The organism is Stieleria tagensis (assembly GCF_024129865.1).
GTDB classification, from domain to species: Bacteria; Planctomycetota; Planctomycetia; order Pirellulales; family Pirellulaceae; genus Stieleria; species Stieleria tagensis.
Genome location: NZ_JAMYFE010000030.1, coordinates 1 through 57,671, shown reverse-complemented (window position 1 = coordinate 57,671; position 57,671 = coordinate 1). Strand labels below are relative to the sequence as shown.

Annotated in this window: 37 protein-coding genes and 1 pseudogene (1 of these 38 running past the window's edge); 14 read left to right on the top strand and 24 right to left on the bottom strand. The window is 55.0% G+C overall.

The window, feature by feature from the left end; genetic code table 11:
• Nucleotides 1-1,103 carry the 3' portion of an aspartate:alanine exchanger family transporter gene (locus NHH03_RS05890; RefSeq protein ID WP_253154829.1) on the top strand. 499 nt of this gene lie to the left of the window's left edge, so only the last 1,103 of its 1,602 coding nucleotides appear in the window; its start codon lies off the left edge, out of view; its stop codon occupies nucleotides 1,101-1,103.
• Between the two features lie 36 nt (nucleotides 1,104-1,139).
• Here NHH03_RS05890 and NHH03_RS05885 read toward each other — a convergent pair whose 3' ends face one another.
• A complete protein-coding gene (locus NHH03_RS05885) occupies nucleotides 1,140-2,561 on the bottom strand; it encodes a sulfatase-like hydrolase/transferase (RefSeq protein WP_253154828.1) in 1,422 nt (473 codons plus the stop codon).
• 144 nt (nucleotides 2,562-2,705) lie between these two features.
• On the opposite strand from NHH03_RS05885, the gene NHH03_RS05880 reads away from it, so the two are divergent.
• Nucleotides 2,706-3,581: a hypothetical protein gene (locus tag NHH03_RS05880; RefSeq protein WP_253154827.1), complete on the top strand. Its 876-nt coding sequence runs from the start codon at nucleotides 2,706-2,708 to the stop codon at nucleotides 3,579-3,581.
• A 36-nt stretch (nucleotides 3,582-3,617) separates the two neighbouring features.
• Here the strand turns inward: NHH03_RS05880 and NHH03_RS05875 are convergent, their stop codons facing one another.
• The 3 genes from NHH03_RS05875 to NHH03_RS05865 all read right to left on the bottom strand — a co-directional run bounded on the left by NHH03_RS05875 (nucleotide 3,618) and on the right by NHH03_RS05865 (nucleotide 9,151).
• On the bottom strand, nucleotides 3,618-4,853 hold the full coding sequence (locus tag NHH03_RS05875; RefSeq protein WP_253154826.1) for a Gfo/Idh/MocA family protein: 1,236 nt from the start codon (nucleotides 4,851-4,853) through the stop codon (nucleotides 3,618-3,620).
• Nucleotides 4,854-4,949: 96 nt separating this feature from the next.
• Nucleotides 4,950-8,204: an FAD-dependent oxidoreductase gene (locus NHH03_RS05870; RefSeq protein WP_253154825.1), complete on the bottom strand. Its 3,255-nt coding sequence runs from the start codon at nucleotides 8,202-8,204 to the stop codon at nucleotides 4,950-4,952.
• A gap of 65 nt (nucleotides 8,205-8,269) precedes the next feature.
• Nucleotides 8,270-9,151, bottom strand: coding sequence for a nucleoside monophosphate kinase (locus tag NHH03_RS05865; protein WP_253154824.1), 882 nt, complete (start codon nucleotides 9,149-9,151; stop codon nucleotides 8,270-8,272).
• Between the two features lie 588 nt (nucleotides 9,152-9,739).
• Here NHH03_RS05865 and NHH03_RS05860 point away from each other — a divergent pair.
• The 5 genes from NHH03_RS05860 (at nucleotide 9,740) to NHH03_RS05840 (ending at nucleotide 19,267) form a co-directional block, all read left to right on the top strand.
• Nucleotides 9,740-13,897, top strand: coding sequence for a neutral/alkaline non-lysosomal ceramidase N-terminal domain-containing protein (locus NHH03_RS05860; RefSeq protein WP_261364109.1), 4,158 nt, complete (start codon nucleotides 9,740-9,742; stop codon nucleotides 13,895-13,897).
• A gap of 311 nt (nucleotides 13,898-14,208) precedes the next feature.
• Complete coding sequence (locus tag NHH03_RS05855; protein ID WP_253154822.1) at nucleotides 14,209-15,132, top strand: DUF6528 family protein; 924 nt, start codon at nucleotides 14,209-14,211, stop codon at nucleotides 15,130-15,132.
• Between the two features lie 218 nt (nucleotides 15,133-15,350).
• On the top strand, nucleotides 15,351-16,811 hold the full coding sequence (locus tag NHH03_RS05850) for a sulfatase family protein (RefSeq protein ID WP_253154821.1): 1,461 nt from the start codon (nucleotides 15,351-15,353) through the stop codon (nucleotides 16,809-16,811).
• A gap of 26 nt (nucleotides 16,812-16,837) precedes the next feature.
• Complete coding sequence (locus tag NHH03_RS05845) at nucleotides 16,838-16,987, top strand: hypothetical protein (RefSeq protein ID WP_253154820.1); 150 nt, start codon at nucleotides 16,838-16,840, stop codon at nucleotides 16,985-16,987.
• A gap of 141 nt (nucleotides 16,988-17,128) precedes the next feature.
• Nucleotides 17,129-19,267 carry an acetylxylan esterase gene (locus NHH03_RS05840; RefSeq protein WP_253154819.1) on the top strand — a complete coding sequence of 713 codons (2,139 nt, stop codon included), beginning with the start codon at nucleotides 17,129-17,131 and terminating at the stop codon, nucleotides 19,265-19,267.
• A gap of 6 nt (nucleotides 19,268-19,273) precedes the next feature.
• On the opposite strand, the gene NHH03_RS05835 is transcribed toward NHH03_RS05840, so the two are convergent.
• Together NHH03_RS05835 and NHH03_RS05830 are read right to left on the bottom strand one after the other, a co-directional pair.
• Nucleotides 19,274-20,995 carry an amidohydrolase gene (locus NHH03_RS05835; protein ID WP_253154818.1) on the bottom strand — a complete coding sequence of 574 codons (1,722 nt, stop codon included), beginning with the start codon at nucleotides 20,993-20,995 and terminating at the stop codon, nucleotides 19,274-19,276.
• 25 nt (nucleotides 20,996-21,020) lie between these two features.
• Nucleotides 21,021-22,469: a neutral/alkaline non-lysosomal ceramidase N-terminal domain-containing protein gene (locus NHH03_RS05830; protein WP_253154817.1), complete on the bottom strand. Its 1,449-nt coding sequence runs from the start codon at nucleotides 22,467-22,469 to the stop codon at nucleotides 21,021-21,023.
• A gap of 200 nt (nucleotides 22,470-22,669) precedes the next feature.
• On the opposite strand from NHH03_RS05830, the gene NHH03_RS28120 reads away from it, so the two are divergent.
• Entirely contained in the window at nucleotides 22,670-24,244 is a 1,575-nt protein-coding gene (locus NHH03_RS28120) for a FlgO family outer membrane protein (protein ID WP_253154816.1), read from the top strand.
• Nucleotides 24,245-24,334: 90 nt separating this feature from the next.
• On the opposite strand, the gene NHH03_RS05820 is transcribed toward NHH03_RS28120, so the two are convergent.
• The 4 genes from NHH03_RS05820 to NHH03_RS05805 all read right to left on the bottom strand — a co-directional run bounded on the left by NHH03_RS05820 (nucleotide 24,335) and on the right by NHH03_RS05805 (nucleotide 30,527).
• Entirely contained in the window at nucleotides 24,335-25,684 is a 1,350-nt protein-coding gene (locus NHH03_RS05820; protein ID WP_253154815.1) for a carbon-nitrogen hydrolase family protein, read from the bottom strand.
• A 48-nt stretch (nucleotides 25,685-25,732) separates the two neighbouring features.
• On the bottom strand, nucleotides 25,733-27,121 hold the full coding sequence (locus NHH03_RS05815; protein ID WP_253154814.1) for a DUF1552 domain-containing protein: 1,389 nt from the start codon (nucleotides 27,119-27,121) through the stop codon (nucleotides 25,733-25,735).
• 124 nt (nucleotides 27,122-27,245) lie between these two features.
• On the bottom strand, nucleotides 27,246-29,294 hold the full coding sequence (locus NHH03_RS05810; RefSeq protein WP_253154813.1) for a DUF1592 domain-containing protein: 2,049 nt from the start codon (nucleotides 29,292-29,294) through the stop codon (nucleotides 27,246-27,248).
• A gap of 129 nt (nucleotides 29,295-29,423) precedes the next feature.
• On the bottom strand, nucleotides 29,424-30,527 hold the full coding sequence (locus NHH03_RS05805) for a serine hydrolase domain-containing protein (RefSeq protein ID WP_253154812.1): 1,104 nt from the start codon (nucleotides 30,525-30,527) through the stop codon (nucleotides 29,424-29,426).
• Between the two features lie 357 nt (nucleotides 30,528-30,884).
• On the opposite strand from NHH03_RS05805, the gene NHH03_RS05800 reads away from it, so the two are divergent.
• A complete protein-coding gene (locus NHH03_RS05800; RefSeq protein WP_253154811.1) occupies nucleotides 30,885-31,586 on the top strand; it encodes an SGNH/GDSL hydrolase family protein in 702 nt (233 codons plus the stop codon).
• Between the two features lie 134 nt (nucleotides 31,587-31,720).
• Here NHH03_RS05800 and NHH03_RS05795 read toward each other — a convergent pair whose 3' ends face one another.
• Both NHH03_RS05795 and NHH03_RS05790 read right to left on the bottom strand, forming a co-directional pair.
• Nucleotides 31,721-33,001 carry a metallophosphoesterase family protein gene (locus NHH03_RS05795; RefSeq protein WP_253154810.1) on the bottom strand — a complete coding sequence of 427 codons (1,281 nt, stop codon included), beginning with the start codon at nucleotides 32,999-33,001 and terminating at the stop codon, nucleotides 31,721-31,723.
• Between the two features lie 223 nt (nucleotides 33,002-33,224).
• Nucleotides 33,225-34,172, bottom strand: coding sequence for a 3-keto-disaccharide hydrolase (locus NHH03_RS05790; RefSeq protein WP_253154809.1), 948 nt, complete (start codon nucleotides 34,170-34,172; stop codon nucleotides 33,225-33,227).
• 677 nt (nucleotides 34,173-34,849) lie between these two features.
• Between NHH03_RS05790 and NHH03_RS05785 the strand changes: the two genes are divergently transcribed.
• The 4 genes and pseudogenes from NHH03_RS05785 to NHH03_RS05770 all read left to right on the top strand — a co-directional run.
• Nucleotides 34,850-35,308: a hypothetical protein gene (locus tag NHH03_RS05785; RefSeq protein ID WP_253154808.1), complete on the top strand. Its 459-nt coding sequence runs from the start codon at nucleotides 34,850-34,852 to the stop codon at nucleotides 35,306-35,308.
• The gene (locus tag NHH03_RS05780; protein WP_253154807.1) at nucleotides 35,298-35,744 is read left to right on the top strand and encodes a MarR family winged helix-turn-helix transcriptional regulator; all 447 of its coding nucleotides are present in this window, start codon (nucleotides 35,298-35,300) and stop codon (nucleotides 35,742-35,744) included. Before NHH03_RS05785 ends, NHH03_RS05780 begins: the two co-directional genes overlap by 11 nt.
• 90 nt (nucleotides 35,745-35,834) lie before the next feature.
• Nucleotides 35,835-37,199 carry an alkyl/aryl-sulfatase gene (locus tag NHH03_RS05775; RefSeq protein ID WP_253154806.1) on the top strand — a complete coding sequence of 455 codons (1,365 nt, stop codon included), beginning with the start codon at nucleotides 35,835-35,837 and terminating at the stop codon, nucleotides 37,197-37,199.
• Between the two features lie 84 nt (nucleotides 37,200-37,283).
• Nucleotides 37,284-37,493: pseudogene (locus NHH03_RS05770) on the top strand (transposase); the annotation flags it as partial.
• Nucleotides 37,494-37,932: 439 nt separating this feature from the next.
• Here NHH03_RS05770 and NHH03_RS05765 read toward each other — a convergent pair.
• The 12 genes from NHH03_RS05765 to NHH03_RS05710 all read right to left on the bottom strand — a co-directional run bounded on the left by NHH03_RS05765 (nucleotide 37,933) and on the right by NHH03_RS05710 (nucleotide 54,725).
• Complete coding sequence (locus NHH03_RS05765) at nucleotides 37,933-39,489, bottom strand: sulfatase (RefSeq protein ID WP_253154805.1); 1,557 nt, start codon at nucleotides 39,487-39,489, stop codon at nucleotides 37,933-37,935.
• A 55-nt stretch (nucleotides 39,490-39,544) separates the two neighbouring features.
• Nucleotides 39,545-40,255, bottom strand: a complete 711-nt coding sequence (locus NHH03_RS05760; RefSeq protein WP_253154804.1) for a 3-keto-disaccharide hydrolase — start codon at nucleotides 40,253-40,255, stop codon at nucleotides 39,545-39,547.
• Nucleotides 40,256-40,269: 14 nt separating this feature from the next.
• The gene (locus NHH03_RS05755) at nucleotides 40,270-41,544 is read right to left on the bottom strand and encodes a Gfo/Idh/MocA family protein (protein WP_253154803.1); all 1,275 of its coding nucleotides are present in this window, start codon (nucleotides 41,542-41,544) and stop codon (nucleotides 40,270-40,272) included.
• A gap of 54 nt (nucleotides 41,545-41,598) precedes the next feature.
• Nucleotides 41,599-42,966 carry a sulfatase gene (locus tag NHH03_RS05750; protein WP_253154802.1) on the bottom strand — a complete coding sequence of 456 codons (1,368 nt, stop codon included), beginning with the start codon at nucleotides 42,964-42,966 and terminating at the stop codon, nucleotides 41,599-41,601.
• A gap of 93 nt (nucleotides 42,967-43,059) precedes the next feature.
• Nucleotides 43,060-44,430 carry a sulfatase-like hydrolase/transferase gene (locus NHH03_RS05745; protein WP_253154801.1) on the bottom strand — a complete coding sequence of 457 codons (1,371 nt, stop codon included), beginning with the start codon at nucleotides 44,428-44,430 and terminating at the stop codon, nucleotides 43,060-43,062.
• Between the two features lie 215 nt (nucleotides 44,431-44,645).
• Complete coding sequence (locus NHH03_RS05740; protein WP_390895517.1) at nucleotides 44,646-46,028, bottom strand: sulfatase family protein; 1,383 nt, start codon at nucleotides 46,026-46,028, stop codon at nucleotides 44,646-44,648.
• Nucleotides 46,029-46,140: 112 nt separating this feature from the next.
• A complete protein-coding gene (locus NHH03_RS05735) occupies nucleotides 46,141-47,736 on the bottom strand; it encodes a sulfatase (RefSeq protein ID WP_253154799.1) in 1,596 nt (531 codons plus the stop codon).
• A gap of 132 nt (nucleotides 47,737-47,868) precedes the next feature.
• Entirely contained in the window at nucleotides 47,869-50,286 is a 2,418-nt protein-coding gene (locus tag NHH03_RS05730; protein WP_253154798.1) for a DUF1592 domain-containing protein, read from the bottom strand.
• A 74-nt stretch (nucleotides 50,287-50,360) separates the two neighbouring features.
• The gene (locus NHH03_RS05725; protein ID WP_253154797.1) at nucleotides 50,361-51,665 is read right to left on the bottom strand and encodes a DUF1552 domain-containing protein; all 1,305 of its coding nucleotides are present in this window, start codon (nucleotides 51,663-51,665) and stop codon (nucleotides 50,361-50,363) included.
• Nucleotides 51,662-52,522 carry an alpha/beta hydrolase gene (locus NHH03_RS05720; RefSeq protein ID WP_253154796.1) on the bottom strand — a complete coding sequence of 287 codons (861 nt, stop codon included), beginning with the start codon at nucleotides 52,520-52,522 and terminating at the stop codon, nucleotides 51,662-51,664. Before NHH03_RS05720 ends, NHH03_RS05725 begins: the two co-directional genes overlap by 4 nt.
• A gap of 161 nt (nucleotides 52,523-52,683) precedes the next feature.
• Nucleotides 52,684-54,201 carry a LamG-like jellyroll fold domain-containing protein gene (locus NHH03_RS05715; RefSeq protein WP_253154795.1) on the bottom strand — a complete coding sequence of 506 codons (1,518 nt, stop codon included), beginning with the start codon at nucleotides 54,199-54,201 and terminating at the stop codon, nucleotides 52,684-52,686.
• Nucleotides 54,201-54,725, bottom strand: coding sequence for a sigma-70 family RNA polymerase sigma factor (locus NHH03_RS05710; RefSeq protein ID WP_253154794.1), 525 nt, complete (start codon nucleotides 54,723-54,725; stop codon nucleotides 54,201-54,203). Before NHH03_RS05710 ends, NHH03_RS05715 begins: the two co-directional genes overlap by 1 nt.
• A 410-nt stretch (nucleotides 54,726-55,135) precedes the next feature.
• Between NHH03_RS05710 and NHH03_RS05705 the strand changes: the two genes are divergently transcribed.
• The gene (locus NHH03_RS05705) at nucleotides 55,136-56,284 is read left to right on the top strand and encodes an ISAs1 family transposase (RefSeq protein WP_261364106.1); all 1,149 of its coding nucleotides are present in this window, start codon (nucleotides 55,136-55,138) and stop codon (nucleotides 56,282-56,284) included.
• Nucleotides 56,285-57,671: the final 1,387 nt, after the last annotated feature.

The window sequence follows — 57,671 nt, the reverse complement described above, 5'->3', positions numbered from 1 at the left end:
CGGAGAACATCCAAGAACCAGGCTCGGATGACGTTAGCGACGACAGCGATCGCACGAGCGAAGATGAATTAAATATCGAACACTACGTCGTTGAAATTGCAAACCCTGGGGTTGTCGGGAAGCGTCCCAGCGAGGTCGCCTCCTCGGCGGATTTCCCCTATCAGGTAACGCGTGTTTTCTTGGGCGAACGCTGGCGTCCCACACCAGCGGACTATGTATTCGCGCTCGGCGACCGAGTGATGCTGGTCGGCGATGGCGCGCAAGGGCGAAGCGTTGCAATCACCCTTGGAATACTCGGCGATGCTCACGACGTCGTGCTGGACGGGGACCGTGAGCGCAAGCAAGTTGTTGTCACGTCGTCGGACGTCTACGGCCATACATTGAAACAGCTCCGTTTGCGGTCACGGTTTGGGGTCACAGTGGCTCGCATCCGCCGGTCCAACCACGGGTTTGTTCCCTCGTCGGACACGCGAATCGAGTTCGGTGACACGCTCGTCTTGGTCGGTGAACCAGCCGATCTTGTTCGACTGCAAAAGGTTGCGGGCCATCGCCCCCGAACACTCAACGAAACCGATTTACTTTCGCTGGTGATCGGTCTGTCGATCGGACTAATCGTCGGCAAAATCTCGATCACCTTAGGCGGTGTTTCGGCATCGCTTGGTACCGCTGGCGGTCCGTTATGTGTCGGTTTGATTCTGGGTCACTTTCGCCGCATCGGGTTTGTGACTGGCTCGTTTCCTCCAGCGGCCCAAATTTTGATGACTGAAGGAGGATTAGCGCTTTTCTTGACGAGCGCAGGCGTCCAGGCGGGTGCAAATGTCTGGGCGGTGCTGCAGCAGCAAGGGCCTGTGCTATGTCTCGCTGCCGTCGTGATCGCGGTCCTACCGCTTGCGACTGGGTATCTGATGGCAATTCACGTGTTCAAGTTGTCGCGGCTGAAATCACTTGGTGCAAGCTGTGGTGGGATGACGTCAACACCAGGACTGGCTGCCCTGACCAGTTCCACCGATTCCAGTGAGCCGGTCACTAGCTACATTGCAGCCTACCCGGTCGCGTTGGTGTTGATCACCATCGCAGCCCCACTGTTGGTCGAGCTGCTATAGGGCGCAACGAAAGCCTGCGTGACAATCCGTCGATTCTTAATAGCGATAGTCCGCCCCATCACGGCTCTGCTGGCAACTCGCATCCAATTCGACCAATTGTTTGCGCAGTTGCTCCGCACGCTCAGGAAATTTGTCGGCGAGATCATGTTCTTCGAAGGGGTCATCCGCCAAATTATAGAGGCGGACACGTCCGTTTTTCTTTGCCTCTCGTAAGATCTTCCAATCCTCTGCGATCAACGCTTGACCATCGATTCCTTGGTGCAAGCGTCGGTATCCGAAAAACAATGGCTTGGAGCGCCGCGAAACATCTCCATCAATCACAGGCATCAAATCAATTCCGTCGATCGGGCGGGAATCGCTTTTTCGTTGACCACTGGCATTGAGTGCCGCAATCGTAGGTAGGAAATCAACGGTGCTGCAACGAACATCGGTCGATCCACCCGCCGGAATCACACCCGGCCATTCCACGCAGGCGGGGACCAATACGCCACCCTCGTACATCGTGTGCTTATGACCTTTGAATGGCCCTGCCGATGCAACACCTTTCTTCGCCAGCCCGTCGGATGGGCCGTTGTCGCTACAAAAGAAAACCAAGGTGCGTTTTTCGATCCCCAGCTCACGAAGCTTTGCACGCAGACGACCGATCTGTTCGTCCATCGCGGTGATACAGCCGTAATAGTTCTGGCGTGATTTGCCAAACTTGCGATACAGTTTTTTGAATTCATCGCCCGCGACCACTGGTTCGTGCGGTGCGTGAAACCACACCGTCGCAAAAAATGCCTTTTCAACGTTGGATTCCACAAAGGGAATGACGCGGTCCATGATCACCCGACTGTCGTCACCCGAAAGGTTTTCCTTTGCTTCGATGCCGTTGTGAACATAGGGGAACCCACCCTTCCAAGGTTTTCCTGGTTCGCCGCCCCAACTGTTCCAATCATCGGGTGTGACCGTTGGATTCCAAGTTGGCACCGCGCTGGTGGTCGCAAAATACTCTTCGAAACCATGGTGCGACGGTGGAGAATAGAAGCCTCGAGTGCCCACTTCGTCAGGTTTCACCCAACCAATATGCCACTTGCCAAAGAAGCCGGTTGCATAATCTTGTTTCTGTAGCAATTCCGCGATCGTGTTTTCACCGACCCGCATCCCTCCAGTATGTGCTGCCAGGATTCCGAATCGAAACGGAAATCGACCGGTTAAACAACTGCCGCGCGTGGGTGAACAAAGTGGTGCGGCGGCATAGAACCGATCAAAACGCACTCCCGCAGCGGCCATCGAATCCAGATTCGGAGTTTTGATGTCGTCGTTTCCATTGAAACCCACATCACCCCAGCCCTGATCATCGCTCATCAACAAAATGATGTTGGGCCGAGTCGGATCGTCCGCGCTGGCGTTGGCCATCGAGTTGATGACGAAAATAGTGATGCCGACGAACACGGTGCAAAGATGGCGGGGAATCATACGCTCAACGACTCAGTCAGCTGTTGAAAAGGGTAAAGATCACTACAGACAGCCTAGCGATTGGGCGACGAGTATAGTCAATTCGCGAACCGAGGTCGGTTTCTCGACCGGGTTTGTGCCTGGACAATAGTCATCGCGATCCGGGTGACAAAGACTAAAGCCCTGGCTGTTGCCCACCGCGAACTTTCCCGCTTGGGCCTTGCGCGAATAACAACGAGCCAACGGAATAACGACTCAATAAATGAATCACTTGAACAGGAAGGTGCGACAGCACCCTCCAAAAATTCGTGTATTTTAGAGTGCATCACGATCCTTGTCTTTATTTCTAATATTCGAAGGAAGTGTTCTGCCATGTACCGATTCCTAGCATTTCTAGTCTTATCTGCCGTTTGTGCTCAAGCATTTGCCGCCCCCACCATCGTGTTTGACTTCGAGTCCATTGATTTGCAGGGCAACAGCAATTTCCCAATCACCGGGCCGATATCGCTCACCGAGCAAAATTTGACGATGACGATCAGTCATGAAAATGATCTTGAATTCGCCTTCAACCGGCGGAGCGGTTTGGCGTTCAACGAGAGTTTTGGCTTCCAAGCGTTTAGTACGTTTGGTGATTCGATGGGACAAAGTCGATTCGATCCGGGTGCGTTCATCCTTGATTTTGACACGGCCATCGAATCGATCTCCGTGGATATGGGAGATTTCGGCGTCGAAGCTGACAATCTGCTGATTCAAGGTTTCAGCAGCACGGGAGGAACGGGCCTGATGATCGATGAAGACACCGGATTTGTTCCGGATATCAACGGCTTTCATTTTGATACGGTTCAAATTTCTGGGACCGGAATTCGTTCGGTCCGAATCATTGGGGGCAGCCCAGACGTCCCCAACTCCGTTTTCTACGACAACATTACAGTTGAACTTTCCGCAGTGCCTGAACCGGGCACCGCAGTCTTTCTAATCGCATTGGCTGCAGTGTCCATTCTGACACAGACGCGTCGACGTCGTGCTGCTTGTTGCAGCTAGGTATGGGCTGTCATCGCTTACAGAAGCTCGACAGAGCTAGAGTTTCTTGAGTGGGTGATCTCGATCGGCAAGCGGCAGCGAAACCGACAGGCCACCTCTTCGATGAGACTCGAATACCGAGCAAATCATTTCCACCGTCAGCGCCGCCTCGGTGGCGCTGCAAAGTGGATCACGATCCTCCCTGATCGCGGCAATCAGATCATTTGCGGCAACCACGTGATGCGGCAGATCACGAGAAAGGTTTGCCAAGGGTTCTGGGACGTTGACCCCGCCGCTTGTGATTGGGATCCATGGTGCAGCGTTTGCGGCATCGAATGGGTTGCCCGCGCGCAGGTGAGCCAACGGCAGCGCATCGATATGGAGTGCGATCACTCCTTCGCTGCCGATCAACTGCAATCCGAATCCTTGATTCTGAGTGCCGTCATTTGCGATCGAATCAAAGTAAGCGGTGACTCCGGTTTCCATCTGAAAGCGAGCGTGCAACTCGTTGCCCGCCAACGGCCCAAGCCCCTCATTGCCGTCAACGACGTCGTTGCGAGTCACCTTGCGACCATCACGTAACATCACTGCGGAGCAAGAGAGCGGGCGGCCGCCGAAGTAGGCGACCAAGTTTAGAACGTGCGACCCCAGCACCCACAAATCTTCTGCGCCCCCGCGACGGTCCCCTTTTCCGCGACCTCGGATTTCCAAGAGTCGCCCGATTCGACCTTGCTGAATCAGATCGGAGATTGTCTTCAGCACGGGGTGGTAGCGATTGCGATGAGCGACCGCCAATTTCGTGTTGTGCTGGGTAGCAGCAGCGAGCACTCGATCCGCTTCGGCCGGCGTGCGAACGAATGGCTTTTCCACGTAGATCCCTTTGGCCCCAGATTCGATCGCCGCCAAAATCATGTCTTCGTGCTGATCCGGGTGCCGCGGACATACGGCAACGATGTCAAAGTGGTTGTTCGCCAGCATTTCTCGATAATCGACATGCCCAACCGACGAGTCCAGTTTTAAGCGGTCGAGATGTTTTGCAAGTCCCGACTTGTTGGCATCCGCCAAGCCGACGATTTTTGCCACCGGGACTCTGTTCCAGACGGTGTCCAGGCCATGCCCATAATCGCCGCGACCCGTATGCCCGATCACTGCGACCTTGACCGTACCAGTATCGTCAGCTTTTGAGTCCGCAGCCAACCATCCGGTTGATGCGGCCGATAACGCGGCAAACTGGCGGCGATTCAATCGGGCAGTCGCAAATCCGCTGAGCCTTTGGTCGTGAGTTTGTTTCAACACAATTGTTCCTTTGTTTCGGTGAGCACGATGCGTTCCATCGTAGTCTGGTCGTGAGATCCCGCAGCCGCACTGTGGGAATGACTCTTGATTGCTTCAGTCATTGGGTGATGGGGGTGCTAGCGATTCGACAGGAATGATTGCCAGTTCGGCGGAATTTCGGTTGGCCCCGCGGCCTCCGTTGTTGGAGTAGCCAACATAGAGCTTGCCGTTGTGCTCGACCGCATAGGGGTAGGACAAGGATGCCTTTGCGTGCGATTCGCCTGGGCCGACGTGGATTGCATCGCGGATGCGGTAAGTTCGACAGAACTGAGATTCGTTTGGGGCGGTCACGGTGATCGTCAGTGGCCAACGCCGGTTTTGGTTGCCCGAGGTAGTGTTGCCGATCAAGTACCTTTGTCCGGTGGAAAGGACTCCGGCGTACGGTTTCGAAGCGGCCATCGGCAGATTGCTTTCTTGCATCATTGTCCAGGTGCGTCCGAAGTCATGGCTTGTCGACCACAATGCGATCGGTTTTTGATAACGCGAAACATTCACGACGTCTGAGCCATCGACCAGGACGGTCGATTCGCCCCACATGTTGACGTCCGCCGGTTTGGGGATTGAAACCAGATCCCATTTCAGCAGGTCATTGCCATGGCTGATTGCGACCGCGGCTGGATTGTTTGGTTTGCCAATCCCCTCGACAACCTGCAATCCCGCCATCAACCAGTTGCCGTCTGCCATTGGCTGCGGTTCCTGCATCGGCCAGAAGCCTTCTTCCATCACCGTGCCCTGCTTGGTCCACACCTCCGTCGTTTCGTCCCAAAGGTAAGCTCGCGTGTGAATTTTTCTCATCCGGCCGTTGAATGCGCCATGAAAGGCCCAGAGTTGGCCGCCATGATTTAGAAACACACCATGACTGACCGCATGGTTCGCTTCCTCGCCTTCATCGATCAGTTTGACACTTGACCACGACGCGCCGCCATCGGAGCTGATGCAATAATTTGCCATCTCGGATGCAGTATTCTCTTTGCCGTGATTGTGCCCAAAACTCGCGAATAAACGATCGCCGTGCCACACCAAAGCAATTCCATGTAGCCAGTCGAACTTGTCGGTTTCCGGTTCATGCTGCTTCACCACGGAAAATTCAATGCCAGGAATATCCAGCAATTCCGCCGCCGAAGGCACTGCAACATTGGGATCCCAAAGTGTTTCAACTGGAACCAACTGGATACCATCAACCGCAACGTATCCATCGGATCCCTCATTGGAAATGACAATCTGACCGGACGTGCCTTGCTGGAACTGAAATGTGCCCAGCGATCGCGGCACTTCATCGACCAGTGCCGGCTGTTGCTGGTCAACGGACACCGTTTGGTCACCATCGACACTGCGAACCGTGACTTTGGTTTTTGTCGAGCGGTTCGCGTGCGACGTGTAAAGCAGTCGGACCTCGTAGCGGCCATCGTGAGGAATCACCGGTGTGAATGTCGCTGATTTTTGCCCCCGGTCGGTGTTGCCGTCGTGCCGGTACGACAATCCGATCAACGATGGCTGGCCGGAACTTTGAATCCAATCGCCGGTGAACTTTGCGTCGGTGTCGTCCATTGCGATTCCAGGAAGATCAGCAGCCTTGGTAATCTTTCGCGGCGAAGCATTCCCTTTGTCAAACGTCCATTCCAATACCTGTCCATCAGCCACTAGACGTGACCGCAGTCGGTCATAATCAACTTGCTGGACAGGAACGTCCGCATCGATCGCAAGACATGCGGCCGTGGCGGCTGACTGGCTGGTGACCATCAGCACCGGTTCCATGCGAATACTGGCGAAGGCGGTATGGCTTGCGGAAAGTGCAAAGGTGACGAACAGGTTTTCACATTCCGCTTGCTTTGGCACGATCGCCCCGTAACCAATGTTGTACGGACCGAATCCGCCTCGCCCGCCGGCCACTTTCCCTTCACGAGCAACCACACCGTCCTTGACGATACGACGAATTTCATGAACGTCGGTGCCGTAAGATCCCAGTCCGATGGATTGGGGCGCCGTCGAGCGCCCGAACGTGTGGTGTTCCGTCAGGACCAGATCGCTGACCATGCGTCGGCCTTCGCGGATGTACAGCTGATGCGGCCAGCCACCGTTGTCGGTGAACTCATCCTTCGGCAATCCGAACCGCTTCATTTCGCTCCGCACTTTTGCCGGCACTCGCGAATCAGTCGTCAGAAAATGAAGCAGGCCGCGGTGATAGTTTTCGATCTCCGTTGCAATTTCAGCGCGGCGATCATAGCTGGCTTCGGGCCACTGCCAACTTGCGCCCGGCAAGTTGCCGCCGAAGGTTGCCGTGTTGAAATCCCATTTGGAATTGGGCAGGGGATCGTGCTTGCTGAACCAGCGCAGATCCATGTCATCGCCGTTGGCAACGCAGGCGTCGATAAAGCGTGCGACCAGTTCGTATCGATCTCGGTCGTAGTCCGCTGGCGGTGTGATCGGAATGCGATTCGATTTGTCGGTCGTCAGGCACAGGCGAAAACAATACGCCATCACGCCGGGCGCAGGTTCCCCATCCGTTCCCGGTTCCCCGTCATTGATTAACGGCAGCAGGCCGCTGGCCGGATTGCCCTTGACCATGTAGGGGTCAAGCGGGAAATCGCGGTCCCAAACGCCCTGGCCACCGGGGACGCGACCGTTGGCTTTCGGCTGTCTATGGCCTGTTCTGGGCTGGTACTTGTCGGTGTAGTGAATTCCGTTGTAGTGTTCGCCGTACTTGGCGTTGCCTTCACGCATCAGAGTGAAATGAACGCCTGCGGCTGCCATCAAGTCGCCTTCATACGTCGTGTCGATGAAGATTTTGGCGCGAACCGTATGCCCGTTTTCCGTTTCGATTTCAACGATGCGAGCTCCCTCGTTGCGAACGGATTTCATACGCGTATCACGCAGCACGACGACTCCGGCTTCTTCAACCATCGAATCGAACAACGCTTCGGCAACGTGCGGCTCGATCGAGTAGGCTCCACCGGTTGCCGGGCCGCCGTTGTTCTGGAACGCAATTCCCCAGTCAAGTTCTTTTCCGTAGCTGGCAACCAATCGCGTGAAGTACTCGCGCGTGATCCCGCCGATACTGCGAGGGTCTCCGATATCAACGGCGCTCAGTCCTGCCGCAGTCATGCCACCAAGGTGTCGCCCAGGTTCGATGAGTACGACTCGTTTTCCCATTCTCGCCACCTGTACCGCTGCCAATACGCCGCCGGACGTGCCGCCGTAAACACAGACATCGGTTTCAATGGCGGTTGCGTTCAGCGGCAGGCAGAGGAAACAGCCGAACAGGATGACTGCCGTGACGCGAGAATGGACTGAAACTGGGGCGGGGCACATTGGTTTTTCCTAGCTCGGCGCGTCAGCGACGGAGAGGTGATCGAGACAACGTTCTTGCTGGGCGATCAGTTGGGAAAAGGTCGCAAACCGAGAAGCATCTCTGCTCTTTCGGAGAGCGGTTTGGCAGCGAAGTTTTTGTCGGTGTATTCAGCGAGGCTGCGTTGGACGAGCGAATAGACGCTCTGGCGATCTTGACTGGTGTCGATTTCCACGCACTTGTTTTGACTCTTGAATCTTTCGATGGTCGGCAGCGTTTCCGCCTTGAAGGTGTCAAATCTTAGCTTCAAGCTCTGCGGGTTGTCGTCGGTTCGACCGGTGTACTTTGCGCGGCCCAGAATACGTGATTCAAGAACCGGGTAGGGGCATTCAAAGTACAACATCTTTGGCAGTTCCGCTTCGCGGCCGAAGATCGCGTACCAGCCTTCCAAGTTATCCAGGGAGCGAGGGAATCCATCGAGCAAAAAATTGTTCTTGCCGGTCGTCCGGGTGACGTTCTCCATGGCATTGCTGAGCAACGTCACGGTGATTTCATTGGGCACCAACTTCCCCGCAGCAAGAATCTCGTCGATGGCGGCGCCGGTTGGCCCCCCCGCGTCGCGCGCCGTTCGAAGTAGGTCGCCCGTTGATAGGTGCGTCCAGCCGAGCTGTGACTCGGCAAGTTCGCACATCGTTCCTTTTCCAGCGCCGGGGCCTCCAAGCACAAACACAACGTTCGGTTTGGGACAGGGTTGTCTGGGGTCGTAGTGATGGATGACGACCTTCGGTGCAGGTGCGACTCCCTTTTTATAGACGTGCCATTGCCTATCGGTAGGCGGCAATTCATCGTCGCAGGTCATGTCATAGGCGAGATGCCCATCGAGACGACAGATTCGCCACGATTGGTAGGTGTTGGAGTATGAGAGGGCCGGGCTTCGATCGCATTTGCCATCGGCTCGATCCCATGCCATTTTGCCATTCCAGTAACCCAAACTGGAGACCGTTCCCGATTCCGATTGGGCTGGAGGGGCCGTTGACGGAACGAACAGACCATTCACTTCGGGCAGCCCTGCGCCAGACACCTCCACAAAAAGAGTGTTCGGATTCCGCTCGTTTCTTTGAACCATGATGACTTTCTTATGCGTTCACACGACTCGCCCTTCATCGGCGGACGAATATGACCAGACGAGAAACAGTCTACCAAGCTCAGCTGATCGAAAGTGACTGCGGACGTTGGGAATTGACCGGCGCGCCGATGTCATCGGCCATGATGAAAACGAGGTTCGGGTGTCAAGGCTTTCTGCACCAAGTCTATTGGCAAATGCGCTTGCTCAATTCGCAGGTTGGATTGGCACAAAAACTGGTAGCACAGATGTTCGCTGCCGCACAGGTTCTTGGTTTCCTTCGCCTGATCACCGATCGAAACTCATGAATTCATTTTGGTAGCCCAAAGTGTCGGGTTGCAATCAGAGCGGAACTTCAAAAAACGCGACGTCGGAGGTGCGTTCGGATACCATGAACGGCCCCACCTTCCCCCATTTGGCAGAGAGAACGTTTTCATGCGTCATTTGACCGGATTATTGGCGGCGACCATCGTTTGTACTTGCCTCCCATCCCTTTGCGTTTCTCAAGACAGCACATGGCAAGCGGGCTTTTCTCGAGTGGATGTGACTCCCGCAGAACCCGTTCGCATGGCGGGTTACGGCAGTCGCGATCGCCCCCATGACGGCATCGATACCCCCTTGCACGCCCGATGTATGGCGTTGAAATCCAGCGGTGATGATCAGGTGTCGCTACTGGTCTCGGTGGACACCATCGGACTGCCCGGTTCGCTATCGCGAGAATTAGCCACTGCGATTCGGGAAAAGCATGGGATCGACCGGGAGCGAATCGCGTTGTGCAGCACGCACACGCATGCAGGTCCCGACTTGACCAGTGAATTGACCAACATCTTTGAGGTTGAACTCAGCGAAAACGAGGTTGCGGCGGGCAACCGATATAAAGACACACTGAAAAAGGGAATTCTCGAGTCCGTGGATCTGGCGATCGCCGACTTGGTTCCCGCCAGACTTTCGTACACGATTGGAACGGCAGCCTTTGCGGCCAATCGGCGTGTTCTGAAAGATGGACGATGGTCGACGTTCGGCGTCCAGGCCGACGGCGTCGTCGATCACACCGTTCCTGTGCTAAAGATCTGCAACCAGGACAACGAAGTTCGCGGAATCGTTTTCAACTACGCCTGCCACTGCACGACCATTGGAGCCGACCACTACAAGATCAACGCCGACTGGGCTGGGTATGCTGCGACAAACTTAGAAGCGACCTATGACGGTGCTGTCGCGCTTTGCACGATCGGATGTGGGGCCGATGCGAACCCCGAACCTCGCGGTACGGTCGATGCAGCCAAAGTGCATGGCCTGACACTCGCCGCCGAAGTCACTCGGCTCGTCGCAGGAGAATCCGTGCCAATCGACGCGCCGATCGAGGCTCGATTTGACTATGCGGCCTTGTCGTTTGAATTGCCAACTCAAGAAGAACTCCAGCAGCGGGTTGCCGATCCGAAATCTCGACCGCAAACCAAACGGCATGCCCAAGCACTGCTTGAAACTCTCCAGCGAGATCATCGCCTGCCAGCCACCCATCCGGTTCCCATTCAGTCGTGGCAGTTCGGCGATCGGCTGACAATGGTGTTTCTGGCCGGTGAGGTCGTTGCGGACTACTCCCTGCGTCTCAAAAAGGTTCTCGATGATCCTGCGCTTTGGGTAACGGCCTATGCCAATGATGTTCTGGGCTACATCGCCAGCGAAAAGATGATCGCCGAAGGCGGATACGAGTACGATCGCAGCGGCATCTATTACGGACTTGCTGGACCTTGGGCAAGTGGGACCGAGGACTTGCTGATTCGTCGTGTCGAAGAACTGTTGCGATCGCGCGGTCGATCCAAACCGATTGATGCTGAAGATTCCGCTCGATTGATTCAGTTGACCGAAGGCTATGAAATCGAACTGGTTGCGTCGGAGCCACTCGTTCAAGACCCGATCAACATTGCCTTTGATGCAAAAGGGCAATTGTGGGTCGTTGAAATGGGCGACTATCCCGAAGGCGAAAACGGCGGCACCGTGAAGACGCTTTCAGATACAGACGGTGACGGGATCTATGACAAGGCAACGGAATTCCTGACCGACCTGTCGTTTCCCACCGGTGTGATGCCCTGGGGAGACGGCGTGTTGATCACTGCTGCGCCGGACGTGCTGTACGCCACCGATACCAACGGCGATGGCAAGGCCGACGACATTCAAAAGCTCTACTCCGGATTTCGTCTTGCCAACCCGCAACATCGTGTCAACGGATTCAGCTACGGGCTCGATCATTCCCTGCACCTAGCCGCCGGCGACAATCTGGGAGAATTGACAAGCATCACCGGCGAATCGGTGGACGCTTCGGGGCATGATGTCCAGATATGGCCCGACACCGGCCATATCGCCACCACCAACGGGCGGACTCAGTTCGTTCGCAGTCGAAATGATTGGGGACAGTGGTTTGGAAACGATAACTCTAATCCAATGTTTCACTTTCCTATCGATGATCGATACTTGAGACGAAACCAGCATGTTTCCTATTCGGGTAGCAGCAATCCACTCTTCGATCCTCCGATCGCTCCTCCGGTCTTCGCTGCGACAGCCGCCACCGAGCGTTTTAATGATCTGTTTGCTGCCGGACGGTTCACATCGGCGTGTAGTGCGATCGTCGCACGGTTGCCCACCTTCGACGTCGGCAAAAATGATACGGCATTCATCTGCGAACCGGTTCACAACTTGGTTCACCGCGCTGTCTTGCAACCCGATCGCTCCAGCTACAAAGCATCGCGAGGCCCCCTGGAAACCAATCGTGAGTTTTTGGCTTCGACCGACCCCTGGTTTCGGCCCGTCCGCGCACTGATCGCTCCCGACGATACCCTCTACATCGTGGATATGTATCGTGAAACGATCGAACACCCCGAGTGGATTCCCGACGCTTGGCAAGCACGATTGGATCTGCGAGCGGGATCGGACCGAGGCCGCATCTACCGAATCAAGCCCAGCGATGCGAAACGAAAACCAATGATTCGATTCGATCAGCTCACGACGCAACATCTGGTTCAACAGCTGCAATCTGAAAACGGCGCCCTTCGCGATCTAGTTCAGCAGTGGATTATCGAACGCAATGATCCGTCCGCAATGGACTTGCTTGTCAAATTGGCCCGCGATCAGCAAAGCCCCGAAGCGAGGGTCCACGCGATCTCGGTCTTGGAGCACCAGGGAAAGCTCGACACGGAATTGTTGACTGAGATTCTGAAAGACCCACACCCGGGTGCCTTGATGGTTGCGGTTCGGATTGCCGAGTTACGATTAAAAGCGGAGCCCGAGTTATTAGAGAGCTTGGCAAAAACGGCAACCCACAGTGACCCGCGAGTCGTGCTTCAGACTGCGCTGTCCTTGGGCGAGACGAACGATCCCGATGCAGCAAAAATACTGGCCGCCATTGCAATGAATCAACCGGATCACTGGGTCGCCCGCGCTGTTAGTTCCTCAGCGGTACCCCATGCGAAAGCAATGCTGTCGATCTTGCTGAACCATGATGCCGTTCAGGCCGAAGTTCCCACTCAACTCTTAACGGACCTGATCATCACCGCCCAAGCCAACGGCGTGGATTTTGCATCAGAGTATGCCCAAGCATTTGCGGATCCGAAAGCGGATTTCATGTCACACTTGAATTTGGCGGCCAGCCTGATCAGGGCGACACGATCCAAGCAGTCTGATCAAATCACAACACTGCTCCAGCCGCTCTATGCTCGTGCGATCCAGTTGGCGAATGATGTAACCCAAAGCGAAGACGATCGATGCACCGCACTCAACCTCGTTGGTATCGGGATCAATTCGCCAGACAACGAGACTCAATTTTTACTTGATCTGATCGACCCACAAACGCCCCAGCAGGTGCAGCGCCAAGCGATCGACCGATTGAGCTCGTTTGCCGACGCTCAGGTTTGCGTTGACCTGGCAGCACGTTGGCCCTCGATGTCAAACAGTATCCGCGAACATTGCGTGGCGAAAATGCTGGAACGTCAATTTTGGACGGAACAGCTGTTAACGGCACTGGAGAATAAAACGATTCCGGTTCGAGACATCAGCACAGCAGCACGGCGGCAATTGACGTTCACAGGATCGCGGTCCATGCGAGTCCGTGCCGAACGTGTGACTCGCACCACCGGCAGTGTCGAAAAACAGGCTTTGGTGCGGCAGTATCTCGCCGAACTGGACGACAATCGCGACCCAGCCCAAGGCGCCGTGCTGTTCAAGCAACATTGCGCGGTTTGCCATGTGGCAGATGGGCAGAGACAAGCCGTCGGAGCCAGTTTGGAAAACCTGACCGATCGCAGCGACCTGGCACTCGTGACTGCGATCCTGGATCCCAACCGAGCGGTCGATCCGAAGTATCAAAGCTATGTGGTCATGACAGACGATCAGCGCGTGTTGGTCGGTGCAATCGAAGAAGAAGCCGGGCAAAGCATCACCCTGGCACACGCCAACGGCAGACGAACCACGGTCCGTCGCCAAGAGATCGAGCAGTTTAAAAATTCAGGTGTTTCACTAATGCCCGAAGGCCTGGAAGAGGTCCTCAAGCCAGAGGCACTTAAACACATCCTGGCCCACCTGCAGACGCAACCAGCCAAGTAGTCACAGTCGAATAACAAAAGTGTCGGCCATTTTTTCGTAGTAAGTCAGATGCGTAGCGATTATGTCTGGGGGCGTTCTTGAAGGCACCATTGAAAACACTGAACCGCTTGCTCGATTGAAAAATCATAGAAGACGGTGTGTTCCGACATCGATGGTGTCGATGCAAACTCAACACGATAGTGCATCACCAACGTACAAAAATACAATGTTCTGACCTGTTGGTAATGCTTGACGTTGTGCAACGGATCGGCGGAGCGATCCGCGACAATTTTTTAAAATCAATTTCGAGATCGATGATGAACGAATCCAAAATGACCTGGACAAGAACACGAACATGCTTCGCTGCCTGCATCATTGCGTTGGCTTTGACTCCGGCCGATGCGATGGCGGATCCACATGACTTGATTTGTTGCGGCGCCGAACAGGTCTTTGTCACCACTCTTGAGCGGCCACAAGAAAAAAAGTGGGTTTGGCAAGCGACGCAGTCTCCGTCGATACCGTCAGAATTTCATAAGAGATTTAGGACAACGGATGATTGCAAACCGTATGAAGATGAATTGCTGTTGATCACATCATCAAGTGGCGGTGTGGCGCTGATTGATCGCAGCACAAAAGAAAGTCAATTTTTTGCCGTGTCGAAGAATGCCCACAGCGCCTGCTTGTTGCCCGGTCGCCAGCTTGCGGTTGCGTCGAGCACTGGCGGCGATCAAGTGCAGTTCTTTAATCGCGACGACAATCAAAAGCCTGCTGCCGTGGTGCAGGCCATTCCCTTGCTGGGCGCCCACGGAACCGTTTGGGACGCAAAGCGTCAGTGCCTCTGGGCTCTCGGAGAAAAAGAACTGCTGGCGCTAGTCGCCGATACTAAATCGGCTGCCCAGGAACGCTGGACGGTACGATCACGCACGCCTCTACCAAGCAACGGTGGTCACGATCTTTCGCCCAACCGTGACGGCAAGCAACTGTTCGTCACAACCGACACCCAGGTGCTGAAGTTCGACTGCGACACGCTCGCTTTCGCAGTCGCCGATGGCTTTGGCGACCAAGCAAAGGTCAAGTCAGTGGATCGCAATGTCGCATCCGATCGCATTGTGTTCCACCAAGCGACGGCGGAGAATTGGTGGAGTGACACGATCCGATTTACGGACGGAAAAAAACTGAAGTTAGCCGATGAGCGACTCTACAAAGTCCGCTGGGACACTCCGCTCCGGTCACCAGAGAGCGATTCTCGACAGTGATGCCCAACACGAACCCCATTGTTCGTTCTCAGGTGAAGCTTGATTTCGCGATCAATGGCAAACGGCACTCGTGAATGCAGTCAGATTCATCCAATGAGGAGAGTCCTGGCCGCACAGATCAATTGGCGCAACGTTAGAATGCTGATCAAAACATTTTTCTACCAACACGTTTCTGATATCGGCCATGCTTTAAGTTTTGTGTTATGAGTAAAACCGCGATGACATCTTACGCTCGATTCTTGACTGTTGGCCTGCTGATCGCAGTTGTTTCGGTGTTCCATGCTGGCGGCGGTCAAGCGGCTGATCGTCCCAACATTTTGTTGATCGTCTCGGACGATCAGGGCTACAACGATCTTGGTTTACTCGGCAACGGCATTATCACGCCGGCACTTGACCGGCTGGCAAATGAGGGCACTCGTCTGACGAACTTCTACGTTTCGTGGCCCGCCTGTACGCCGTCGCGGGCCAGTTTGCTGACAGGGCGGTATCCGCAACGCAACGGGATCTATGACATGATCCGCAACGAGGCTCCCGATTACGGCCACCGTTATACACCCGACGAATACGCGGTGACATTTGAACGAATCGGCGGGATGGACGCGCGCGAAGTCATCATTCCGGCCGTGTTGAAACCCGCTGGCTACAAGAGCGGTATCTACGGCAAGTGGGACTTGGGGGCGCTCAAGCGAATGTTACCCACGTCGCGAGGCTTCGATGATTTCTACGGATTCGTCAACACCGGCATCGACTATTTCACGCATGAACGCTACGGCGTTCCCTGTATGGTCCGCAATTTGTCGCCCACCGAAGCAGACAAAGGCACCTATTGCACGTTTCTATTTCAACGAGAGGCGATTCGTTTTCTTCACCAGCATGCCGGCGAAGACCCTTTCTTTCTGTATGTTCCCTTTAACGCGCCGCACAACTCGTCGTCACTTGATCCCAAGATACGTTCTTCGGTCCAAGCACCCGATTCGTTCAAGCAGATGTATCCAGCCGTTGAAGCAGAAACGCGGGTTACGGATAAGTATCGTTACGGGACACCAGCAACTGTCGCGACTTCCCAAGCGAGACGTCGCGACTACCGCGCAGCGGTCACCTGCATGGACGCTGCGATCGGCGACATGCTTGACGTATTAGAAAAGAAACAGATTCTCGATGATACGATCGTGGTCTTTTTCTCTGACAACGGCGGCAGCGGCGGCGCGGACAACTCACCGCTTCGGGGGCACAAAGGGCAAACGTGGGAGGGCGGCATACGAGTTCCCTGCATCGTGCGCTGGCCAGGCGGGGGCGTCAAAGCGGACGCCGTCAACGACGAGTTTTTAACGAGTCTCGAACTGCTGCCGAGTTTTGCCGCTGCGGCGGGCGTCGACGCGCCAACCGGCGTCGTCCTGGATGGATTTGATTGGTGGCCGACGATTCGCGGGGAAACGGCTTCGCCACGCAAAGAAATGTTCTGGAAGCGACGCGGTTTGATCGGCGCGCGTGTCGGCAATTGGAAATGGGTTCAGATGGGTGATAACGGCGGCCTTTTCGACCTGGATGTCGACCCAACTGAAACCAATGACCTATCGGCAAAAAATCCTCAACAATTAAGCCATGTACGCGAGCGATACCAGGCATGGCTCGACGAAATGGATGCTGCAGAGCCACGGGGACCGTTTCGTGACTATTAAAGGTTCCGAGCAATAGGATGATGGGCATGAACGATCAACAACGAGTTTTTGATCAGACAGAATTCAACGTCTCGGTGATCGATGGTTTGCCCTATGCGCAAGGGATGAACGATCAACCCACCGATCCAGAACGTTGTTTTTCACGGCACTTAACTTTCGGATATTCATCAGCCTAAGGTGTTTCAAAGTCGGCGATATGGCAAGGGAACCAGCTAGGTTTTCGACGGGAGTGCAAGATGCACACCCGCATCGCTCGCAAATGGAACCGTCGAACCGATCCCACATTTTCACTTGTTTAAATCAGGCATCATCAAACCATGAAACATGTCATCGCTCTCGTCGTTCTGCTGTGCGTCACTGTGACGGCTTCCGCCGAAGACGTTCGACATCAGCCACTCAAGGATTTGGACGGCTATTTCCCATTCAATCCGCCGGAATCGCTGGAGCAGTGGGAACAACGCAAGGAAGACGTACGGCGACAGATTCTGGTGGCGACCGGTCTTTGGCCGATGCCGACCAAGACCCCTCTCAATCCGGTGGTTCATGGCAAAATCGAGGGCGATGGTTATACGGTGGAGAAAGTCTATTTCGAGAGCGCGCCCGGTTTCTTCGTCACCGGCAATCTGTACCGGCCGACAAACATCCAAGGCAAGGTGCCGGGAGTCATGCTGGCGCACGGTCACCGCAAAGATGCGCGGTTGTACCTGACACCCTCGAACACATTGCGCAGCCAAATCACAGACGGCGCGGAGCGATTCGAGCGAGCCGGACGCAGCACGTACCAATCGCAGTGTCGCCAGCTGGCCATGATGGGTTGTGTGGTTTGGCAGTGGGACATGCTGGGGGATTCGGATTCAATTCAGCTCTCACGTGAACTTGTCCATGGGTTTGCCAAACAGCGGCCGGAGATGAACACGACAAAGGACTGGGGTCTATTCAGCCCGCAGGCCGAAGCGCATTGCCAGAATGTCATGGGTCTGCAAACGCTCAACGCCGTCCGCGGACTGGACTTTTTGCTGAGCCTGCCGGAGGTGGACCCGCAACGTGTCGCCGTCACCGGTGCCAGCGGCGGCGGAACCCAGACGATGATTCTGGCGGCGATCGATGACCGCATCAAACTCTCCTTTCCCGTCGTCATGGTCAGCACCGCGATGCAGGGTGGCTGTACCTGCGAAAACGCGAGCCTGTTGCGTGTGAATACGGGCAACGTCGAGTTCGCCGCTTTGTTCGCGCCAAGACCGCAAGGCATGAACACCGCGGACGACTGGACCAAAGAGTTGGCCACCAAGGGATTCCCTGAACTACAGCAACTCTACGCGGCGTACGGCAAGCGAGATAACGTCTTTCTAAAACGGGGTGAGCACTTTCCACACAACTACAACGCGGTCACTCGCTCCGCTTTCTACACGTTCCTGAACAAGCATTTCAAGCTCGGTTCCCAGGCACCTGTGATCGAACAAGACTTCGATCCACTACCGCCCGAGCAGCTGACCGTCTGGGACGAAAAACATCCCGCACCGAAAGCCGCCGATCCGGATTTTGAACGCAACTTGTTGGCATGGTTTACCGAAGACGCCGAGCAGCAACTCCAATCCGCTGCGGCGACAGCGGAAGGATTGGACAACGTTATCCGCCCGGCCGCTGAGGTTCTGGTCGGTCGCAGCTACGCCGATGCAGGCGACGTGCGCTGGGCACTCAAAGAGCAGCGGGATCGCGGCGACTATGCGCAGCACACCGGGACGCTACTGAATCAGACGCACGGCGAAGAAGTGAACGCCGTCTGGTTGTGTCCAAAACAATGGAATGGTCGTGTCGTGATCTGGATCGATGATTCCGGCAAGTCCGCCGTTTGCAGCGACGACGGTAGTGTGAACCCGGCGGCGATGAAGCTCGTGCAAGCGGGCGCTGCTGTGCTGGGCGCCGATCTGTTGCTGCAGGGTGGCGAAGCGATCAAACAGACTCGTGTCGTTGCCAATCCCCGCGAGTTCGCAGGCTACACGTTCGGCTACAACCCCACCTTGTTTGCGAAGCGGGCCCACGATGTGTTGAGCATCGTGATCTTCCTGCGTCACGCGAACACCGGCCCCTGTCCAAACCCGGATCTTAAAAGCGTTGCCATTGCCGGCTGGAGCGGCGCCGGTCCCATCGTTGCCGTTGCCGGTGGGCTTGCCGGCGATGCGATTGACCGCATGGCCATCGACACCCAAGGGTTTCGTTTTGGTCAGGTACTGGACTATCGTGATCCGATGTTTTTGCCGGGTGGAGCAAAGTATCTGGACCTACCCGGACTGGTCGCACTGCAAGTTCCGCGCCCGCTGTGGCTGTCTGGCGAAAGCCAAACGCCAGCAACGATCAGCGCCGCCTACCAGTCCGCTTCCCATGACAGTGGGCTGGTGAGCTACACCGGCGGAGCCGAAAAACAGCAATCCGCGGCCGCCGATTGGTTGCTAAAGTAAGTGAATTTACTGAGAGGGGAATAGTTTTTCCCCATCCAACCAAGTTGATTGGACTTGTGTTTCTCGGATCTGGTCCTCGCTGCATGCCAACAGGTCGTTGTCGATGATAATGAAATCGGCACGCTTGCCTGGTTCAAGTGATCCGATCTCCTTTTCGGCACGCATCAGCCAAGCGTTGTTGATCGTGTAAAAGCGGATCATTTGTTCGCGCGTCAGCGCCTGTTCGGGGTGGATTGGTTGGTCGTGCCAGCGAGCCGTCCGTGTGACGGCAATCCACATTCCGAGAAATGGATTGTAAGGATTGACGCTGCGCAACGATCCGATCTTTTGCATGTGGTCACTACCGCCACCAGACTTCACACCGGCTTCGAACAGGCTGCGTAGCGGAATAAAGTACTGCAATCGTTCTTCGCCAAACTGAGCGACCAAAGTCCGGGCGTCCAGGTACAACCAGGCCGGTTGCAGGTCCACGCCAATCCCAAGTTCTGCCGCGTCTTCGATCGACTGCTTGCTCATAAAACTGGAATGAGTCAGTGTCGATCGCGTTGGCCCGATCGGAATTTCCTGGTTGACTTTCTTATAAGCTCGCATGAGAGTTTCGACGGCCGCGTCGCCCTGGCAATGGGCCGTGAATGCGAGCTTGCGTTTTGCACAGGCGCCCACCAGTGCTTCGATTCGTTGCTCATCGATGAATTGCATCCCACGATACCGAGGGTCTTCAATGCCATAGATCGTGCTAATGCCCCAGGGTTGATTGAAGAAGGCACTGCCGGTCAACATACCGCCGTCTTCAAAGACTTTGACGCCGATCACCCCAAGTCTTGGATCCGGATCGACACAGAAGGGATCGGACGCAATCGCATCGAGTCTCTCTTCAATTTCTGCAAAGTCGCCTTGCGGATTCAAACTTCGTGACAGCCGCACACGAATTCGCAAACGATTCGATTTCAGCAATCGGGCATACTGCGACCGCGCGGAATCGCTGCAATTGCGATCAATGATACCGGTGATGCCCCAGCGACTATAGTCGTCAAACAACATCTCCAGTCGATCATCACGATCGGACACACTTAGCTTCTTTGCAGACGGATCCGGCTTTGACTCAAAGACCGTTGCTGCTTGTCGTAAAATCCCGTTCGGCTCGCCGGTGGCCGAATCAACCATGACATTGTCGGGATGCTTGGCCGCGAATGCTTTGTCGATGCCGTTTTCTTTTAGCCCCAGCGAATTCGTGCTCCCGTCTGGCCCGGTACGGAACGAGACGGGATGTTCAGGAGCTACTGAGTCCAATTCCGCACGGGTTGGGTAGCGTTGCTCGCGGAGTCGAGTGATAAAGACCTGAGACAAATGAATCCATTCGCCCTTGGGCACCACTTTGGCTCGCCCGCGAACGTAATCCAACACGTCCGCAATCGAATCCATCTGCGGGATTTCATGATCGGCTTCATACGTGCTTGCACTGCTCGGATGGACATGCGAGTCAATCAATCCCGGCAATACCATCCGTCCCTTCAATTCGACGATGCGTGTTTCAGGGCCGATCTTGGATTCGATTTCGGCAGCAGTCCCGATGGCCACAATACGTCCCTGTTGAATCGCCATCGCGTCAACGATTTGAAAATCAGCATCCACGGTAACGATCTTGCCGCCCCGCACCACAAGGTCGGCGTCTTGCGCGAACGCAACGGTTGAAGCCAGCAGTAGCAATGTCGTAGCAGCAAGTCTCATAATGGGGCTCTCAGAATCGCGGCGGTCAGTGGGGCTGCGTCGGGGCCGACGCGCTCGGCGGCTTGTTTGTAGCTGCGTGGCTTGCCGAGACGAGTTCGGCTTGTCGATGGACTTCATTGACAATTTCGTTTTCGATTTTTGGCGACCACGTGGTGGGTAAACCATAATAAACCGTCGCCCCGCCACCTTCATAACCGCCCTCGCCAAGTACCCGTCGCGAGGGAATATAGGCCATCACGTCGTTTGCATAGCTCGCCACCCAGGTTTGAGTGCCTGCTAATTCGTTTTTAAGGCGAATCGCATAATCGACAACCACCTCGCCGCCGAGAGTGACGAACCGAATCTGATCGCCAATCGACCAGACGCTGACGGGATACGGATACGTTTGATTGAGCGGGATGCCGCCATCGATTTGATCGAGCAGCATCGTCGCTCGCGCTTCCTCATATCGATTGCCGGACTTTGAATTCAACTCGATTTCCTCACGCGTTGGCAAGGTATCCAACGGCAGATCGATCTCAGCGAACGTCGTCCGCAACGCTCCTTCGACCGGGCGCATTTGCGTTGTCATCAAGACCGAATCGACCGCAGTTGCCAATCGTCGGCCGTAGTGCTGCGCCAAGGTGACGTTGCTGCGCGGCAGCGGATTCTGGTCTGCACCGCAACCCGCAAAGAACAATGCGACACATCCGGGATGTTCGTTTTCCAACTCAATTTGAGCGTATCCGGGATAGTCACCCGACCATTGATAGCCGCTGAGGGTTGTCGCGTGGCAGGCGTATCCGAACAAGACGGCGGTCAAGTTTTCATCGGCGTCTCGAACGGCAAGCACAGGAACGTCATGGTCATTGGGGCCTAGCAGTTTGCCGTCGGTTCGCCACTGGGGAGCCATTGCTGCTGGGTTTTCACGGCGATTCACCGCGAACGTCGCCGTGCCGCTTCCCCACGTTAACCCGCTGGGGGCGAGTCGATCGATCGCTTCACCGACCATGGCCACCACTTTCTCTTGAAATGTCGCGACCCAAGCATCGACCGATTGTCGTTGGGGTTCCGCGAGCAACAGGTAGTGCAGTGGCGCAAGATTGTGCCCGACGACGGGACCACTGTGGGTGTGCGAAGTGCAGATGGCGATTTGCTGACGCTGCAGACCGTATTGCGTTTTCAATGAGTCGCAGAGTGCTTGCGAGAGAGTGTGATCAATGCCGACGAGATCCAGCGTCAAGACAACACCGCGATGACCATTAGAGTCCTCCAGCACCAACGCTTTCGCCCATAGTTCGGTCAGCTTGCCATCGGCCGGCCGAGTTCGAGCGGAATATCCCGCCATCCACAGTGATTGCTCTGGCGTGATCATGACTTTCGCTGCTCCAGCCTTCCATGCGGAATTCCGGCCGGGGGCAACGGAGTCATCGCCGAATGCCGATGCTGTTAGAAACAGGAAGGCCGTGGCAACAAAAAGTGCAGTTGGTTTCATTCACTCATTCCAAGTTGGTTCGTTCGTCAACACAAAAGGTGGCAGTCTAATTTGTCTCGCGTAACACTTCGGCCGCTCGCTCATGAAGTGTTGCCAGGGCAGGACCGCACCTACGGCTCATGATTGGAGGGGTAATTTGCACCCGGCAAATGCCGAGTTTACAATGCGGCCGTTTGCGCTGACCAATCAAAGGAGAATCTGTGTCACTTAAAACACTGCGACTGTTTGCATTTTTCTCGGTCTGCCTCTTTGCTTGCCAACCCGCATTTTCTCAGGACGACGGTGCCCCGAGTCTGATGCGGGTCGATACGAAGTCAAACCAGGTTTTGGTTGGGCAGGTCATCGAAAACGCCGCAGATCACGTTCGCTTTTACGATTTGGTCTCAAATGCTGAGATGCGGATCAATAAGAGCGATGTAAAACAGGTCAAAGATCCTTTTTCGCCCGATGATGCAGTGCGTCTAGTTGGGCTTCCACGACTGATGGCTTGGCGAATCGGCCTGCTAACGGATCGTAGGCAGAAAACCGGAAAAGTGGCCAAAGTGACCAACCAAGTCGTTTACCTAACGCTCGGGAAAGGTGACGGGATTCGCAAAGGTTCAGTGTTTTCCGTCTACCGCAACATGGGAGAGATCGTTGATCCAGACACAGGGAAAGTGCTCGCAATAGAGCGGCCCAAAATCTCAGAGCTGGAGACCGTTGAGGTGCACGAGGCTTTCTCCAAGGCGCGAATCACGAGCAGTCTTGAGATTGAATTGCAGGTTGGCGACGAAATCGAATTGAACGACGAAATGACGGTGGCTGTTTGTCCCATTCAAAACGACGATGGCACGCTCTCAACCGCAGGGGTCACTTTGAGCGAAGAGATAACCACTGCGTTGGTACAAGCCAAAATTCGAACGGTCGAACGGGCAAAGCTGGACGATGTCTTGTCCGAGCTTGCGGCCCAAAACACGATCTTGTTTGAATCGAATCAGGCAAGCAAGTTGGGCAAGTTGGCCGGGGCCAATTATGCGGTGGTCGGAAAAATTGTTCCTCGAGGCAACAGTGGGACGGCCTTTGTGAGACTGGTTGATGTCGGCTCTGGTGAGATCGTTCTAGCGGCATCCTCGTTTGTTAGTCTCGCAAATGCATCTCCTGTTCAATCCGGAATTGTGGGCAGTCGATCGAGCGCGAGCGTCGCGACCGCCGGTGGCGTGGCTAAATTGGGGCATAGTATTCGGCTCCCTCATTTTCTTACGACTTCATCTCGTTACGCTCGTACAAGCAACGAGGGAATACGAATCCAGGGATTCGATGAATTCGCCAACGATAAACAGGGGGCCATACGAACCAAAGATGCCGATTTTGTCGGCAAGGACTTTGAGTTCGAAGTCACCTTTGATTTCGGGCCAACGGACTGGCATGCGTCGATCGGGATCGGGTTTGGTCTGGCAGACCGAAGCTATAACGGATTGAAGGACTGTGTTTATTTGCACATCACACCGACCCGAAAGCAAACCGGACACGTCGCGGGACTCGTTGAATTGAATCGTTTCAGGTTAGGTAGTGAGGAAATTGGTGAAGTCGTCGGACCGGGGCCGCATGCTGTCCGAATCATCAAACAAGGCGACGCAGTCACTTTCGTAGTTGATCCGGGAGGTGATGGCCCAACCGACGACGACATTCATACCACGATCTCGAACCTCCGCGACTTTGCGCCCTTTCTGCATTCTAAAAATTCACCCCTGTTTTTCGGTGGCGGCGGAGAGTATCTGAGCGTTTCCTTGAAATAAGCTGGGAACCAAGGAATTCGCAAAACCGCCTTCCTGCGTGCCATCGAAATCCTTCAGTCAATCAGCCAATCCAGGGACGTGACACGCTGCTTACTCCAGTGGAGTCACGGGGCGGTGGCGTACAATCTGGGCTTTAAAATCGCCAAGACTGTACCAATGCATTGGCTTGTTCAAATCGACTTCCGCGACCGCGACGGTTCCCCATCGGGATGCCTGTGCCAGCGGTTTCCCGTTGTGTCCGTAGACGGCCGAGATCATCCAGTCGGCTGTAACATCGGTGTAGGTGCTACTGATGACATAAGTGTGGTTCTCGCAAGCCCGTGCCGCACCGAGCAGTGGATTGCATCCCCACACCGGCCACGCGATGACCTCCGCTCCACGATTGCTCAACTCGCGTGCGACTTCGGGAAAGAAGCCGTCATAGCAGATCATCATGCCGACTTTGCCGAACCGCGTGTCGAAAACCGGATAGTCCTTGCCGGGCATGATGCCTCCTTCGATCTCGCTGCGCGGTAGTGACACCTTTCGGTACTTGCCAACCAGTTCGCCATCGGGGCCGAGCAGTGCCGCGGTGTTGTAGATCAAGTGGCCGTCGCGTTCGAGCAAACCGGCGACGATGTATAGGTCGTGCCGCTTCGCAAGGCTTCCAAAGTATTCTGTCGATGGTCCGGGAATGGTTTCGGCGGATTCAGAATACGCGACACCTTTTCGGTAGTGAGTCAGCGTTTCGGGTAACACGACAAGGTCGGCTTTCTGCTTGGCGGCATCAGCGATCAGCGGTGCGAACAATTCACACTTTTCCCGGTTGGTGGTTCCCCCTTGGGGCCGATAGTGAACGGTCGCGAGTCGAACGATCCTCGGTTCCAGTGGCTCTGTCGCGATCAGGGCCGCGTCGCTCCACGAGACGCTCGAACGGGGCGGTCCCCAGCGGAAGTGCAGTTCGATCACCGCCCGTGTTGCCGTCGAGGGGGCGCGATAGTTTCCAACGATCCTTGTCCAGTCGCCGTCGGTTTCGCCATCGACGGGAAACTCCGGTTCGGACCTCGGTTTCGTAGCAGGCAGTCGTGAAACGGAAACCTGATCACGTTTCGGTCGCTCACCGTCCTTGTCCAACCAAATGACTCTCGCCATTGCCGCGCGACGCACAACGTCGATCCCATCGGTGCGACGCCAGACTGAGAATTGATAATGCCGGCCGCCGTCCACTGCGATCGTTTTCTGCCAATGCCCCATTAGTCCCTCGCGATCGTCTGCGGTGATCGACAGCACACCGTCGCCGTTGTGTCCGCCCTCATTGCTGGACTCGAAAGTGGGACGAATCTCATCTCGCGGCGACGACGCCGTCCAGTCGTCACGGTTTGGCTGTCCGGAAATCACATCGGGTGCGATGAAAACTATCGTTAACGCGGCGAACAGGAAAAGTCGCAAATTGTTTCGCACGGTCTCATTCTCTCTAGGTTGGGAAAACCGATGCCTCAGGCATCCATTCTACGACTTCGCGGCGATCTCTTTGATTTGTTTGGTTGCGATTCCAACGGGACGGTCGAGTGGGACCCCGGCACAGGTCAGCAAGGTGGTTAGTAGGTCGCCTTGGTTTCCTTTCACGTCGGAAAGGAAGCGTCCCGTGTTGATCGAACCGCCTCCACGTCCAGCAATGATAAAGGGCAGGTTTTCTCGTGTGTGCCTGTCGCCGTTTTCTAGCCCAGAACCCCACATCATGATGCAGTTGTCCAGCAGCGTGCCGTCGCCTTCTCGCAACCCGTGCATCTTTTTTACCATGTAGGCAAACTGTTCGATGTTGAACGCGGTGATCGCGGCCACCTTGCCAACTTTCGTTGCGTCATTGTTGTGGTGAGTGGTCGAATGGTGCTGGTCATTGAAGCCGAGTTCGGGATACGACACACCATTGGGAGTCGAGCCAATGTAGGTGCAAACGCGGGTTGTGTCGGTCTGAAATGCCAGCACGTTCAGGTCGCACATGACTTGCATGTATTCACTGCGCCGGTCTCCCTCGGGAATCTTGATCTCGATCGGTGGGGAATCGGATTCATTGCGCCGGCTGGATCGAACCCCCGCCTTCTCCATAGCGGCCTCCTTTTGCCGCAGTTCGATGGCGGCAATCCGTCGTTCCACCGAGCGAACGCTGCCCAAGTACTCGTCCAGTTTTCGCTGGTCGGCGACTGGCAAGGTGCGTCGCAAATCCCGTGCACCGCCTAGGACCAAGTCCAACATGTTTCGGTCTAATGGACTGATCCCTGTCGAAGTGCGCCCGCCGCTCTGTTCCGTTTTGTTAAACAAGCGATTGAGTACGTTGCGCGGATTGGTCTCGGCGGGGACCGCCTGCGTCGGAGAGCGAAAGCTACAGTGGGAGTAATAGGCTTCGTTCAGCCCTGCCTGGTTTTCCTTCCATGTTTGAGGCATCGTGGCAAGCTCCAGCGAGGGCAACGTGGTGAAAGCTCCCAGGGCGACTGCGGCAATTTGATCGGCAGAGATCGAGATACTGATCTCGTCCCGCTTGTCTGGGGCCGGCAACGCTGCCGTCAGCCACGTCGAGAGTTCGAGTGCGTGAGGCGCGCCTTTAAACGGACCGTTGGGAACTCCCGCAATGCCCTTCATCATCAAGCATTGATCCAAAACGGGGCGCAGAGAATCGAGTGCTGGTGGCGGCGACGTCAGGAAGCTCTCTGCATCGGTGGGCCAGAACTGATCCATAATCACGCCATGGGGCATGTACATGAACCCCATTCGGACAGGAAGCTTGGACGCATTCGTTTCGCTTGCTTCCGCCCAGCCCATGGCATCCAAGAGGGGCAAGGCGAGAGCCGTTCCCGCGCCTTTCAGGCACGCGCGACGATCAATGGTTGTGTTCTTGCTCATTGGATTGCCTTTCAGTTGAATTGCATCATCGTTGCACGACGGGCTTCTAGCCCGCCGCTTGAGAATAATTGATTTCTACGGACTGGATGTCCGTCGTACGGTGGTGTGTGCTGCTGCTTGTCTCTCACTCGGTTCGGCGATGCGTGAAGGGGTAACTGGTGACAACCGCTGTGACGAGGGTCTGCATGCGGTAGCCATCCTGAGCGATCTCCTGCATCAACCGATCCACCACGATTTCGTCATAGCCTTCCAGCCCTCGGCATAAGGCGTACGCTAACAGTTTTTCTACCAGATTTCGAGAAAAGTCATCGAGACGTCCGGCGATCATGGCCTTCAACTCTTGTGGGCTCGAAAAACGACTTCCGTCTGGAAGCTCTCCCGAAGCGTCAATCGGCTGCCCGTTATCGTCCTGGTCACGCCAGCGGCCGATTGCATCGAAATTCTCCAGACCAAACCCGATCGGATCGAGTAACCGATGGCAATTGGCGCAGACGGGATCCGTGCGGTGCAGTTCCGTGCGCTCGCGCAGGGTGAGATTGGCAACCGATTGTTGGTCCTGTTTTTCCAATGCCGGGACGTCTGGCGGAGCAGAGGGCACATTGTCCCCGAGTACTTGTTCCAGCACCCACACGCCTCGAATGACGGGACTGGTTCGATCGGGAAAGGACGTCGCCGAAAGAATTCCAGGCATGCCCAAGATCCCCCCTCGATTTTTATCGGTCAAGTCGACTCTGCGCATCTCGGTGCCGGTAACGGTCTTGTCTAGGCCGTAGAGGGAGGCCAGGTTTTCATTGAGGTACGTGTAATCGCTATCGATAAAGCCAGCAATGCTTTGATTCTCGCGAACAATACTCTGAAAAAACAGGCGAGCTTCGTCGTACATTGCCTCGCGCATCGGAGCCGTCATCTCCGGGAATTCAACCGGATCAAACGTCTGGTTGTCCAAATCACCCACTCCTAGCCACTGCGCACCGAAGCCGTCAAACAAGGCTCGTGAACGAGAATCCTCCAGCATGCGTTTGACTTGCTTTTTCAGAATCGTCGGCTCGTGCAGCTTTCCGGAATCAGCCAGCGAAATCAGTTCGTCGTCAGGCATTGTGGCCCATAGCAGATATGACAAACGCGAGGCGAGTTGGTGATCGTCCAGAGGAACGATCTTTGCTTCCGTATCAAATTTTTCCGCTGGAGTGATGAACAAGAATTGGGGAGAAACCAGCATTGCTTTGAGCATCAAACGCAACGCCGCCGGATAAGAGAGTTTATTTTCTTGTCCCAAGTCGAACACGTTCACCAGCACGTTGAGTTCGTCATCCGATGGCGGTCGTCGGTAAACTTTCTTCGCCAACGACTCGGCAACCTTTCGTGCCGCCGCCCGGCGTTCTTCCTTCGACGCGGGAGCCTGACCAGATAACGATCGATCAACTATTGCTGTAGCGGTTCCTGTCTCGTGCGTCGATGAAAATTCGTTCTGCTGTACGTCGGACAGCTTGTTCGACGTTTCTGGCACTCGACTGACCGGAAGTCCGTCGTACGGAAAGACCTGGTTCAGCACTTCTTCGGCGATTGAAAGATAGTGTTCAAGCTGTAGTGGCGAGATTGAATTGAGATAGCCCTCGCCACTGACTTCATCCGGCAAAACATCGGCGACCTTTCGATCGACACCAAACAGATCGTGCAGCGTGTTGCTGTATTCCGTTTTCGTCAATCGTCGAATTACAAACGTTCCAGGATCTTTGGAACTAAGATATTTGACTTTGTCGAGCCACTGCAGGAACATTTGACGTTCTTCATCGCTCGGCTGCTCCAAACCGTCCGGTGGCATGTCGTGTGCCTTCACTCTGGCGGCTGCTTTCTTCCATTTTTCGCTAAAGGCAGCATGCCCCGGAGTATCCAGCGCCGGAGTAAAACTGAGTCCCGCCTCCGTCGGTCGCCTGTTTTGATGGCACTCCAGGCAGTAAGTCTTGATGAACGGAGTGACACGTTTACGAAAAAATTCCTCAGCGTCGGCCTTGTTCTCCACCAACGTTCCATCGTTTGGCGACTGAGCCGAACACGTGCTGGAGCAATCACACAAAATGCCCAGTAACATCAGCGCAGCTGCGCCACGCAAAAATCGTGCTGCCATCATTGTCACGCGCAAGCTCATCTGGCACTCATCTTCGTATCTGTTCATTGTAGTCATTGCAGGTTTAGGCAAGCGGCAGATAACAATGCCGCCTGCTGTACGACGGACATCTTGTCTGTCGCGCCGCTCGCCGGACTGGACTCCGGCGCACGGTCGGAAACTCATTTGTCATTCGTGTTAGGGTCTCTGTAACATCTGGGCGACACGTGTTGCGACGAGATCTCTGGGATGTGGAGAAACCGCTCGGTGGGGAAGCGTCGTCAGAATCACGCAGATCGAATCCGTTGATGGATCGGCCCAACAGATCGTTCCCGTGGATCCAGTGTGCCCAAAAGTTTTGTCACTCAAGTACGGCGTATTGCCGATTTGGCCGAGATCAAATCCCAGCCCGCGTGGTCGAATGTTCGGTGGATTCTGATTCTCAATCATGAGCTTGATGGTTTCCCGCTGAAGGATCTTTCCGGTTGGCTGCAGAAACTCGTGCAGAAATCGAGCGACGTCTTCTGCCGAACCGTGTGCAGCTCCCCAAGGTGCTCCGAGGTTTCTCCAGTACGGGCTGTTCCAGTCCCAAGACTTTGTCGATGGATCGCCTGCGCCCGATTCGGGCGCAGCCCGATCGACCTGGTTCATCACGACATCAGTGATTTTGAATGCCCCGAGCCCCATCGCTGATCGCGTCATCCGCAGCGGTTCGTAGATCTTTGCCTGCGCCAAGTCTGCAATCGAACGACCGCTGATCCGCCGGGCGACTTCCGTGGCCAGCAAAATTGCCATGCTTGAATAGCTGTATTGCGTCCCGGGTTGGAACAGCAGCGGCGTTTTGACCGCCGCCGCAACGAATTCCGACAGCGACGCATGCGACGCGCGCAGACGGCTGTTGTCGGGCAGTTGATCGGGAAGGCCAGAGACATGCGTCATCAACTGGCCGACGGTGATCGTCTCACGCCCATCGCCTTGGAATTCGGGAAGGTACCGCTGCACGCGATCATCCAACCCAAAACGGCCGTCGTCGAAAAGCGTCATCACGGCCGCGATTGAAATCGTTTTTGAAATGGATGCCAGCAGGAACATCGCATCGGTGTCGCGAGCCAGGCCGTAGGTTCGCGAAAAGACGTCCGACCCCTGCTGGACGTACAACGCACTCGATTGAACCTCGCCCTGCTCAGCAGCATTGGCCAGGATTCTGCCAGCGCTTTCAAGCTGCGATTCATCAAGACCAGCACTCGTGCGCCGACAAAGCGTCAGAGCAAATCCAGTTCCTAGAAAAATTCGTCGTTTCACAGCGCGGCCAATCGACTTGCAACTTGTTCGGTCAAAGGAGACACGCAACACAGTCGCCGGGGTGGGCAATTATCGGGTGGGCATGCATCCATGGGCCGAGCGGATTTCCGTTGCCCGTGGATGTTGGTTGGGGGTACCCATCATAGCAGGTCCGCAGCACCGTCGAGCGACGATAGAGTCCGGGCGAAGGACAAGGGCACGTGGCCGCTATCCAGCGATCTTTGCCCGTTGTTAAATTCCAATTTCCGCTGAATCCAGATACCCCGGCGTTTGGCATCGGACGGAGAGAAGGACAAAAGTCTACAATCACTTGCCCGCCAAAACTTGCTCGCCAACTAGAGAGAAGAGAAATCGACAATGAATCGATTGCTGATCACACTGCTATTGCTCACGAATATCTCGTGCCCCACACTGCTTGTAGCGGAGACCGCTACGGAAGCCGATTTGCCAAACGTATTGATTATAGGAGACTCAATATCGATGGCATTTACTCCGTATGTCGTGCAACAGCTCGACGGCAAGGCTGTTGTCAAACATCATAAAGGCAATGCTCAGCACACCGGCACAGGATTGGCCAAGTTAGATCAGTGGATTGGAAACACCCAATGGGATGTCATTCATTTCAACTGGGGGCTATGGGATCTCTGTTATCGCCACCCGGAATCGAAGGTGCAAGGACGCAGAGATAAAGTAAACGGAACTGTCACCACCTCCCTGGAACAGTACGAGACGAATCTTGATGAGCTTGTGTCTCGCCTAAAAAGAACCGATGCAAAATTGATCTGGGCAAATACGACCGTTGTGCCCAAGGAAGAAGCAGGTCGCATTGTGGGCGACGACGTGAAATACAATGAAGTGGCAGCCAAAATCATGAAGAAAAACGGCATCCTCATTAATGATCTTCACTCGCTTACCAAACAGTTTTCTGCGGACGATTTTGCGAGTCCAGGTAATGTCCACTATACACAGGATGGTTACCGAAAGATCGGACAACAGGTCACCGACCATATCCTGAAAGCCCTGAAGGACAAGCAATCAAATCCAGGCGAAAAACCATAGCGGAAGGACGGGAAAAGGCGTCTGAAACCGAAGTGTTCAAGCGTAAAGGCCATTGTGGATCGATCTACGATTGATCGTTCTCATCGAGGAACGATCAGCGACAAGCCGTCCGCAAAGTTTGTGGCGATTCTTCGTCAGCTTGACCACTGCGTTTGGTGCAGCAATTTCTCGTTTAAATCGACGATGCGAATGTCTAGCTCTGCATGCTCGTCGACTTGTTTCGCATCAATGATCGTTAGCGTTGCTTGTTCGAGCTTTGGTCCACCGCCGACAAATTGGGCGATAGGCATGTCATCTGTCGCAACGTCGAGGCGATCGCGGTGCGTGTGTCCTGAAAGCACGGCTTGGAATCCTGCCTCTTCAAGTATTGGCACCCAAAGCTTTGCGCCGAAACCGCTGTAGTACGCATAGCCATCCAGGGTCGTTCCGTCGTTTTGACCTTCCAGGCCTCGCAAGGGAATGTGGCTGGTCACGATTTTGAAGGGAGCCGAACGGATCTGCGGTTGCGTGACGGCTTGCTTTAGCCATGCTGCCTGCTGCTCCCGATAAGGCTCATAGGCAGCGGTTCCAGCAAACACAGGATGTTGGTCGGGTTTGTCTTCGCCGGTGTCGAGTGTGACGATCGCCAGCGGGCCAAACCGCAATGCTTGGTTGTAGGGCAACTCTTGCGATTCTGGACAACCGACCAACGACCGTGCTGCTTCTCTCGCACGCTCGCCACGAACATCGTGATTGCCATTGGAAAACAACAGCGGACGCGTACTCGCCCAACTCAAAGAGAGGTCCTGGCCCGGATTCAATAGAATCTGCTCGGTTACCTTGGGTGCGTTGAAGTCATTGCACGTGTCGCCATTCCAAATCAGTACGTCTGGGTCGAGCTTTTCAATTTTTTCATGAAGGCGTTTGATTGTGGGCAAGTTTTCATGCGTGTCGTTAATGGACACCACCCGCAATTGATCCGCCGTGGGGTCGGGCAATCGCAGTGCATGGATCTGGGTCGTTTGCGTCTCACCGCGTTTCAACTGATAAGCGCTAATGTATTTCAGTGGTTGAACGACGACTCGATAAAAGACCGGTCGGTCTGTGGGTAGCTCGTCCGCATGATTCACACGAACATGCAAGACCTGATCGTCGGCTTGGATCAGGCCATGGCGACTGGCAGTTGCCGTGAAACGCAGGTCCTCCTTTGTGAAGCCATATTCCACCCACGCGGTCGCCAGTCCAGCGACGGCAATGCTGACACCAAAGCCATTTGGACGCGGGTTCTGAACCACCGGCGGGCTGGCGATCAGCGGTTTGTTTGGTCCATCGCTCGCTGCACTCTCCTGTGATTGATTCGGTTGCGCGGCATGGGCGCAAGAAATGGCAAGCGCGCTAGCAGGAACGACTCCGATGAAATCTCGACGGCTGAACATGAGAATCTTCTGGTTGGATTGGCAGGCGGCCAGACGGGAACGTTAAGGAACGGGCGTTGCAAAGCAAATGTAGCGGATAGAATCCGATTTCGACAATTCATGCTGCCAAATCCGAGGTTGAGCTACTGGAGCGAAACTGTCGCAACTGGTCTTTGGTAGTGGGAGCCAACTTCGTCACTGGCTGTCACTTTGTTGCGGGTGTGTCAGTCGTGGTGATTTAACCTCACTGTTTGCTCATGACCGGTGCCAGGTAGATGTCTCGATACGATACGGTGGTGTGATCGCCCTGTAGATAGATTGGACCCGGTGCGGCGGCGTTTGTGTGGATGGCTCCCGCGGTTGGGCCATCGATTGGTTGGTTGTCGATGACCTTCACGCCATTGAGAACAACGGTGATGTGCCGATCGACAAGCGTCAGGTCGTAGGTTTGCCATTGGCCTCCAGGATTTCCCGCATTGACGGACGGCGCGATCGCACCGAAGATCGCGCCCACTCCCTGAATGCCTTGCATTGGGCTGTCGCGATCAACCACCTGCGCCTCGTACATCCCCCGCAAATAGATGCCGCTGTTTCGTGCTTCTTCGACTAGAAATTCGATGTGCAACCAAAAGTCTTCAAACTCGGCTTCTGTGCGCAAATTTGCGTAGGAACCGGTCGGGCTGAAGTCGGTCTTGGTGGTGGTGTTGACTAGCATTCCATCAATCACGCTCCAACCGTTCGTCTTGTCCGACTCGTGTGTTCGCCAACCGGTCAAGTCTTTGCCATTGAAGAGCGAAATCGGATGTCCGAATCGCACCTTTGACAAATCAGGAGCCGATGCGGGCATCGGTGGGACCTTTTTTCCCGTGAACGCATCACGCTGCGAAGTTCCGTCGGCGAGTCGGCGTTCGAGAGTGCCATCGAGTTTTCCATCCTTCAGGCGGATATCCACTTTGGTGATCGAAGTTTGTCCGTTCTTCTTTTTAGGGTTTCTGCGGATCTCAAACTTCAATCGCCCGTCAACCTGCTCGGCTTTGTAGGGGCCGGTTGGGCCGATGTATAAACGCATGTAGACCTGCGGCTGTCCATCCTCTTCGACCACTCGCATCCAGGCGGGCAGGCCGGAATCAAGATCAAGGGACCAATCTCCCTTCAGCTCACTCGGTAGCTCCTCAGCCAGCGACATCGACATCAGAGCGATTGACACGAAAGCACAAAGGGCGAGGCGTGCGTGACGCAGAATGGCAACCGAAATGGTTTGGTGGTTTTGATTCATTGGGACTCTTGATCGGTAGACTTCGGTGAGTGATGGCTCGGCGTTCACGAGATGATTATGTTCCCGCGCAGCCCGTTGTCATCCAGGAACTGAACAATCCGGCCCGCATTTTCGTCGAATGATTCGATCATGAACTTAGCGGAGCGGCGCAAGCCGCCCGGTTTCGCGGGACCGGACGGCCAGCGCCGTGCCGCTACAAAGTAATCCTCTTTTCTTCGTCGCGTGCTCTTCACCCCATTTCTTGAGTGACTGAGGTGTCCTGGGTTTTGGGGGCCACGCTTCTTCTTATTTTCAGCAGGGGACGGTTGATTCAAAACAGCTTGGCGAGAGATAGCCGAGCGATGAGTGAAGTTGAGATGTGTGTGGCCATTGCTCGCTATTAGGTAATTCCGCCACTTTGCCGGAGATTAGCAAAGTGTCTGCAGCTTTTTTGCAAAGCTCTTGTCACGGCCAGCGCATTTCAGGATGAAAAACCGATCCGAAAGACTGGGTTGAGTGATTCGGCATCAGCTATTTTCTCCAAACGCATTGACTCACAGATGGATAGCTGTAAAGTACAGTAAAAAGCTTCGTACGCAACTGAATTGAGTGAGATGTCCTCTTTTAAGAATCGCAGCGTTCGACTCCCGAATCTCGCCTTCGCCGTGCGGATGCTCTTCGCATTGTTCCTTGTCGGAACCGGAATCATGACGATGGGCTTTGGCGTGAATGGGTATCCAGTTGGCGAGCCACCAAGCGAACTCGATCAATTCATGCTCGCGCTTGAGAAAACTGGCTATCTGATCTTTTGGGTTGGGTGTCTCAAGACGGTCGCTGGCACGCTGATGTTCATCCCGCGGACTGCGCCGCTCGCAATCCTGATGGCGCTGCCCTATGCGTTCAATATTTTGCTATACGTGATCTTCTTTGCTCATCAATACCTCGTTGTCGGGCTTCCCGATTTCGCAGCCTGTGCGCTACTGATTTACTGCTATTTTGATTGGTATCGTCCGATCTTTTCTGGGCCGACGGCTTCAATTCAGAACTCTTCCGGAGGCGAACATGCACTTTGACTCAGAATCTTCGCCGGGCTTTGCAATCGGGCGTGTTGCCTATCTGATTCGTTCGGCAATGGCAGCGGTGCTAAAGAGTGCCGGTTGGCCGTTTTCGCCAGAGGAAACGCAGACGCTAATCACTTTGTCAGATGCCGGCCAGCCACTCAGCATGAACGAACTGGCATCGTTGATGATTCGTGATCCAACGACGGTGAAACGCCAGTTGGACCGACTGGTTGAAAAGAAGTTTGTCCAGCGGAGCGAATCGAAGGAAGACGCTCGGATCGTGATGGTCGGATTGACTCGCCGCGGCGAGCAGCAACTTCAAACCGTCCTTCCGCTGCTAGACGACTTGCGAAAGAACACATTGAAGGGCATCTCGAAGTCGGAGCTGGAAGCGACGCAAGACGTTCTGCAAAAGATGCAGAAAAACTTATTGGCAAAAAACTTGTAGCGGAACGGCGCAAGCCGTCCGGTATTGTGACACCGGACGGCTCGCGCCGTTCCGCTAAATATTTAGCACACGATTCAAAGGAATAGTCTTATGAAGAGTCTTATCACTACGCTTTGCCTCTTGGTAGTGTCCGCTGGCGTTGCCAGCGGACAAACGCAGGTCGAGCCCGACACGGCACTTCGGATGCTCCATGCTCAGCAGCAACAGTTCGAGAAGGGAGTTGTCAGAGTTGCGGACAACGTTTACACCGCGGTTGGGTTCCACGGAGCGAACACCTCGATGATCGTCGGCACCGACGGCGTCATCATCGTCGATACTCTTTTCGGTCCGACCAGTGCAGCCAAAGCGGCTGAAGCTTTTCGGCAGTACAGCGACAAGCCGGTCAAGGCGATCATCTACACCCATAGCCATGGCGATCACATTGGCGGAGCCAGTGCCTTTGTTGGCGATGAGAAACCGGACGTTTACGGCACCGAGACCTTTGGTTCCGCCGAAGGCGTCAACAAGGCGGTTGATCCTGTGAAAGCGAAACGAAATGTGCGTCAGTTCGGTCGGAAACTTTCGCCGTCGGAGATTACGAACCGCGGTGTTGCACCGGCGGGGACTGAGGATAGCGACCGCGGCAAGGGATTCCTTCCACCAACCGTCACCGTACCCAGCAGCGGGCTCAAGACAACGATCGCGGGTGTCGACATCGAATTTCATATCGGCCCGGGAGAAACTGACGATGCGATGTTTATCTGGCTCCCGAAGGAAAAGGTGTTGCTGGTGGGCGACAATTTTTACAGCTCCTTTCCAAACCTGTACGCGATTCGTGGCACGGCCTATCGCGACGTGCTGAATTGGTCTGAAAGTGTTGGGAAGATGGCCGCGCTCAAACCACACGCTGTCGTTCCTGGGCACACGATGCCCATCCAGGGACAGGAAGCGGCTACGACGGCACTGAAGGACTACAGCGAAGCGATACGCAGTGTGTACGACCAAACGGTGCGAGGCATCAACGCTGGAAAAGGTCCCGATCAACTCGCTCACGAAGTCAAACTCCCTGAGCATCTGAAAGACAAACCTTACCTGATTGAGTTCTACGGCACCGTGCCGCATGCGGTCCGAGCAATCTATTCAGGCCTGTTGGGCTGGTACGACGGGAACCCGACGACGCTGAGCCCGATGGAACCCAAATTGAAAGCACGCAAGATTGCCCAGCTCGCCGGTGGCACGCAAAAATTGACCGAGCGAATGAATGCAGCATTGGCAGAGCAAGACTATCAATGGGCACTGGAGTTATCGGATCACTTGAAATGGCTCAGCGACGGCGACAGCAAACTGGCCCGCAAGGTGAAGATTCAGGCACTGCGAGGTTTGGCGGCGAGCGAGTACAACGCCCCCAACCGGAACTACTACCTCAGCTACGCCAACGAACTCGAATCCGGCGAGTTGAGCGACCTGTGGTTCTAGTCGCTCGTGCGACAATGGAATTGCCCACAAAAAGTTGACAGTGGGTTGGCAGATGTCAGACTGCTCTGACAGGAGAACCAATCCATGGATAAACGTCGAAACTTCAGCCGGGAATTCAAGCTCGCGGCGGTCAAAAAAGTCATTGAACAAGGCTTGTCATATGCCGCAGTTGCCCGCGATCTCGGCGTTGGGGCTAATCTCATTCGAAATTGGAAGAAGACCTTCGAGGCGGAAGGCACCTTTGACACAGAGATCGCCAGCAGCAGCTCGGTCGAGGCCGAGCTGAAACGGCTCACTAATGTGGCGCGAGTTGCAAGCCACCAATCCTGTTGACCCAGAGACCAAATCAGTCGCCTGACTTCTGAATCAGAGCATTGCTGGGGACTAGAACAGGAGTATTGCGTGCGGAGGTCTAATTGACCGAAGCGATTTTCAACAAAGGGTTCCAAACCGAAGTCGATGCAACCGACAGCAGGAAGAAATCGCTGTTCGTGCGGTCGGTGTGATTCACCTCTGCATTTTCGTGCGCTTCGTCCGTTGTTAACCCAGTTTTTCTGGGTTTGAGTCCCAATCGGGGAGCTTTCTAGTCGCTATTCACACCGAAACCCTCAGTCACGCTTTTGTGGCCGAGGGTTTTATCGTTGGTGGTTTGAATGGATCGTCATCCGGTTCGGATCTCAACCCAACGCGGGCCGGTGCGAAGGTCGTAGAGTTCTTCGCCAGTCGGTTTCGCCTACTTCTCATCTTCTTCAAGCAGTCTGTTTCCTTCGAAAGCTCCCCAGATTTTGCGCAACTCGAAGTCCTTGTCCTGCTGATAGACTTTGGGGGCAAAGTCTGGATTCCGCTTTGGAATGCGCGCACCGACATTTTTAAAGTAGCCCATCATTTCGTCGTAAAGCTTCTTGTGCGTCTCGGGATGCTGGGAAGCGATGTTCTTGACTTCGCCCATGTCTTTGGACAAGTCAAAAAGCATGGGGATCTGAGGTTGATCGTAAAAATGCAACAGCTTGTGGTTGCCGGAAACGATTGCTGAATGCGGCATGCTTGAACGGTAGTGCGGGTAGTGGAAATAGAGATTCCGCTGAAGGAAGGCTTCGGTCGGCGGCTTACCTGTCATGTAGGAAGCGAGACTGATGCCGTCGATGTTTTTCAGAGTCGTCGGATCACCACCAGCCCAGTCGACGAAGGTTGGCAGGAAGTCGTAATTGACGACATTGCCATTGAAGACAGAGCCAGCCTTGATACCGGGGCCGCGGACGATCATTGGAACACGAATACCACCCTGCCAGACCCACCACTTGGCCGCATGGTGTGGCTGCGTGAGTCCTTTCGTCAGCTGGAGTTCTTTGTGTCGGTAACCGTTATCCGACACGAGCACGACGTACGTGTTGTCCGCGATTCCCAGTTCGCTGATGCGGCCGAGCACGGCACCGATACGGCCATCGAGATCGTCTCCCATCCCCAGCCAGATGGCTGGATCTTCCTTGCGTTTTACGGTCTCGGCCGTCTTCCCGATCTTCTGGTAGTAAGCCTGCACGAGTGGATGTTGAGTGTATTTCTCACGCGTCTCCGGCAGACACTCGCGGCCTTCGTGCATCGCATAGTGTGAAATTTGAACATAGAACGGCTGGCCGGCGTTGGCCTGCTCGGTCATAAAGCCGAGCGCCTTTTCCGTGACGCTGAACATCAACTTGGGATCAGTCAGGTCATCAGGAAGACGCTGGTTGGCTCCTGCGGGCAGCGTATTGCCAGGGGTATTGCTGGTGTCGCCGTCGTGCAGCACGTATCCCTCGTCGCCGGGATCACCTCGCATGTGCCATTTGCCGATGTGAGCACTGACATAACCGAGCGGCTTCAAAGCTTCGGGGATTGTCACAGCATCCTTGTCGATCGTCATGTCTGAGATGCAGGGAATGACCGGGAAGTCGGGATAGCCCTTTTCGTCGAAATACTCCTGCCTGCCGTCGTTCATGAAGACAGTGAAGCCGTTCCGCGGCGAGGACTGTCCGGTCTGCACGCAGACGCGCGATGGAGAACACTGCGGCGAGGCATACGCGTTTGTGAATTTCATTCCCTCACGTGCCAGCCGTTCGACATTTGGCATCTGCACGACCGGCATGCGGGAATTCTCCATGCCGTCATTCATAGGGACCGGAGTGCCGTTCCAAGCCCAGTCGTCAATAAACAGCAACACGATGTTCGGCTTCTCAGCGGCCAAGCCTGTGCCAGCCAGCAGAAATGCGAATAACAAAGACAAACTCGCTTGAGCGATTGTTCTCGCTGGATTCATGGAAGTTCCTGGATCGTTATGACGAATTGTTGTTTGTTAAAAGGGATTCAAATTCTTATTCATTGGTCTTCGATTGAAACTTGCGAACACGAATCGATCGAAACGAAACGTGGCGTGCTTTCTCTGGTGACTTCTTCACACCGTGGACCTGCAGTGCGATCACGCCCGATGGATACTTCGCATAGGCCTCATCATCAGCGACATCCGCAACCTGTTTCCCATTGATCCAGGTTTGAATTCGAGGGCCAACGGCCAATACTCGCAGCTTGTTCCATTCTCCGTTGACCATCAGTTCGTTCCGAGTCAGGTCTTCCTGGGGCGTGATCCAGGCACCATTGCCCTGGTTGAAGAGGTGTCCAGATCGCCCGGGAGATTTACCGATATCAACCTGTGGGCCATGAACGGACGGACGAACCTTGCCGGCGTCGTTGGTCCGCGTCAACCCAGTCCGGATTTGAATGCCCGAGTTCAGGTCCGGGTCGTGAAGTTTGACTTCCAGTTCGAGTTCGAAATCACCGTACTCTTCGACCGTGTGCAGAAACTGAGTCTGGCTGGAACTTGCACCGACGATGACTCCGTCGGACAGTGTGAACTGCGTGTTGTCGCGTGACGCTTTCCAGCCATCGAGGCTTTTGCCATCGAACAGGGTGGTCCAATCATCGGCGAAGGCGGAACTACTGCAGAACGAGATCGCAACGAGCACAATGGTCGAGAAATACCGGTGCGTTGTCGCGCGATCAGAACGACAGATTGAATCGGAAAGCATTTGAAGTCCTTGCGTTAAACGGCGGGAAGTGAGAATTCTGGACGTCGTTCTTTGGTCAGCAATGCATTGGCCAAATCATCGCCGATGATTTGCTCTTTGGTCGCGTCCCAGTTGATCGTACGTCCGGTAATCCGACAGATATTGATCAGGTGCGCGACGCTGGTAATCAGATGGCCGACCTCCACCGGTGCATTGGGTTGTTCGCGGGTTTCAATGCAGTCCAGCCAGTTGGCGACGTGCGATTCTGTTTCCGATCCGGTGAATGGAGCGAGCATATTGTTCGGGTTGCACGCGAACCGTCCACGATTGATTTCGATCTTGCCCTGCTGGCCAACCAAGATGCCGCCAAAGGCCGGTCCGTCTGAACTTTCTAGGCGAATGACAGTTCCATCCGGGTAGTAAAGTCTCACACCGCGGCCCCAGTATTCTTTCGCTTCGGTCGTAGGTTCGATCCGCGTTGGAGCGACATTCTCCCACCCCATGGCAAGGTGAACCATGTCCAGTGCGTGCGAACCACGATCGCAAATGGGTCCTCCCGTAAAGGCGTTGAAGTTCCGCCACCGACGGTGTAACTGTTCGTGATAATCGAGCAGCTTTGCCTGGTCACAAAAACGATTCCAATCCATGCCTTCGGGGATGGGTTGCCGGTCGAGACCCGTCGCAGGCCGAGAGCCTGAGTAATTCTTCACCAGGATCGTCGAAACTTTGCCCAGTCCCCCTTCGCGTACGAACTCGCAGGCATATTGATTGATCGGGGTGCTGCGTTGTTGCGTACCAACCTGCAGCACACGTTTGTGTTTTTGCACGGCTTCGACCAATGCGCGACCCTCCGGAATGCTGAAGCTGAGCGGTTTTTCCGCGTAGACATCCAGACCTTTGACGCAGGCGATGATCGCTGCACGCACGCGCACGTGATCCGGCGTTGCGATCATGACCGCTTCAAGCTCTTCCTGCTCGAACATCTGCTCATAGTCTTGATAACGCGCCCAAGCAGCACCGGCCTTCGGATCGTTCTTGTTGTCCGCTGCAAGGACGTCGATCTGCGGCAAGTAGCAATCGCAGACGGCGACCAGTTCGGCCCGATGGGATTCGCGGGACAAGGCACGCGTCAGCCATTTGGCTCGATTGCCTGCGCCGATCAATCCGACTCGCAACTTGTCATTCGCCGATGCGGGCGGGGCAGCGTAGATTGCTGATGGCAACAGACCTGACGCAGCCAGCGTCGTGGTCGCGCCGATCGATTTCAACACGGATCGACGTGAAGTCTTGTTTTGTGGGGAAGGGTTCATGGTTGATCCTGTTTGTTCAGCTTATTCTCACGATGTAGAAGGACTGGACTATTTCTACTTTTTCTCTTTTGGGGTTCCCCTGCGCTTCCTGGTCAAGGCAGAGGGAAGGGGCTGAGCGGCATCCTCGAAACCTGGGACCAGGGCGCGGAGTTTTTCGACGATCGTGGCGTATTTCGGGTTATCGATCTGGTTGGTCCATTCGTGAGGATCCTGGGTGGTGTCGTAGAACTCCTCTTCTTCGGTCCCGTAACGGGTGTAGCGTCCGAGTTCGTGGCGGATGCTGAGGTAGGCCAGGTCCGTTTTCGTTTTATTGCACAATCCGGTGATGGCGGTGCTTTCCCAGGGAGCTTTCGGGGCTTTGAGCAGGGGGACCAGCGAGCGTCCATCAATGGTCGCGGGAGGTGTCAGTCCGCAGAGCTCGGCCAAAGTGGGGTAGATGTCTATCAGGGAAACGAACCGCTGCGACACGCCCCCGGCTGTGGTGACTCCCGGCGCACGAAACATCAACAATGTGTGCGTTCCCTCCTCCCAGAGGGTCGTCTTTTGCCAGTGATACTTTTCCCCCAGATGAAACCCGTGATCGGTGAGAAAGACGATAATGGTGTTGTTCTTGTAGGGGCTTTTTTCGAGCGCATCGAGGACGCGCCCGAATTGAGTGTCGACATAGGTGGTCGTGGCCAGGTAGGCCTGCACCGCCTCTTTATGTTTACCAGATTTGATGACTTTGTCGGCAAAGCTCCCGATCCCGTCACTGACCGCTTTGGCCAGGGGAGGAAGGTCATCCAGGTCATCCTCCTTCAGCTCGGGAAGGACAATCTGGTCTAAGGGGTACATGTCAAGATACTTTTGCGGAACGTACCAGGGCATGTGGGGATTGAAGGAGCCGTAGGCCAGGAAGAATGGCTTGTCGTGTTTTTTCTCTAAGACCGCGATGGCCTTATTGGCCCCGCCGGTGTCATTCATTTGTTCCTCGGTGAGGTGGATAGGTCCCCAGTCTTGCTCGCCCCCGCTGAGTCCAGCCAGAGGAGCTCCGGGAGGAGCCGGATCTCTTTTGTGGCCGACTTTGTCATCCCAGTGTTCTTTCTGGTCCCAGCCGTGGGTGATTTTTCCGTACCCGAAAGTGTCGTAGCCGCCCTTCTTGAACAACCCGGCAAGAGATAGCACCGCATCCTGGTTAAGTGCCTCGCTCTCATTGATGATCTGCGCGTTGTTGTAGATACCCGATTTCCAGGGTGCGACACCGGAAAAGAACGCCGTGCGAGAAGGCGAACAAACCGGCGCGGCGGTATAGGCTCGCGTGAAGTTCACTCCACTGCTGGCAAGCTTCCGAAGACTCGGTGCGACCACCTTGCCTGCATAGCGATCTGCGTCTTCCAACATCCAACTATTCAAATCGTCGGCCACCAGGAAGAGCACGTTCATCGGTCTTTCCGTCGGTGTCGCTGCCCCGACCGACTGTGTGAACAACGCAATGATGGCACTGGCGAAAATGAATTGTATGGGTCTGAAACGCATCTATTGTTTGCTCCTGTTCTTTCTATTCTTCTTTGTCGTTGGATCGTCCGCACCGGGCAGTCTGCCAATCGGTCGACTGTTGGCTTCGAGTTCCCTGACCGCTTCGTTCATTCTGTGTCGCAGGTCCGCGACGATTTCGGGGTGATCGGCTGAGACGTCTCGGGTCTCGCCGGGATCGGCCTGGAGGTTAAAAAGCGATCCCGCCCGAGCTGACGGACGCTTTCCCTCTCGACCGCTCTTCCCACCCGGCTTTAGATCTCGAACAAGCAGCTTCCACTGCCCGTGACGAATCACCGAACCAGGCACGATGAATGATTCGTGGATTGGCTGTTCAACCTTCTCGCTCTTCATGTAAGGCAGGATGTTTCGACCGTCGATGACACGGTCGCCCGGCGAGTCGACTCCGGCAATCGCGCAAAACGTCGGCAGCAAGTCGATGATTCCAGTGATCTGACTGTTCGTCGAACCGGGTTTGATCGTGCCCGGCCAACGCATGATGCACGGCACGCGAATGCCGCCCTCAAAGTCGGTCCATTTGCCGTCGCGAAACGGGCCGGCGTCTCCGCCGTTAATGCCGAGCACTGGCCCGTTGTCCGACGCGAAGATGAACAGCGTGTTCTCAGCGATGCCCTGCTCGTCGAGAGCTTTCATAAGCTGACCGACCTGCCAGTCGATTTCGCGAATCACATCACCGTAAGTACCTCGCCGAGAAGTTCCCTTGAAACGTTTGTTGGGAATCCATGGCGTGTGCGGCAACGGAGATGCGTAGTAGAGAAAGAACGGGCGTTCTTTGTTCTCTTTGATAAAGCCAATCGCTGCATCGAGCAGTTTCGGCGAATGTTGTCCATCGGTTTTGCGCTTGATCGATTCGACGCGTTCAAGGTTCCGATAGATCCCCGAGCCCTGATCGAGATCGATCATGAAACCGTAAAAGAAGTCGAAGCCGTGGCGAGAGGGATTGAATGCGTCCCATTCGCCCAGATGCCACTTGCCGACGATTCCTGTGGTGTAGCCTGCAGTTTTCAGTAGCTCTGGCGTCGTCACTTCGCCTGCGTGAATTCCAATGCGATCTCTGTTGTAAATCACCTTGGTGCAGCCCGCACGATGCGCGTGCGAGCCGGTCATCAGCGCCAGTCGAGTGGGCGAGCAACGCTGGTGCACATAGAAGTCAGTGAACTTCATGCCCTGCTGACACAGTCGGTCGATGTTGGGTGTCTCAAGTGAATCCGAACCGAAACAACCGAGGTCGCCGTAACCCTGGTCGTCAGTCAGAAAGACAACGATATTCGACCGATCGGGACTCGCGGCACAAGCAATGGGGACCAGGACCAAGGCAATAAACGGCAGGGAAAAAGCACGCACTAAATTCATTTTTCATCCATCATACGGACTAGCAACAGTGTTTGGTCGAGTATATCTGCAGCCTTGCGGCGCCTGGCAATTGGCCACAGATGAACACGAATTAACACAGATATCAAAACTCGTTGTGTAGTGGCTTCGACACTGAAAACTCACTGCCAATGACTTCTCCGTCACCGCATTCAATTCGTCTTCATTCATCTTTGTTTATCCGTGTTCCTCTGTGGCTAATCTTGTTTGGTTGATTCAGCAACTGCAGCAGGCCGCGTGTTTTTGCGAAGCTCTATGTGAAATTCTTCCATCTGTTTTTTCATTCGCGCTGCGATCTCGGGGTGCTTGGCGATCAGGTTGTTCTGCTCGCCGATGTCATCGCTCAGGTTGTAAAGCGTCTCGACGCTGACCTTTTTCGACTGGCTTTCCGCGGCGGGTTGTTTCTTCGACTTCTTCACCTTCGGTGCCTTATCGGTGGCCATTCGGTACTTCCAATCGCCGACGCGGATTCCATCAACGCTTCGTCCTCGCAGGTAGTAGATGGCTTCGTGAGGTGACTTCGCATCTGGCATTCCAGCGAGCAGCGGCCCAATGTCTTTTCCGTCAATCACGCGGTCGTCAGGAACTTCGCCCCCCGCAAGCTTGGTCAGCGTCGGAAGCAAGTCCATACCGGTGATGGCTTCGTTGGATTCAATCCCCGCGGGAATTGTTCCCGGCCAGCGAGCGACGAACGGGACCCGAACGCCGCCTTCCAGGGTCGAGCCTTTGCCGCCTTTCAGCACGCCGGCGCTGCCGCCTTTGCCGGTGTTGGGACCGTTGTCCGACGTGAAGATGACCAGCGTGTTCCTATCGAGTCTGAGTTCCTTCAGGGACCGCAGAATCTCGCCGGTGCTCCAGTCGAGTTCCTGAATGGTGTCGCCATAGATGCCTCGCCCGCTGCTGCCCACGAACTTCTCGGAGGCATGCAGCGGGATGTGCGGCATGTTGTGCGCCAGGTACACAAAGAACGGTTTGTCTTTGTTTTCCGTGATGAAGCGAATGGTCTCGCGAGTGTACCGCTGAGTGAACTGCGTCTGGTCCGCAGGGACTTCGATGACGATGTTGTCGCAAACCAGCGGACATGCCGCTGTCTCCCGCTTGAGGATTCCGTCGCGAGTGTAACCTTCGCGAAACACACAGTCGGCTGCGTACTTCTTAATCGTCGGGTAATAGAACTGGCTGTTGGATGACGGCGTTCCGTACCAGTAGTCAAACCCGTGGTTCAACGGCTGGAACATGTCCTCGTTGCCGAGATGCCATTTACCAATGATGGCCGTCGCATAACCCTGACCTTTCAACAGTTCCGGTAACGTGATTTCGTCAGGGTTCAGCCCATGATTGTTTCGCGGAAACATCACACCGCCAATACCTACCCGAGTCGAATGGCTGCCGGTCATCAGCGACGCGCGAGTCGGAGAGCAAACGGACGACACATAGAAACTGCTGAACTTCGCTCCCTCAGTCGCCATGCGGTCAATGTTTGGCGTGGAAATATCGTCGGCTCCGTAGCATGACAGATCTCCATAACCGAGATCATCCGCTAGGATGACGATAACATTTGGTCTCGTTTCGTCTGCCATGGCCTCGCCGAGGGAAAAGGAAACCACGCAGAGCACTGACAGGCAAGCGATGAACGCTGCTTGGATGACTGACCGAATACGCTTATTCATAGGAACTCTTTTGCTGTGCATTTTAGCGTCCCTTCTTCGACTGCTTTTGCTTTAGTACGGGATCGGTGTAGGGCAAGTACTTTGGATGAGGAACGTAGTTGCCTTTGCCCTTGTCCCAGCGGAAAGTTTCGCCTTCGACGACCAGATCGCGACGCGAGTTGAGCCTGGGTTCCGGATCAGCAAACTCGGCTGGTGCTGAATCCCGCAGCCTTGTGATGACGCTTGCGTACTGCGGATCAGAAGCGAGATTGTTCCACTCGTGCGGATCCTCTTTGACGTTGTACAGCTCCTGGTTCTTTTCGTCGTAATGAATGAAACGCCAGTCGCGATTCATCAGCGTGTATTCGCCTGGGGTGATGTACGGAAGGTAGACGGTGCGGTCGTTTGCTTCGGCGGGGTTTTTCAGCGTCGACGCCAGCGAAACGCCTTCGAGTTTCTGACGCGGTGCAGGAAGGTTGCATCGTTCAACCAGCGTAGGGTAGATGTCGATCAGGCTGACGGTCACGTCGGTGCGTTCCCCTTTGGCAATGCCAGGGCCTGCCCACACGAACGGCACGTTGGACGTTCTTTCCCACAGTGTGTGTTTGCCCCACTGGCCTTTTTCGCCCACGTGATAACCGTGATCGCTCCACAGCACGACGATCGTGTTGTCGGCATAGGGGCTTGATTCGAGTGCATTCAGAATCCGCCCGACCATCGCGTCGGCGTAGCTGGTGCAGGCGAGGTATCCGTGCAGAGCATCCTTCCAGGCTCCCATTGCGACGAGCTTGTCGTAGTGCACTTTCTTGCGATTCTGGCGTTGCTTACGAATCTTGTCAGGTAAATCTGCCAAGTCATCTTCTCTGAACGCCGGAGTCTCGATGGCGTCTCGATCATACAGATCAAAATATTTTTGAGGACAGTAATTGGGGTAGTGAGGAGCATAGAAACCGCAGGCCAGGAAGAATGGCTTGTCGTGTTTTCGACTCAGTTGCTCGACGGCCCAGTTGGCTCGGATCGTGTCGGCCATTTCCTCTTCCCGGTCTTTCGGAACTGCCCCCCATTCCAGGAACAGTCCGCCCGTGATTTCTTTGCCTTTGTTGTAGACGCTGGCGGGAAATGGCTGTGGCACGGGTGTGTCGCTGCTCCACGATTCTAGCGCCCAACCGCCTTCACGCTGAAACTGATTACGAAGGAAGTACTCTGTCCACCCACGTTGGTCGATCGCGCCGGCTGGATGATGAAACAGCTTGCCAGCGCCCAGCGTGGTATAACCCGCTTTGGCGAAACTCGTTTGCAGCGACTCAATCTCCGGATGATGCACAAAGTAATTCGGAGTCTCGTAGCATCCGGTTGTCGAAGCGTACTGGCCGGAAAAGATCGCCGCGCGACTGGGCGCACAGAAGACTCCGGCGGTGTGACCATTCGTAAAGCACACTCCACGCGCGGCCAGGCGATCGATGTTGGGTGTGATCGCATTCGGACGCGAATCGAGACATCCAACAAAGTCGTTCATGTCGTCGACCGCCAGGAAGACGACATTCGGCGGGGACTGTTCAGACTGAGCGACAACAGTGTTGTGAATTGCCGCGGAGAGGAGCAGACCGAAAATGAGAGGCGATGCGAAGGGGTTATTCATGGGGTGTCGCAATTGAGTTTCCTGGTGTTGGTTGCTGGTTGGCAGAACCGGTTCTTCAATATTTACGATGGCCTTCCAAGGCGGTCGGTTTTGCAAGTCGACGGGCTGGAACCCCATCGTACGGGGTGTCATTTAGTTTTGGTTGAACACGTTGCTGGTGACGACCAGTTCCACCAGGTCACGGAGTCCATTGCCTCTCTCTTCGAGTTCATCGACGATGGTCTCAACTGCCGGGCGTTCCTGAAAACCCACCTCGCGGCCGAGTGCATACGTCAACATCTTTTCGGTTAGGCACTTCGCGAATTGTGCCTTCTGCTTCAGAAGTAGTTGTTTTAGCTCGGCGATGTTATCGAATGATTCTCCACTCGGTAGCTTTCCAGTCGTGTCCACGATGCTGACCAGCGTTCCGGAATCATTGCTATATCGGTGACGAAACGAACCGATCGGATCGAAACTTTCCAGAGCAAAACCGATCGGATCGATTCTACGATGACACTCAGCACACGTGGCTACGTTGCGATGTTTGGCAAGCTGCTCGCGAATGGTCGTCGCTCCCCGAATGTCCGGTTCGAGCGGCTCGACATCCGGTGGAGGCGGCGGAGGCGGTGAGCCCACAATGTTCTCCAGCACCCAGATGCCGCGAGTGACGGGAGACGTCTCGACTCCATTCGACGTCGCCGTCAGCACACTTGCGTGACCGAGTAGCCCTCCGCGAAGTGATCCTTTCGGCAGTGTCACGCGACCGAACTCGTCCCCTTGAACGTTTGGCAATTCATAGTGTGCGGCCAGGTAACGATTGACGAAGGTAAAATCGGAATGGATGAAGTGTTCGATACTTAGGTTTTTGTGCAGGACTTCTGCAAAGAACAACTGAGTTTCGCGCCGCATCAGGGGCTCAAGCTGCCGATCGTAGTAGGCAGCAAATTTTTGCGTGTCCGGTGGCATCGACCCAAGTTCATGAAGGTGCAGCCAACTGTTCGTAAAGTTCTCGACCACGGCTTCCGCACGTGGGTCTTGCAGCATCCGGCGAGTTTGGGCGAGCAACGTTCTGGGCTGACTGAGCTTTCCGCTGGCAGCACTGCGAAGCAGTTCGTCGTCCGGCATGGAACTCCACAGAAAGTAAGACAGTCGCGTTGCAAGTCGGTAGTCTTCGTCTTCGCTTCGCGCCGAGTCGGGCGGAGTTTCCACGTAGAGAAAATTGGGCGAACACAAGATGGCTTTGCATGTGGTCGTGAAAGCGGCTTGCTCGGATTCTCCGCCATCAATTCGCGATTGATAAAAGCCTTCGAATCGAGCGACTTCTGATTCCAATGCCGGGCGACGAAACGCGCGATAGAGAAACTCTGCTAGCGATTGTGAACTTGGGTTCGCCAAGAGATCCGGCTTCGATGAATTGCGGCGTTCTGGTCCGGCAATCTCCATCTGATGGACTCGCATCCGAGGCCCTTTGTACGCGTCGGAGATCCAAACGTCGAGAATCTCAGACGGCTCCGTGGAGAAGACGTCGAGCCAATTGGTTGTTTTTGTTTCAGGATGAAACTTCTTCACCAGTCGCACCAGGGATGCCCTGAAGTTGATTGGCCCATTGGCGTAGCGAATGACCGGCACGAATCCCTTGTCCAGCCAGGTGCGGAACTCGTAGACGCGGGGCTGGTGATCGGCCAGCGGAACGGTTGCGACGATGCGATCGGATGCGTTCTGTCCTGCCCCGGGACGAGCCAAATTGGGATCCGTCGCAATGATCTGCATCTTGATCGGTTCTTCCCGATCGACATTCAGGGCATTACGAGGGTAGGGATGTTCACGATGAATGCCTTCGGCTTTGACACGGATGGTGTAGTATCCATCGGCAGGAGCACCACGAAATCGTTTTGCATGCAGCCTGGAAAGATCGGGATCACTGTGGGCGACATCAACGTATTTTCCGGTCGGGTTCACAACAAAATTCTGCTCCGGTCGAAACAGAAACCTGCGTCTGCTGAAATCTTCCGCTCGCAATGTTTCGTGGATTGGTGCAACGACTTGCCGAGATTGAATCGCCTTTTCAATACTTTCAGACGCTGCTTCCAAGTAACACTGCATCAAGTAGTCTGAGAGCACTAAACGTTCACCAACGTTGTCAAAGCCGTCGACTCGATCGTCCGCAGGAAATGCGGTCGTTGGATCGAACGAGTCCATGTTCACGCCCAGCAAATCGCGGATCGTGTTTCGATATTCGTGGCGGTTCATCCGCCGGAATCTTTGTTGGTTAGCGGTCGCAAGTGCCTCGCGTGCGAACTGTAGGTTTCGAGTTAAACCAGAGACGAATTCTGTCGTTTCCTCACTCGATGGTTGCGGTTCATCTTCAGGTGGCATCTCACCCCGATTCACGGCGTCGAGGACTTCCTGCCAAAGCTCGGCGGATTCGTGATCTCTGATTTCATCGTTGAGAAAATCAAATCGTCGGTCTGCGTTCTGTTCGTCTTTGCCGTGGCAGCGAATGCAGTGTGTCCGCAAGTAGTCGAGCGTCTTGGTTCCCGGTTCGTCTGCGTGCAGAACCGAGGAAGACACAAGCCATGCCGTGGTCATTGCAAACGCGAAGAACGCGAACCTCGAGCGATCGCACAAAAGGGTCAGCCAGTGCATTAGCCAAGCCCCTCCAGTGTTCCTGTCGAAGTTCCAAAACGATCGGACTCGACACCAAAGCGTTGCAACATCGAGAGATACAGATTGCACGCTGGCGTCTTCACGCCGCCATCTGCCGGATAGGCTTTGTGCTCACCATGTTGAAAACCACCGCCGGCCAGCAACAATGGTAGCTCGCGATTGGAATGAGAACTCGCGTTCCCAAGGCCACTTCCAAACAGCACCATCGTCCGATCAAGCAGTGACGCATCGTCGTCGGCTTGCGTTTCTTTCAGGCTGCCAAGAAACCGAGCGAGCTGGCCGGTATGGAATTGCTCGATGATCCCCAACTGGTTTAGCTTCGTTTCATCGCGACCGTGGTGGGAAAGATCGTGGTAGCCCTTGGTGACACCGCTCAGCCCCGAATCACCTTTCCATCCATGAATGGCCATGGAAATGACTCGAGTCGAATCCGTTTGTAGAGCCAACTTCATCAGGTCATAGAACAAGGCGACTTGCTCCGTGAAGCTGGTCGGCGGTGTCTTTGGCAGTTTGAAGTTTGTCTTTGCTTTGGGCTTATTCCACCACGCCGCCGACTGTTCCAATCGCTTTTCGACTTCGCGTATCGAAGTGAAGTACTCATCAAGTTTCGTCGAATCTCCGACGCTCACTCGCTTTTTCATAGCGGCCGCATCTTCGCCGACGACGTCCAGGATACTTCGGTTGACGGCGTACGTCCCGGCCTGCCGAGTGCGTTTGGATTTGGGCGTCTCCTCGAACAACGCGTCAAACACTGTTTGCAGTCGATCGATCGTTGGAATCTCAACGCCGTTCCGCGACCACGAAACACCGCCACCGCCTATTCCAAGTTGCAAAGATTGATAACGCGTCTGGGCACCGACATGCTCAGCCGCTTTCTGATCGATGGTGAGATTGCCTTCGGGATACTGCTTCGCCTGATTAGACCGAATGCCGGACAGAAACGTGTGTGTCGCTTGATGACCGCCCGAGATCCCCGGATGGTCCAAGCCCGAGAACACCGTGAATTCATTCTTCAATCCACCGAGCGGCGACAACAAACGTGGCAACTCGTAATCGCGACCGGTTCGCTTTGGAAAGAAGTCGATCGGATAGAGTCCGTATTCCAGGCCGATACAAACCATCCGCATCGGTGTTTCGCGAGTGCCATTATTGGTAGTGCTTTCGCTCGCATTCAACTGCCTGGAAGCTGCCAGCGATTCAAGAAACGGCAGCGCGATCACGGCTCCGGTCCCACGCAGCATGTTACGGCGGTTCAGTTTCTTACGTTGGTTCAAGGGCTTCATCTTTTTTGTTCCGTTTCCTGGGCGCTCTTGAGTGTTCGATCAAAGAACGGAACGGCTGAGCTCATCATCTGATCGAACCAGACTTGCTTCACAGTGAAGGGGTGCGGAGCGTCTTTGATGATGGTCAGCCCGTTTGGAATACCGAATTCGTCCATCTTCTTACGCAGGGACTCAGCACGAGTGCTGCGGTCATCCTTCTCGCCCGTGATCAGCCACACTGGTGGATCGTCCTTGTCGAGGTGGAAAAGCGGTGATGCCAATCGGTAAGCTTCGGGGACTTCGTCCTGGGAACCGCCCATGAACTGCTGCCAGATCTCTGCGCTCGCAGACTTCTGACGATTGCGTTCTGACATGAAATCCGTCTGACCACCCATTGGCACGACGGCCTGTATCGCACTGCTGAATTCGAAGTTCCCACCGTCACCTTCCAGTTCTGCTACGCCAGCGGAAGTCGCCAACAAAGCCGCCAGATGCCCGCCCGCTGAGTGACCTATGGCGCCGATGCGATCGGAGTCGATCCCGTACTGACTCGCGTTGGCGCGAAGAAAGCGAACCGCCGCTTTGCAGTCGTGGATGTGAGCCGGAAAGGTCGCCTCTTCGCTCAGCCGATAGTCGATGGATGCCGTCACGTAACCTTGGGCTGCAAGAGCTTGAGCAACCTTGCGATGATTGATTTTCGATCCTTTTCGCCAGCCACCACCGTGAATGCAGACGATCGCCGGCAATTCCTCAGACGCGTTCTTTGGACGGAATATGTCTAACTGCAAAGTTCGGTCACCGTATTTGGCAAACGTCACATCAAGGTGTTCGTCCAACTTGTCCAGCACGGCTTTCGGGATTACCGTCTTGCCTTCCATGCGAGATTGCTGGGCGCGGGGTTTCTGGGCACGAGGTTGCTGCGCCCGGGCAGTTGTCGCATACCCGATTGCCATGATGCAAAGAGCGACCCAAATCGCCGCGGGCAAACGTAGGCGTGTGGTGGGCAATGGTTTGCGGTGCCACAAATTGTTTAATGATTTCATCTTGATCTGGTGATCTCCTCTTGCGCCAGTCGGTACAGCGTTAAAACTTCTTCGTCGTCGAGTGCTTGGTCGAACAACGCCACTTCGTCAATTCGTCCATCCCACGCTTGTGTTGTGCTGGCGTTGGTTCCAAACCAGATTGGATCCGATTCGCTCGTGGCCAATTCCGCACAGGGCCTTGATCCAACAAGCTTTCCGTCTTCGTAGAAGTGCATGTTGTGACCATCAACCGTTAGAACCACATGTCGCCATTCGCGCAGTGGAAGAACGGATTTGCCTATAATTGTTGATTGACTCCCATCGCGACTCCTGACAGTGGCTTGCAGCCGCCCGTTTGCATCCAGCGACATATCAAAGTTACCGTGGTCATCGTGCATGTTGGTAACAGCGGTCGCGCCGGTATCATCCGATTCGCGGTAGACAAACAGAGTCACCGAGAATTGCCCGGTATTCAGTGCAGGTGGATTGTCCACGCGTCCTCCCCGTCCGACCGAATCCACGCCAACTCGTAGCGAACCGCCGACGAACACGCCTCGAGCGTGCGGCGGACGTTTGCCTTCTCCGGTTAAGACGACGCCGGAATATTTCGGGGGCTCCGAAGCCAACCCCTTGTCGCGGATCGGCATGCGGTAAAACGCGAGCGGCGACTTCTTCCTGATAGCGGGCGCGTATTTCCGAGCAGGCTCGTCAAAATCGCGAATGAAGCGATCGGTCGCGATGGAGATGTTTTCGGGATCAGGCGTTCCTTCCGTAATCCGGACAGCTTGAGACGCCTGCACATCAACGGACCTGGATGCATCGCGCCCGTTCGACGCGCCGGGATGTACCCGAACGAGCCCGTCAAACACATGAACCTCGCTCGCGCCGCCTTCCACATCGACGGAGAACTCGGTGCCAAAGTCAACGACTTCGGCTTCGGGAGTTTTCACTGTAAATCCGATTCCTTCGGGAGGGACCGTGGCCGACAGCCGTCCGCTGTGCAACACCACACGTGAATCGCTGACAGCGTCGAAGCGAGCCGGAGCTTCCAGGTAAACCATCACTCCGCCGCCGAACTGCAGATGCAACAACCCCTTTTGCAATTCGTACTCGCCGGTCGGTAGATTCGTGTCATCCCAACGCTCGTCACTCTTCGTTAGCAACCCGTTCACATCGCTGACGACATTGGCCGCAAGAGTGCCAGCCGTGCCCGGGGCGTCTTCTGCTGCAGGCCACATGAATGCGACGATCAGGCAAGCGGCAATCGCGACGCCGGTCAGCATCAAAGCTTGTCGCGAGTGGAAAATGGAGGGTGAAGTCGTCGTGCTGGTTTCGGGATCACGCCTCGCCTCCAACGCACTGTTCTGAATATCCCTGCGGCGCAACGAACGCCGTAAATCCGCATGCAACTCGGCTCGAAGCGCAAAGCGTTCCAGGTTGGCGGGAACATTGAGCCACTTCTGAAATTCTGCAGCCTCAACGGCGGTCGCCTGTCCCTGAAGAACGCGATCGATCAAATCATCGTTGATGTCCATCACGAATTCTCCATCGCAAGCCGACGTTCAATGCAAATGGCGAGCACCGTTCGAACACGAGATAACAAGACTCGCACTGAACCGCTGGTCGAACCGACCGCTCGTGCCGTCTCTTCGGCCGAAAGCTCGTCGACGTAACGCAAATCGAGCAGCTGCCGCGACTTGGCAGGAAGTTCATCCAAACACGCATCCAAAGCCTCACGCCTGTGACTCCGACCGTCAGCCTGCCGTGCGATGGTGTCAGCAAGTTGGCTGAGCAGTTCATCCGAAAAGATGATCCGAGCGCGATCCTGCGTCCGGTAGAAATCAATCACCCGCGATTTGGCGATCCAAAGCGTCCACGCCACGAACGATCGACTTGAGTCATATTCGTCGAACCGACGAGCCAGCTCTTGAGCGATCCGCTGGACGACATCTTCAGCATCATGAAATCCGGAAATTGACGCGAATACGTACGCCGAAACCGAAGGCTCGGCCTGCAGCCAGTAATGGGTGAATTCTTCGCGTTTCTGATTTTCGTCCATACGCACGGCCAAAGCTAAAACTACTGTTTGTTCACCGTATGCCGAACGCCAAACCAAATCGTTAACAGGAATCCAGAAATATTCTGATCCTAATTGAATTCACTCATAACAACGACCAGCTTCTCATCTCCTTGACTGACTCGGCGGTTGGAAAGCCGCGAATCCCGTAAGTTTACAGCCTATTGTGCTTTGGGCCGGTGTATTGGCAATTATCCGGTATCACCAAATCGACGCTTGGCGGATTCATCATCGGTCTCATTCAGTCGGTTTAGCACCTGGGTAACTCGGCCTCGGCTTACCCCCAGGGCAATCGCACGTCGATTTCGTTTTCGGTATCAGGATTGCAATGAGTCCGTTTCAGTCAAGTCATTTGTGGGAAATGGCTGATTTCTGAAACGGAGAATGTGTCAATGGAAGGTCCGGCTACACTGGTTTACAACAGTTTTGTAAAAGTTACAGACCCACGAGTTGATCGTGGAAGCAACCACGATTTGCTGGAAATGATTTTCATGGCCCTGACCGCATCAATCTGCGGAGCCGATGGCTGGGCCGACGTCGAACGGTTCTGCAAAGCCAAGGTTCGTTGGTTTCGTCGCTACATTGACCTGGAGCACGGTGTACCGAGCCATGACACCTTCGGAAGAGTCTTCAGTCGGCTCGATACTGGGGAGTTTCTCGCTTCGATGCACGACTGGGTGGATCAATTTGCAAGCTCGCTTCGTGGGCAAGGCGTCGCGATCGATGGGAAGACATTGCGAGGTTCATTCGACCGAGCCGCAGGGCAAAGTGCACTGCATGCGATCACCCTATTCGCGACGGAATCGAAGCTGGTCTTGAGGCAACTTTCAGTTGACGACAAATCCAACGAAATACCAACCGTTCCAATGATTCTGGAGTTGCTTGACCTTGCCGGTGCGGTGGTCACACTCGACGCGATGCATTGTCAAAGGGAAACAGCTGCTGCGATCATCAACGCTGAAGCTGACTACGTTCTCACAGTGAAGAAAAACCAAGGGAACCTTCACGACAAGCTGCTTGACCTGTTCAACCAATACGGGGAGCAAGACTACAAAGTGAAAGGGCTTCGCAAACACACGACGGTTGAGAAGTCGCATGGTCGCGATGAACGACGCGTCTGCTACTGCATCGACGTTCCGGATGATGAGGCGTTCTCAGGCTGGACGGGCATTCAATCTGTTGGCATGATCTATCGTCATCGAGAACATCGCAATCGGTCCGGCGAAATCAACGAGCATGACGAAACAGCGTTCTTTATCTCGAGCCTTCCGGCAAAGGTGAAAGCGATCAGCAAGCATCTCCGAGATCATTGGAGAATCGAGAACTCTCAGCACTACGTGTTGGATGTAACTTTTTCCGAGGACGCGAGCCGAATTCGCAAAGGAAGTGCTCCGGAAGTCTCTGGAGTGTTTCGCCGAATGGCACTCAATATTTTGCGACAGGACACTACGCTGAAAGACTCGATTCGCGGCAAACGACTCCGTGCAGGCTGGGACGAGACGGTGCTCGATAAGATTTACGCCGGTTTTCACGCTGTTTGAACGTGCGATTGCCCTGGGCTTACCCCGAGATGACGAGAAAGCTCAGCCCGTGTGCTGAGCTCGCCGGAATCAAGCAGCGACTGGTAGTAGAAGACCAACCGCATGCGATCGTGGCTGGGCGCTTCCGACTCCGATTCCGCTCGAATCTGGTCCGAAATTGAATTCCACTTGAACATTTCGATCTTGGGTAATCGTTGTAACCTCCTGGTACGAAAGGCCCCTAGCTCGACGAAACCCCGGTTCGGATTGAGACCGCCTCGGGGAGCTTTCTGGACGGCCAGTTCAAGGTTGAAAATTGACTCTTGCTGTCGAGTTAACGCGCGTCGGTGATATCGACCGACCGCAATTCCCGTGTCTTCTTCGAGCTGGCGGTTGGACAAACCTCGTGCATGAAGCGAGACCGCTAGGGTGAATCGGTGCCGACACCTCAGCAGATTACCGCGGACCAAACATAAACCGTCTGGTTCGGTGGATCCGAAGCAAACGGCGTGGTAACAAGCGGCCACTTTGTGAACAGAGAGCGCGATAGTTCGCAGAGAAAAAACCGCCCGGACGCAACTCATGCGAATCTGGGACGGCCGAGTCTGAAAGCGAGGTTTCGGGCAAATCACCGAAACTTGGAAAACGCCCCCCAACGCGGCGTTTATTGACCAGCCAGGAATGGCCGGTGGAAACTCTCAACCTGCGAACTGGCCGGTAGGGCCAATTCCGCAGATCGTGAAGAGTACACCCGGCAGGATTCGAACCTGCAACCCTCGGTTCCGAAGTCGTAAAGAGCGTTCCATTTGCGTTCCGGACGCTTCGAAAACCCCGTTTTTTACGGGGTTTTCTTTTGCACCTCTCTTCGACAACGCTTCAACCAGCCGCAGCTTTTGCTGATTAATGGGGGGATAAGTAGGGGGAAATCTCGAACCCCGAGACAAAGGTCTTTTGTCGGTCTCGTGCATCTAGCGCTCCGCACGCTGATCTGAAGTCCCCCCACTAATCCGATTTTAAGAACTGACAAACGACGTTTCGTCATGTTCTTTGATCTCGCCCGCACGGGTGCGATGCTCGCGATGACGATAGATCATGCCGATTGACTGAATCCCTTCCCACTCCTCGAAACATTCATCATCAGGAACCTTGATGCAACAGCAGACGCGGCGTTCGTTACGACCGTGTGAATTCTCAACGGCGGTCTAAGTGCGTAGTCCTTTCACCTTGTAGTCCTATTCGCCATATTCGGTGAATAGCTCGAGCAGTTTGGCGTAGAGTTTCTCCTGGTTCTTTTTCACTGTCAGCACGTAGTCCGCTTCGGCGTTGATGATCGCCCTGGCCGTTTCTTTCTGACAGTGCATCGCGTGAAGCGTGACCACCGCACCGGCCAGGGCAATCGCACGTCGAT

What these genes read in the sequence shown, in the direction of transcription:
- NHH03_RS05885 (WP_253154828.1), bottom strand. Translation starts at nt 2,561, where the DNA reads ATGATTCCCCGCCATCTTTGCACCGTGTTCGTCGGCATCACTATTTTC.
- NHH03_RS05870 (WP_253154825.1), bottom strand. Translation starts at nt 8,204, where the DNA reads ATGTGCCCCGCCCCAGTTTCAGTCCATTCTCGCGTCACGGCAGTCATC.
- NHH03_RS05865 (WP_253154824.1), bottom strand. Translation starts at nt 9,151, where the DNA reads ATGGCATGGGATCGAGCCGATGGCAAATGCGATCGAAGCCCGGCCCTC.
- NHH03_RS05860 (WP_261364109.1), top strand. Translation starts at nt 9,740, where the DNA reads ATGCGTCATTTGACCGGATTATTGGCGGCGACCATCGTTTGTACTTGC.
- NHH03_RS05855 (WP_253154822.1), top strand. Translation starts at nt 14,209, where the DNA reads ATGACCTGGACAAGAACACGAACATGCTTCGCTGCCTGCATCATTGCG.
- NHH03_RS05850 (WP_253154821.1), top strand. Translation starts at nt 15,351, where the DNA reads ATGACATCTTACGCTCGATTCTTGACTGTTGGCCTGCTGATCGCAGTT.
- NHH03_RS05845 (WP_253154820.1), top strand. Translation starts at nt 16,838, where the DNA reads ATGAACGATCAACAACGAGTTTTTGATCAGACAGAATTCAACGTCTCG.
- NHH03_RS05840 (WP_253154819.1), top strand. Translation starts at nt 17,129, where the DNA reads ATGAAACATGTCATCGCTCTCGTCGTTCTGCTGTGCGTCACTGTGACG.
- NHH03_RS05835 (WP_253154818.1), bottom strand. Translation starts at nt 20,995, where the DNA reads ATGAGACTTGCTGCTACGACATTGCTACTGCTGGCTTCAACCGTTGCG.
- NHH03_RS05830 (WP_253154817.1), bottom strand. Translation starts at nt 22,469, where the DNA reads ATGAAACCAACTGCACTTTTTGTTGCCACGGCCTTCCTGTTTCTAACA.
- NHH03_RS05815 (WP_253154814.1), bottom strand. Translation starts at nt 27,121, where the DNA reads ATGAGCAAGAACACAACCATTGATCGTCGCGCGTGCCTGAAAGGCGCG.
- NHH03_RS05810 (WP_253154813.1), bottom strand. Translation starts at nt 29,294, where the DNA reads ATGAACAGATACGAAGATGAGTGCCAGATGAGCTTGCGCGTGACAATG.
- NHH03_RS05800 (WP_253154811.1), top strand. Translation starts at nt 30,885, where the DNA reads ATGAATCGATTGCTGATCACACTGCTATTGCTCACGAATATCTCGTGC.
- NHH03_RS05795 (WP_253154810.1), bottom strand. Translation starts at nt 33,001, where the DNA reads ATGTTCAGCCGTCGAGATTTCATCGGAGTCGTTCCTGCTAGCGCGCTT.
- NHH03_RS05790 (WP_253154809.1), bottom strand. Translation starts at nt 34,172, where the DNA reads ATGTCGATGTCGCTGGCTGAGGAGCTACCGAGTGAGCTGAAGGGAGAT.
- NHH03_RS05785 (WP_253154808.1), top strand. Translation starts at nt 34,850, where the DNA reads ATGTCCTCTTTTAAGAATCGCAGCGTTCGACTCCCGAATCTCGCCTTC.
- NHH03_RS05780 (WP_253154807.1), top strand. Translation starts at nt 35,298, where the DNA reads ATGCACTTTGACTCAGAATCTTCGCCGGGCTTTGCAATCGGGCGTGTT.
- NHH03_RS05775 (WP_253154806.1), top strand. Translation starts at nt 35,835, where the DNA reads ATGAAGAGTCTTATCACTACGCTTTGCCTCTTGGTAGTGTCCGCTGGC.
- NHH03_RS05765 (WP_253154805.1), bottom strand. Translation starts at nt 39,489, where the DNA reads ATGAATCCAGCGAGAACAATCGCTCAAGCGAGTTTGTCTTTGTTATTC.
- NHH03_RS05760 (WP_253154804.1), bottom strand. Translation starts at nt 40,255, where the DNA reads ATGCTTTCCGATTCAATCTGTCGTTCTGATCGCGCGACAACGCACCGG.
- NHH03_RS05755 (WP_253154803.1), bottom strand. Translation starts at nt 41,544, where the DNA reads ATGAACCCTTCCCCACAAAACAAGACTTCACGTCGATCCGTGTTGAAA.
- NHH03_RS05750 (WP_253154802.1), bottom strand. Translation starts at nt 42,966, where the DNA reads ATGAACGTGCTCTTCCTGGTGGCCGACGATTTGAATAGTTGGATGTTG.
- NHH03_RS05745 (WP_253154801.1), bottom strand. Translation starts at nt 44,430, where the DNA reads ATGAATTTAGTGCGTGCTTTTTCCCTGCCGTTTATTGCCTTGGTCCTG.
- NHH03_RS05740 (WP_390895517.1), bottom strand. Translation starts at nt 46,028, where the DNA reads ATGGCAGACGAAACGAGACCAAATGTTATCGTCATCCTAGCGGATGAT.
- NHH03_RS05735 (WP_253154799.1), bottom strand. Translation starts at nt 47,736, where the DNA reads ATGAATAACCCCTTCGCATCGCCTCTCATTTTCGGTCTGCTCCTCTCC.
- NHH03_RS05725 (WP_253154797.1), bottom strand. Translation starts at nt 51,665, where the DNA reads ATGAAGCCCTTGAACCAACGTAAGAAACTGAACCGCCGTAACATGCTG.
- NHH03_RS05720 (WP_253154796.1), bottom strand. Translation starts at nt 52,522, where the DNA reads ATGGAAGGCAAGACGGTAATCCCGAAAGCCGTGCTGGACAAGTTGGAC.
- NHH03_RS05715 (WP_253154795.1), bottom strand. Translation starts at nt 54,201, where the DNA reads ATGGACATCAACGATGATTTGATCGATCGCGTTCTTCAGGGACAGGCG.
- NHH03_RS05710 (WP_253154794.1), bottom strand. Translation starts at nt 54,725, where the DNA reads ATGGACGAAAATCAGAAACGCGAAGAATTCACCCATTACTGGCTGCAG.
- NHH03_RS05705 (WP_261364106.1), top strand. Translation starts at nt 55,136, where the DNA reads ATGGAAGGTCCGGCTACACTGGTTTACAACAGTTTTGTAAAAGTTACA.